Raw genomic sequence first — 47,734 nt, 5'->3', positions numbered from 1 at the left:
GTCGGCATCCTCAACCGCATCGATGGCGCGCGCACCGTGGTCGTCCAGGCCAATGTCGCCGCCGGCGAGCAGGTCGCGGCCGTCCAGCAGCAGGTCAGCCGGGCTGTCGCCGAAGTGGATCTCGGCAGCGGCATACGCTGGAAGCTCGCCGGCTCGAACGAGGACAGCGCCGAGGCCAGCGCCTTCCTCAGCAAGGCCTTCGGTGCCGCGATCTTCCTGATCTTCCTGGTGCTTCTGATGCAGTTCAACAAGTTCACCAGCGTCTGGCTGGTGCTGTCCTGCGTGGTCATGGCGACGGTCGGTGTGTTCCTGGGATTGCTGTTGACCGGAGGGGCGTTCGGCATCGTCATGTCGGGCATCGGCGTCATCGCGCTGGCCGGCGTGGTGGTGAACAACAACATTGTGCTGATCGACACCTATGACCGGCTGCGCGAAGAGGGCTGGGACAAGATGGACGCGGTGCTGCAGACCTGCCGTGAACGTGCCCGGCCGGTCGTGCTGACAGCGGTGTCGGCGATCCTCGGCGTGTTGCCAATCGCCTTCGGCCTCGGTCTCGAAATCTTCCATCACGAGACGACGATCAACGCGCCGTCGACGCAATGGTGGATATCGCTGTCCTCGGCGATCGTCCTCGGCCTGTCCTTCGCCACCTTGCTGACGCTGGTGGTGACACCGTCGATGCTGATGGTGTTCACGCGCAGCAAGAACAGCCGCTTCTATGCATTCTTCCGTCGGGTATTCCGGCGCGGCAAGACAGTCGGTGCGACTGTAGAGACCCCCGCAAGACCGGGCTCGCTTGACGAGCCGGCGATCGCCTTCCCGAAGGCCGCCGAATAGGCCAACTTTGCTTGAAGCGCCATGCTGAACAAATCGTTGACCGAGATGACACGCATCGAGTGCCGGGGCGCGTCGATCAATGAAGACTGCCTGCTGGCCCGCTTCCGAAAGCCGATTTCCGCTTCCTGATGAAACGAATTGTCGAAGTTGACTTGGTGACACGTGCGCTCGTGGTGTCAAGCTGACCCTATATGTGGACGTATAAGAGCGCCCGATTGCAACAAGTTAGCTGGATCTAGTTGATGGTCACAACTGCTGACGTATATCCGGCTTCTTCATGCGGCTCGATGTTCAGCGCGGCGAGCCTCGACGGGTTTTCGCCCGCTTCCACCTCAACGGCCCCAGACGTCGGCCGAAGCATTTGCGGTCCACACATCAGGTTCGGAAGCGACGGGGTGACCGTTTCCCCATCTCTGCCATTTTGCTGCAAGGCCGAGGTGCGCCCTCCTTCTCGCTCTCCAGGTCCGTCAGGCTGCTTTACCGACAGTACCGGTTGCCAGGCAGCGAGCATCGACCAGACGATTCTTGTTGCCGAGCGCGACCGCAGCGCCATTGGGATGCCGCCTTTGCCGCAACTTGTCGAGCCTGAGGCTTCGCGGAACCTGTTTGCCGCCGGCGCGATCCAGAGCTGCGCGATCGCGTATGGATCATCAGCGTGCGTCAACGGTCGCCGCGTTTGCTGACGCCTAACAGTCGGGCCCATCCTCCAATTGATCGCTGCTTCGGCACGAGGCGCAGCCACGCCGCTGGCGGCCGCTCTTGAAGCAGGTTGTGTCACCGACAGCTGCCTCGGTGCCGTCGCTTTATGGGCCAATCGAGCACGGCCGGAAGGTTCAGATCATGGGCCTTCGAAACGCATGGTTTTAACATCCATAGCGTGGATGCTCGCGATCTAAACAATCAATTTTACCAATCTGGGCGGGTCGTTCATAGACCCCCCACATGACATGCACCGCGTTGCTCTGCCGCGTGAGGTGCACAAAAGAACCCGAAAAAGAGGAAGTCTTCGCATGCGCTCTGACGTGCAGTGGAGGTTGTGCTGGGAAAACGAGTTGCGGCTTTCCGATCACCTCGAACTCTCTGAGTTCTTCCGGAAGACCTATGAGCCTACCGGAGCCTTTAATGGAAAGCAATTCGAAGGCGGTCGAAGTTGGGCGGGTGCGAGGCCGGAGGTCCGCGCAATCGGCAATGATGTGCACGGGATAGCGGCTCACTTGGGCCTGCTGCGCCGATACATCAAGGTTGACGACGCTGATCTGCTTGTCGCTGAACTCGGTCTATACGGGGTCCGTCCGGATCTTGAGGGGCTAGGAATCGCCCATTCGATCAGCGCGATGTATCCAGTGCTGCAGCAGCTTGGCGTTCCATTCGCTTTCGGCACGGTTCGGCACGCGCTCCGGAACCATGTTGGTAGGTTCTGCCGCAAAGGCTTGGCGAGCATTTTGTCGGGCGTTCGCGTGCGTTCAACCCTCCCGGACGTGTATCCCGATCTGCCTCCCACGCGAGTCGACGACGACGTACTCGTCATGGTGCTCCCAATTGGACGCTCAATGAGCGAGTGGCCGGCCGGCACATTGATCGATCGGAACGGTCCAGAGCTATGAAGAACACCCGCAATGATATCAGTCAGCGCGACCCGCCCCTCATCGCATCGATCGATCTGAATACAGCATTGACCGCGGATTTATTGTCCGCTCGCGTCCTCAAATTCACTGAGAAATCTGACATCGCATGAACCTCTTTGCCCCAGCCAGTATTGTTGCAGTCTGCTCTTATGCGCTGCTGTCGACCGTCTATAAGACCGCGCAGGTGTTTTATACCCTGCCTACAAACGTACCGCCGACCTCGGGCGAACCGGCCGGCTGTGAGCCTTGGCCGAGCGTCGATGTCATTATCCCGTGCTACAACGAGGCTCCTCGCACCCTCTCGGACTGCCTGGCTTCCATTGCAAGTCAGGACTACGCCGGAAAACTGCAGGTCTATGTTGTTGATGACGGTTCTGGAAACCGCGATGCCCTCGTAGGTGTACACGAGGAATACGCTGGTGATCCGAGGTTCGAATTCATTGCGCTCCCAAAGAATGTCGGAAAGCGCAAGGCACAGATTGCGGCGGTTCGCCGCTCGTGCGGAGATTTGGTGCTCAATGTAGATTCGGACACGATACTCGCGCCGGACGTCGTCACAAGGCTTGCGCTAAAGATGCAAGATCAAGCGATCGGCGCCGCCATGGGCCAGTTGGCGGCTAGTAATCGCAATGAAACTTGGCTGACGCGGTTGATTGACATGGAATACTGGCTCGCCTGCAACGAAGAGCGGGCAGCGCAGGCTCGGTTCGGTGCTGTCATGTGTTGCTGCGGTCCGTGTGCCATGTACCGGCGAACCGCGCTTGTTTCGCTGCTGGATCAATACGAGACGCAGCGCTTTCGAGGGAAGCCGAGCGACTTCGGTGAGGACCGCCACCTTACGATCCTGATGCTGAAAGCAGGCTTTCGAACAGAGTATGTCCCGGAGGCCGTCGCGGCAACAGTCGTTCCCAGCAGCATGGGTCCCTATCTGCGCCAACAGCTTCGCTGGGCCCGGAGCACGTTCCGTGACACGTTGCTGGCGCTCCAACTGCTGCGCGGCCTTAATATTTATCTCACATTGGACGTGATTGGGCAGAATCTTGGCCCATTATTGCTCTCTTTGTCGCTCCTGGCTGGGCTCGCGCAATTCATAACGACAGGTACTGTCCCTTGGACGGCATGCCTGACTATTGCGGTCATGACTATAGTTCGCTGCAGCGTGGCAGCGTTTCGTGCGCGCCAACTTCGATTTCTCGGATTCTCGCTCCACACACTCATCAACATCTTTCTCTTGCTCCCGTTGAAAGCATACGCGCTGTGTACATTGAGCAATAGCGATTGGTTGTCGCGAAGCTCGGCCGCCACTGTGACAGACATCGACGGCGCCATTCCAAAGCCCGCCTTGGTGGGATCTGACGCAGCTTACAGCGAACAGCAATAGTCACGTGATCGCAGGTGGAAGAGTGTTGAGCCAGGACCAGAAACATCAAGTGTTGAAGCGAAAGTTGGGTCCAGAGGATTTGCGGCGGCCCGAGACTCCTCCGATCGAACGGGAGTGTCACCGGCAAACAAGCGCGAAAAGCTCCGTGCATGACTCTCTGTCGACCGTGGCAATCGATTTTGCCGGCGTAACCAGGTCGTATGGGAACAAGGTCGTTGTCGACGACCTGTCGTTCACCGTTGCGTCGGGAGAGTGTTTCGGTCTCCTCGGACCAAACGGGGCCGGCAAAAGCACGATTGCGCGTATGCTCCTCGGCATGACATGCCCTGACGCGGGCACGATCACGGTGCTCGGCGTCCCGGTGCCGGCGCGCGCTCGGCTGGCACGTAGGGGCATTGGCGTGGTCCCGCAATTCGACAATCTTGACCAGGAATTCACCGTACGCGAGAACCTGCTGGTGTTCGGACGCTACTTCGGCATGAGCACACGCGAGAGCGAAGCGGTCATCCCGTCGCTTCTCGAGTTCGCTCGCCTCGAGCGCAAGGCGGATGCGCGCGTCTCGGAACTGTCCGGCGGCATGAAGCGATGTCTGACGATGGCGCGGGCGTTGATCAACGACCCCCAGCTCATTGTGATGGACGAGCCGACCACCGGCCTCGATCCGCACGCGCGCCACCTGATCTGGGAGCGGCTGCGCGCGCTGTTGGCACGCGGCAAGACGATTATCCTGACGACGCATTTCATGGAAGAGGCTGAGCGATTATGCGATCGGCTGTGCGTGCTCGAAAAGGGTCGCAACCTTGCCGAAGGCCGCCCGCAGGCGCTGATCGACGAGCATATCGGATGCCAGGTCATGGAGATTTACGGCGGCGATCCGCACGAGTTGCATTCGCTGGTCAAGCCACATTCTCAGCGCATCGAGATCAGCGGCGAAACCCTTTATTGCTATGCGCCTGACCCTGACCAGGTGCGAACGCAACTGCAGGGGCGAGCAGGTCTGCGTCTTCTTCTGCGTCCAGCCAATCTCGAGGATGTTTTCTTGCGGCTGACCGGGCGCGAGATGGAGGAGTGAACGATGATTGAAGGTCTTGCGGCGGTGCTGCCCGCCAATGCGTGGAACTGGGTTGCGGTGTGGCGCCGCAACTATCTGGCATGGAAGAAAGTCGCATTCGTGGCGATTCTCGGTAACCTCGCCGATCCAATGATCTACCTTTTCGGCCTCGGTACCGGCCTCGGCATAATGGTCGGCCGCGTCGACGGTGCGCCGTACATCGCCTTTTTGGCGGCCGGCATGGTCGGGGTCGGTGCGATGACCGCCTCTACCCTCGAAACACTGTACGCGGCTTTCGCTCGCATGCATTCTCAACGCACATGGGAAGCCATGCTGTATACGCACGTTACCCTCGGCGACATCGTTCTGGGGGAACTGGCGTGGGCAGCCACCAAGGCCTTCCTGGCCGGTATGGCAATTACCATTGTCACCGCAGCCTTGGGCTATACAGCCTGGCCGTCCGTCCTCTATGCGCTGCCATTCATTGCTCTGACAGGGTTCGTATTTGCCAGCCTCGCGATGGTCGTCACCGCACTTTCGCCCAGCTACGATTACTTCGTATTTTACCAGACGCTTATCCTTACACCCATGCTGTTCCTGTCGGGCGCCGTTTTCCCATTGAATCAGCTGCCTGACACCTTTCAGCAGATAGCGCGATGCATGCCGCTGGCACATGCGATCGACCTCATTCGTCCGGTCATGCTTGATCGCCCGATCGGCGGCATCGCCCTGCACATCGGGGTGCTCGGCCTGTACGCGCTGTTGCCATTCTTCCTCTCGATGGCGCTGTTGCGCCGCCGACTGATGCGCTGACGCGAAAGAGAAGGAGATAAACCATGCGCTATGGACGCAAATAAAAACGACATCGCCAGCGTGTGCCGCGAAGGATTTTGGCTGGCGTCGATTCAATCTCACAACGCTATGGAACGCCCGGCGTCTCGAGCACAGGATCTTATGTTGATCCCGGCGGATCTCATAGAATTTCCTTGAGGCCGGTGATGTTTGGCTGGCGTTCGGGCGCGAGCGACAACGCGGCCTGTCTTTCTGATCGAACGGTCTCGAGACAGGCCAATTTAGTATTCCTGTACGACTAATGGAGAGCGAGATGCTGTGTCTAGGATTGAACGGCGGATTGGACAAAGTCTATGAAAACAGATTTCAGATTCCAAACACATTCATGCACGATGGCGCTGCGGTGCTCGTCCGGGACGGACAGGTCATTGCGGCGGTAGAAGAGGAGCGCCTCAATCGGATCAAACATTCCAACAAGCTCCCAATTAGTGCGGCTCAATACTGTCTTTCAGCAGCTGGGGTTCAGCTCAGCGAAATCGATCGAGTGGCGTTCTACGCTACCGAAGACTATAGCAACGCAATGCTTGAAAACATGCTTGTTTCCCAGCCGGACGCCTCCATTCCGTTGGATGCTAAACTGTTGATGCAGCAGCTGCTGGCGCAGGAGTTCGGTACCGAGCTCGACGCTTCGCGTATCTCATTCGTAAGTCATCATCAGGCGCACGCCGTGAGTGCATTTGCAATGTCGGGCTTCGAGCGAAGTCTGATTCTCGCGATTGATGGCTCTGGTGATTTCCTGTCGGGCCTTGTGGCGGTTGGATCTGGTACTGAAATTACGCAACTTGCGACTTTCCCAGAGAACAATTCTCTCGGGCAATTTTATCTCGAGACGATCCGGTATCTCGGCTACGGCTTGTTCGATGAATATAAGGTAATGGGGCTTGCCCCCTACGGCGATCCCGTTCCCTATCGCGAGCTTTTCGAGCAATTCTATGAACTCTCTGCAAACGGCGAGTATCGCGTCCACCTGGACCGCATCGGTCCGACTTTGCTCCGCAGCATTCAGGTTCGGCAAAAGGGAATGCCATTCACTCAGCAGCATATGGATGTGAGTGCGTCGTTACAGGAAGCGCTCGAACGCATCGTGTTTCACATTCTTCGTCATTATCGTGAGGCCACCGGGATGACGCGGTTGTGCCTGGCCGGCGGAGTTGCGCACAATTGCTCCATGAACGGCAAGCTGCTCTATTCAGGACTTTTCGAAGACATCTTCGTGCAGCCCGCATCGCATGACGCTGGATGCGCATTAGGCGCCGCGCTAATCGTGTCTAATGAGCTGGGCCGCCCAGCGCCGCGTACGCGATTGCAGGAGGTCTATTGGGGGCCGGAACTCGCGAGCGATCACGCTGTCGAAGAGGAACTAAAGGCGTGGGCGGGGCACCTGGAGTTTGAACGCACTGAGGAGGTGGCGGATAGGGCAGCCGAGTGGATGGTCGGTGGCGCCGTGATCGGCTGGGTGCAAGGTCGCTCGGAGTTCGGGCCGCGAGCGCTCGGAAATCGCAGCATTCTTGCCGACCCCAGGCCCGCTTCAAATAAGGACCGGATCAACGCTATGGTCAAGAAGCGGGAAGGATATCGCCCGTTCGCCCCATCAGTGTTGGAGGAGGATGCGCGCGAATTTTTCGACCTCCCGGGCAGTGCGTGCGAATTTCCCTTCATGAATTTCGTAGTTCGTGTGCGCGATTCCAAGCGTGATTTGCTCGGCGCCATCACGCATGTCGACGGTACGGCTCGGCTGCAAACAGTATCGCGCAAGGCCAGTCCGGCCTACTGGGACGTTATCAATGCCTTCAAGCAGCGGACAGGCATCCCAATTCTGCTCAATACGTCCTTTAACAACAATGCAGAGCCGATCGTAGATTCAGTTGCAGACTCGATTGCCACGTTCCTGACAACAGAGCTGGATGGACTTGTGGTCGGGCCGTACCTCGTCAAAAAACGGGCCGCAACGCTGCAGGATTGGACTGCGCTCGCGGTTTCATTGCCGCCTTATGTATCCCTGCATAAAGTCCGCGCATACACGGCGCAGGATCGCCACGAGACCGTCTGCGAAATCCGAACGGATCACCGTGACTGTGCGCGTATTTCACATGGCTTGTTCGATCTGCTGACGCGGATCGAAGGCGAAGCCGTGCTCGCGGATCTCCTCGACACAATTACGCCGGATCAGGGCCTGCGCGAGGCTCTCACAGGAGAGCTGCGACAATTGTGGGAGCAGCGCCACGTTCGGATGCATCCCTCGCAAGCTGCTCGCGTCCACCAAAACTCATGCCAAAGTCGGGACGACCGATAATAGCTGCCCAAACACCGGTCTGCACCTTCATATGACGGTCTCCAATCCAATTGACCGAGGCAAGGGTCCTGATGATTGCGTCTGCCGCGAGCATGCATGTTCGCTCCAGCTAACGCTTATTGCAGTCGCGGATCAGCAATGGATTTGCTTGCCGGTGGCTCAAGACAGCACCAGTTCGTCGTTTCTCGACGGCGTACCGGGTCGGTGACCGCCCCTGCGACATCAGCTTGGTGTTGCGCATAGCGGATGGGACGAGCGTTGGTGGATAGATTGGCGTGGGTTGACCCCGGTGGCGAGCGGGCTGGGCCGCTTGCGGGAAAGGCGGCGGCCCTTCGGCGCGCCAAGCCGGCATGTTCGTCGTTGAGCTCCTTTTGGCAAAATGCGTCGGTGGGGCGACGATCTTGTCTGAATGCGGCTTGATGCTTCGGCCTCCAATCATCCGGCCCTGTTGTTTGCATCCTTGATTTACGGCAATACGACGCCGGTGCAGATTTCGACGACGCCATCTTCAGGAAACCGAGGATCTGTTGGTCAAGGTCACGCAGGGGTTAGCGTTGGCGATGCCCGACATCTGCTCTCGGGCAATCGCCTGATCGGGATGGGAGTCGAGGAAGGGGAGCGCCCCTCGAGCACCTGCGCGATCGCAAGCGTCATGGTCTGTGCCCTTCGCGAAGCGCAAGAGTCTTCAGCCCGCGCAGAACCAGGTAAGGCCGAACATAGCGAGAGCGCGGCGCCGGTGATGTAGCTAAGCCCGTGTGGAGGGTTTCCGCGCCGCCGAGGATTGCGCCGCCAAGGCGGCGGCCCCTTCGCCGCAACGCTTTCGAAGCCGTAGGTCGAGTTCAGGATGACGGATGGCTGAACGGCACTGGAAACACCAGCCGGATCGTAGCAGGATCGCGCGGGTAGCGAAGCCGATTGGCTGTTCGCAGACCGGGCCAGTCTTGGATCGGTGGGCGGGCTCGGGCATCCACTTCGGACGTGCTCTTGGCTTTCAGGAAGAGTAGCTGCAAACTGGTTCAGTTGGCAGGAAAAGAAATGGTCCAGTCTCCAGCCCCCGGTGCTCAATCCGCCCGCATGGCATGGGGGCGCGCCAGATCTACGGTAAGCGATGCGCCCAGGCACCTTGCAATAAGCCGATGAACATGGAGTTTTCGGGCCATGACATTGGAACATGCAAGGGGCGATCTGGTCGCCGAGCTAAGCGGCGCCGCGGCGGCCGAAGATCTTGCAACGGTGCCCGGGCGCGTGCGGCAACGAAGGCTGTGGAGTTGCACCGAGAAGCGCGCGTTGGTCGACCTGGCGAGCGCGGCGGGGTCGTCGGTGACGGAGGTCGCGGAAGCGTTCGGCGTAGCTCCGTCACAGCTCTATGCGTGGCGCAAGCAGATGGCCGGCGGGGAGGTCGATGCCGATCGGGCGATGGCGACCTTCGCGCGGATCGACGTGAGCGATCTGCCCGGTGTCGAACGCCCCGTCGCCGATTGCCCGGACCCGGCCGGCAGGATCGTCGTGGCCTTTCCGAGCGGCACGCGACTGCGGATCGACGGGATCGTTGATCCGACAGCGCTGCGCATCGTCCTGACGGAGTTGACCAGGTGATCACGGTGGTGCCGACTGACCGGATTTACTTGTGCTGCGGCGCGACCGATATGCGTCGCGGGATCAACAGTCTGGCGCGGATGGTGCAGCAGGTGCTCGCGCTCGACCCGCACACCGGCGCGATCTTCTGCTTCCGCGGACACAAGGGTCATATCATCAAGATTCTGGCGCATGACGACCAGGGGTTCTGCCTGTTCACCAAGCGGCTTACCGATGGTTGCTTTGCCTGGCCAACCACCAAGGAGCAAGTCTCCGTGTCGCTCACCAAGGCGCAGCTTTCGCTGCTTTTGGACGGGATCGATTGGCGCCGGCCGAGCAAGATTTATCGACCGCGTTTGGCTGGCTAATTTCGACGTTTCTTATTGATTTTGCGTTGATTCTGCTTCCGTAACGAGGGTCTTTCGGGTACAGGTTTTGGGTGTCGGAACAAGCTCCCTCAACCGCTGATTTCTTCGCCCGGATCGCGCTTCTGGAAGCTGCCGTTTCTGCCCGTGACATCACCATCGCCGAACGCGATGAGCAGCTGCGAAGAGAGCGCGCCGAGGCCGCACTTCGCATCCAGCGCCTGCAACTGCGGATCGATCGCTTCAACCGCAAGGCCTTCGGCCGCTCGTCCGAGAAGCTGGGCCAGATGCGGCTCGAACTCGAAGATCTCGAGACCGATTTCACCGCCAGCGTGCCCGATATCGAGCCGCCTATCGCCGCTGACACCGACAAGGTGCGGGTGTTGCCGGTGCGCAAGCTCAACCCCAACCTGCCGCGCAAGCGGGTCGTTCGCGAGCCGTCTTGCGCATGTTGCCCGGGCTGCGGCGGCGATCTGCGCGCCATGGGCGAAGATAGCGACGAGATGCTCGATCTGGTCGCCCAGGCCTGGCAGGTTATCGAGACCGTTCGACCCAAGTACAGCTGCCGGACCTGCGATAAAATCATCCAGGCGCCCGCACCAGCTAAGGCCATTGCACGCGGCAAACTCAGCTATGCCGCGCTCGCCCATATCATGATGGCGAAGTGGGGCTATCATCTGCCCTTCTACCGTCAGGCACAGATGATGGCCGCCAAGGGCGCCGCGTTGCGACGACAGCTCATGCGCCAGGGCAAGGGTTTGTCGCGCCATGCCGATATCGCGAAGGCCTTCGCCTACGGCGCCAAGCGATGGCGCGCCTTCAACCGCTTCCTCTACGATGGCCAGCTCGAGCCCGACAACCTGATCGCGGAGCGGGCCATTCGTGGATTTACGGTCGGCAGGCGCAATTGGCTTTTCTCGGGTAACTTCGCCGCGGCAGAGCGGTCAGCGGTCGTGCTCAGCATCATCGAGACCTGTAAGCTCTGCGGCGTCGATGCCGAAGCCTACATGGCTGATGTCACCGAGCGCATCCAGAATGACTGGCCAGCCTCGCGCTGGGATGAGCTGATGCCGTGGAACTGGGTGCGCCGCCACGAGATGCCGCTCCCCCTGGCAGCATGAGCGCGATCGATGACATGGCGCTGTCGGACCAGGCGCTGGAGGCCTGGATGGCCGCCAAGACCAACCCCCGCCCGCTGGTGCGGACCATGTCGGCGCTGGATGGCTTCGTAACGGCGGCAGTCACCGGGCCGCGGTTCGCGGACCCGCAAGACTGGATGTGCCCGCTCATGGGGTTGCCGCCCGACGTTTTGGCCAAAGGGTCTTCAATCGATCACGCCGTGTTTGCCAGCGTCGCCAGGATCCACAACCGGATCAACGAGACGCTCTTCGACAGACCGCAGGATTATGCGCCCCGGTTCGCAACCATGCCCAGCGGCGGCATCGACCCCCGGCCGTGGTGCCAGGGGTTCTACGCGGCCATGAATCTCAACATCAAACGCTGGAAGCGGCTGCTCGACCTCAAGAACCCGAACCACGGCCTGCTGCTGCCGATCCTGATCTACTGCGTCGACAAAAAGGGGAGGCCTGTCCTCGGCAAACCCAGGCCGGGGCCCGAGACCGCGCACTTCATCGAGCACGAGGCATACAAAGACATCGCCCTCGTCATCCCCGCCCTGCGCGAACTCCATTACGTCACCCATTATGACGATCCGGAGTGATCGGCGGCGACGCGCGGACCAACGGCGGACCTATCATAGAAGCACCACCGGACGATTTCGGGAAAGGTGCCTCCGCGCACCGCTTACGATCTACGAAGCGCTTCGTGAGCAGATACTCAGAGGCGTCTACGACACCGGCAGCGTCGAGATGCTGCGCGACGTCGTCGCTCAACTCTGAGACGTCGACGGTTCCGCACGCGGGGTTAAAACATTCGCGACCGCTCATCGTAAACAGGTCATCGTTGAAAGCAGTTGGGCGACGGCCGCGCTCATGGCCGGCTGAATTAGCTGATGCGGCTTGCCGCCACCGTGCCGTTGCGCTCGGTCAGCAGTGCGTGGAGCCGACGAGGAGCTTCACATCAAGGGCCATTGTCTCATCTATCCGCAACGTGGATGCTTGTCATCGAAACATTCGATTTTGACTATCGGACAGGACATTGCATAGGAAGAATTCAAGGATGCAGGCTAGGGAGATTGTCGATGTATGCGGTTGGCTCCGAGGAGCATTTTTCTGGTGTGTGCATTCTGGTCTGCGCCGAACATTAAGCGAGCCGATCCCCTTTTCGACCAGGTACGTCGGTGATCGCGCAAGCTGCATCGCGTCGGCTCTTTCGCCACAAGCCCCCAACTGGCGTAGGCGCCTACCCCAAGGATCAACAAGTCGAGGTTTCCCATGCGCTCCCAAGGACGGTGGAGGTTGTGCCGGGAGAACCAGTTGCAAGTAGCCGATCATATCGGACTCTCCGAGTTCTTCCGAAAACCCTGTCGGGGGGACTGACCCTGCAATGAAAAGCTATGCGCCGGTAATTTGAGACGTTCTGCAGAGACGGCCCGGCCACGATGTATCGATGTTCGCGTGCGGTCCCACTCAGAAGTGCTGGATCTCGACATGCAGCCTCGCGTGGAGGACGTGCTCCTCGTGATTATGCCGATTGCGCGGCCGATGAGCGAATGGCCGACCGATGCAACAATTGACCGGAAGGATCCGGAGCTATGAAACATCTTGATGACGGATGGGAGGTGCAGAGTGAATGCGCTGATGGAACCGGCCGTCGGAGCGTTTATCTGACGTTTGACGACGGTCCCGATCCATTCTTCACACCACAGATACTCGATGTGCTGGCGAAAAATCGGGTGCCAGCGACTTTCTTCGTGATTGGTGCCTACGCCGCAGAGCACCCGGACCTCATCCAGCGAATGATCGCAGAAGGGCATGAGGTGGGCAACCACACGATGTCTCATCCGGATCTGTCCAAATGCGGCTTGGGCGACGTCCAACGTGAGGTATTTGAGGCGAACCGTGCCATCATGGTAGCATGCCCCCAGGCCTCGATCCGCTACATTCGCGCGCCATACGGCGCCTGGAGCGAAGAAGTGTTCACTGCGTCAGAGATCGCCGGGCTGGCGGCCCTTCATTGGTCGATAGACCCAAAAGACTGGTCGCGCCCCGGCACCGATGCGATCGTCGATGCTGTGCTCGCCTCGGTCCGGCCCGGCGCAATCGTGCTCTTGCACGACGGTTGTCCTCCCGACGAGTCGAGACGGAGCACTCAAGCCGGTCTGCGCAACCAGACCGTTATGGCGCTATCCAATCTGATTCCGGCATTAGATGCCTGCGGATATGAAATTCGCCCGCTTCCAGAACATCACTGAAATGCGAGATCCTAGGACCTGCTTTCCCAGCCAGTGCCTTGGGTCTCGCCTATGAAGGCTTACAGGCTTCGTCGACATCGGACGAACTGTCGGCTCCGACCCGTTGACTAAGCGTAGACGTTTGTTGTCACCTGCTACAATGAGGACCCGCGCAGCCTCTCGGCATTGCCTGGCATCGCCGGAACCTCTTCGACGATGGTCTCCGGGATCGCGGGCTGCGTCCACAAGGTTTGGCAAACTAGTCGCCATTGCCGGGACATGCCCGACCCCTCGGCTGCGAAGGACCAGGGGTTCTTCGACTCGCACACCCCGCTGTGGATCTGCTCCTCGATCGTCACGATGATCGGGCACGATGCCATCTTTCACAAACTGGACCACGTCGATAGCTTCTGACTGGCTGTTTCCAGCAGGCCAGCTTGCCGGTATGTGATCGGTAACGCAAGGAGTTTCGCGATGTACATCCCTCCCGCTTTCCGCGACGACGACAAGGAGTCCCTGCGCGCCACCATCCGCGCGGCGGTGCTGGCGAACTTCGTTACAGTCACGGCGGAAGGGCCGCTCGCAACGCCACTGCCCCTCTTCCTTGATGAGAGCGAGGGCGAGCACGGGGTGATCTACGGGCACCTAGCGAAGGCCAATCCCCAGTGCCATGTTCCGCCGCTGGGCGACGGCTTAGCCATCTTCATGGGGCCGGACGCTTATGTGACGCCGGCATGGTATGCGACCAAGCGGGAAACCGGGAAGGTCGTCCCGACCTGGAATTACATCGCCGTCCACGCCTATGGTCCGGTCGAGTTCTTCGAGCATGCGGGAAGACTGCTGGACGTCGTGAATCGTCTGACCGACCACCACGAGGGCGAGCGCGCCTTGCCTTGGGCGGTGTCGGACGCGCCGCCGGATTTTGTACAGGCGCAACTCCGCGGAATCGTTGGCTTGCGCATGCCGATCACGAGGCTGGAGGGCAAGCGCAAACTGAGTCAGAACCGTAACGCGGCCGACCGCGATGGCGTGGCCGCGGGCCTTGCGGCGAGCGAGCGGGCATCTGACCGCGAGCTCGCCGCTCTCATCCCAAAATAATCATGAACTTTGTCGGAATCGACCCATGATGCCAGAACTGACCCCATTCGCCCTGTACCTCGCCGCGGCCTCCGTGCTCGCCATCACGCCCGGTCCGGGCATCTTCTACGTTGCCGCGCGCACGCTCGCCGGCGGTCGTCCGGAGGGTATCGCTTCCAGCTTCGGCACGGGGTTGGGAGGCATGATCCACGTCCTCGCAGCAAGCCTAGGTGTTTCCGCGATCGTGCTCGAGAGCTCGGAACTGTTCTCCGCATTGAAGCTGTTCGGCGCGGTCTACCTCGTCTGGCTAGGCTTTCGCACCTTACAAGCCGCGCGCCGCAAGGGAGCGACTGGCGATGATGGCGCCCCGGTGCGTTCAGTCGGACCCCAGCGGGCTTTTCGTGAAGGGGTGCTGGTCGAGGCTCTCAACCCCAAGACGGCAGCCTTTTTTCTAGCCTTCCTTCCGCAGTTCGTGAACCCGAGCGCAGGGCACGTAGCTCTGCAACTCGTGGTGCTTGGCTCCGTGTCGATTGCGCTCAACACGCTCGCCGACATCGTGGTTGCCTTCGGGGCCAGCGGCATTCAAGACGGCGCGGCAGCGCGTCCCGGGTTGATCCGCCGCCTGAGGAAGGCGTCGGGCGGCGCGATGATTGCGCTGGGCGTCGGCCTCGCTCTGGCGAAGCACCCTGCTGCCTGAATTTTGCATCGGATCTGGTTGGGCATCTCTCCGGGTCGGCGGGTTAGTTTGAAGCAGATGGATGGCTGCGAGCCAGCTTCGGTCATTACACCGATTCAGGCGATGTCTCAGCAGGCGCGGCACCACAGTGAGGGAAACGTGAGTTCGACTGCCTCGCCTTCCTCATGACCATCATTTTGGCCCTCGCGAATCAACGCACGGTAGAAGCCAGTCAGCCGAGAATGACTGCCGTTTCATATAAGGAAAGCCAAGCCATGCGCCAAGCATCGCCCCGCTTTGCACTCGATCACATGGCGACGCCCGGACTTGACGTCAGGGCACTTTTCGCCTTTGCCCGTGACCAGGGCCTAACCGACGCAGCCAACAGTACAGCAATGCTATTGCACGCGGCAGCCGGCGGCGGACGTCCGGTCTGCCGCCGCTGAAGCAGGCGTTGGGATTCTCCATCAATGCCTTGCAGCGCTTCAACGCGTGGACTCCTGCCCGCAGGGCCGAGGCGAGCAAGCTCGCCGATTATGCGGCGGCCTGCGGAGCCAAGACGCTCATGCTGGTGCCGGTCAACGATGGCTCCTGGCCTGCCAATGGCGAGCGCCGGGGCGATCTCCGCGTCGCCTTGAAGGCGCTCAAGCCGATCCTCCAGTCGCGCGGCCTGATCGGTCTAATCGAGCCGCTCGGCTTCCAGACCTGCTCGCTTCGATCGAAGAACGAAGCGGCTAAGGCCATTGCCGCCATTGATGGCCAGTCCGTCTTCCGCCTCGTGCACGACACGTTTCATCACGCCGCTCGCCGGGGAGCCGTTCTTCTCCTGCGACCTGACCGGTCTCGTGCACATCTCAAGCGTGAGCGATCCGATCGACTGGATTTACCCGGATCGCGTCCTAGTCCGTTCCGACAATGGCAACCAGATCCGGGCGCTGCTTGATGGCGGCTATGGGGCCCCTTCTCATTCGCACCTTTTGTCGACGAAACCCACCCGCTGGACGACCTCGCAGGCGCCCTTTCCGCGACTATCGATCTCGTTCGACACGCCTGTTGACACGAGTGCCGGTGTGAGACGCGGTAGTCAATCAGGGCTTGCGACCCTTTTTGGCGTCCCGCGGAGAACTCATTCGAGACGCCTCCTGTAACAATATCTCGCGCATCCAGACGCTTGCCGCATCACTGTTGTGAAGGGCGGGCCATTGGAGGGCCTCGGTAAATGCGGGAAGCGGCAGCGGAAGTTCGATGATCTGCAGTGGGAAGGTTTTCTTGAAATGCTCAACCAGCCGGAAGGGCATGGTCGCTATACGAGCCGTGCCTGAGACCATCGGCGGGATCATGCTGAAGGCCTGCACGATAACCTCGACACGTCTCTTCAGGCCATGCTCAAGAAAAAAACGCTCCTCGACGGAGGGCTTCCGCCCGAACTTGGCCGCAACGTGCCTCATCGACATGTATCTCTCGAATGTAAGCTGCTGCGGCAGCTGCTTGTTCGTGGGGCAGCCTACGCACACGAGCGTGTCGTCGAACAGCGCCGCTCTTGGATGCGCGCTCGACATGAACAATTCTGGACAAATCAGAAAATCGACGTCACCGCGCCGGAGAAGCTCATCGGGGTCGTCGTCGAGCGGCAGCAATTCGAAGCTGACGGCGGGTGCTTCGCGTGCAACACGCTCCACGACCTTTTCAAAAAACACGAGTGTGGCGAAATCGGAAAGGGTGATCCTGAAACGGCGATCGGACTGAGCCGGATTAAACGGATCCCAAGAAATAATCGAGCTCTGGATTTTCAAGAGTGCGCCGCGAACAGCGGGGGCGAGTGTTTCCGCACGTGGGGTTAGAACACGTTCGCGGCCGCTCATCGTAAACAGTTCATCGTTGAAATAATCGCGTAGCCGGCCGACGGCCGCGCTCATGGCCGGCTGACTTAGGTTGATGCTGCTTGCCGCCGCCGACAGGTTGCGCTGGGTCAGCAGTGCGTCGAGCACGACGAGAAGGTTCAGATCAAGGCCTTTGAAGCGCATCGCTTTCACTTATCCATAGCGTGAATGCTCGCGATCTAAACAATCGATTTTACCAAACTTCCAGGGCGCTGCATAGATGAACATGCACCCGATCACGCCACGGCTTCTGTAGCGTGTGCTGGGACATGACTTGCAAGTAGCCGATCATGTCGAGCTCTCCGCTTTCATCCGAAAGGCCTATGGGCCGACAGGGGCTTTCAGGCGGTCGTAGCTGGGCCGGTGCAAGGCCGGAGGTTCGCGAATGTGCACGGCGTAGCGGCTTACTTGGACCTGCTGCGCCGTTCATCACGTTGGCGAGGTTGATTTCTTGGTAGGCGAACTCGGATTGTACAGGGTGCATCCGGATCTTGAGAGACTCGGAATGAGCCATTCTATCCACGTCATGCGTCCGGTGCAGCAGCAGCTTGGCATTCCGTTCGCTTTTGGCACGGTTCGGCATGCGCTGCGGAATCATCTTGAGAGGTTCTGCAGAGACGTCCTGGCGACCATAGTGCCGGGCCATCGCGTCGCCACACATGATCGCGACCGCCACTGCGCTCCAGGTTTGCGATCAGGCACTGGGATTTCGTCCGCTCGGTTGCAGCCAGTCGGCCCTCGATACCACGCCGCGATCCGCGTAAATTTCGATCTTTTCACCGAAACTGGCGTGCTCGCCGTGCCCAGAAACGGCCGTAGCAACCGCAACAGATGGGCTGGAGTCTGATGCTTGATCAAATAACAGTCGGAGCGAAGGGGCGCGGCTCGCGCCCAGCAGAGACAAACGACCGAGACCTAAGCCTTGATTTCGTCAAAGGTATACTAATTACTTTAGTGATAATTGGGCATTTATTACAATATTTAATTTATCGAGGCACTGACGATTTCTGGACGTCTCCGTATTATAAGTCGATCTACATGTTTCACATGCCTCTCTTTATGGCAATAAGCGGATATCTTTCTTATGGGGCAATTTTGCGAAAACCGTTCATTCAAGGGGTCGGCAATCGAGCAACGCAGTTACTACTACCAATGCTTTTTTGGTGTGCGTTAATTTGGACACTAAAGTCCGCCATGATCCCTCCTGCGACAAGCTTAACTGATGGATTGCTGGACTTTTCGAAGGAACTCATTGGAACATACTGGTTCATATGGGCGGCGTTTATCTCGTTCATTCTAATTAGACTGTTTACAATTTCCAATCGCGTATCGATGTGGATTATAAGCGCATCTGCAATTGCGGTCGCATTCGCGCCCATCACATTATCAATAACCCCGTCATTAAGATACACTTACCCATTTTATTGTCTCGGGTTCTTGCTTGCGCAGCCGATCGGATGGCAAAAAATTATCATTTGGGCACACAAATCGATTTTTGTAGTTTTACTGTCGATAACAGCTTTCATATGCTTTATTTTGTGGGGCAAGGAGACTTACGCCTACAACAATCTCGTTTTAATTCATGATAAACAGTCGGCTGAACAAGTATTTCTGATGTTCACTGGCTCGGCAGCAGCTTCTGCAGTAGCGATGCAGCTTATGTTCCAATGCTGGAGAATTGTCTATTCGACCAGAATAGCTCACTTTGTCGCGGTGGAGCTTGGTCAGAGCACGCTGCTGCTTTATCTGGTTCAGGGTGCCGTGTTTCGCCTCACGGATTTTATACAGTTTGGAGAAGTCTGGAATCTCACGACCAGAATCGCGTTCGCAAGTGTTCTTGGAGTGGCGATTGTCGTCACAGCACTGGCAATTCGCAAGATTGCGCGCGACCTTGGATATGTGTCGCAGATCCTTGTCGGAGCGCCGCCACGCCCAAGTCTGCTCAAATCTCAATCTGCAATAAATTAGCCACCCACAATGGTCGCGATGACAAGCAACCACGTTACGGACAGATAAGGCATGCGTTTCAAAGGCCTTGATCTGAACCTTCTCGTTGTGCTCGACGCACTGCTGACCGAGCGCAACCTCACGGCGGCGGCAAGCAGCATCAACCTAAGTCAGCCGGCCATGAGCGCGGCCGTCGGCCGGCTACGCGATTATTTCAACGATGAACTGTTTACGATGAGCGGCCGCGAACGTGTTCTAACCCCACGTGCGGAAACACTCGCCCCCGCTGTTCGCGGCGCACTCTTGCACATCCAGTGCTCGATTATTTCTTGGGATCCGTTTAAACCGGCTCAATCCGATCGCCGCTTCCGGATCATGGTTTCCGATTTCGCCACACTCGTGTTTTTAGAAAAGGTCGTGGAGCGTGTTGCACGGGAAGCACCCGCCGTCAGCTTCGAATTGCTGCCGCTCGACGACGATCTCGATGAGCTTCTCCGGCGCGGTGACGTCGATTTTCTGATTCTTCCGGAATTGTTCATGTCGAGCGCGCATCCAAGAGCGGCGCTGTTCGACGAGACATTCGTGTGCGTAGGCTGCCCCACGAACAAGCAGCTGCCACAGCAGCTTACATTCGAGAGGTACGTGTCGATGAAGCACATTGCGTTCAGGGTCGGCCGTCCGCAGATGCCATCCATCGAGGAACGGTTTTTGCTTGAACATGGTCTCAAGAGACGTGTCGAGATTATCGTGCAGGCCTTTAGCATTATCCCGCCGATGGTCTCAGGCACAGATCGTATAGCGACCATGCCCTTCCGGCTGGTTCAGCATTTCAAAAAGACTTTCCCTCTGCGGATCGTCGAACTTCCCCTGCCACTACCCACGTTCACTGAGGCCGTCCAATGGCCCACCCTTCACAACAGTGATCCGGCAAGCACCTGGATGCGGCAGATAATGTTGCAGGAGGCATCCCGCATGTGAAGCCGCGGGCGCTCCTGGCGAACGGCACGCAAAAATTGAGTCTGACTCCAATTCGATGATTTTTGCATGACAGTGTGGTGCTGATTTCCGATGCTAATAGCCGGCAACACCAAAACCATGAAGTGGAAGAAGTACTTTTGCCGCAGGCTGTGCGAGTCTGAAGGTCTACCCTATGCACCGCGCCCAATTGCCGGGAATGCAATGATTTCAAAAGCTGATTCGGCCCGGAGGCATGGAAAAGCCGCCTCACACGGATCAAGCACGGGTTCGCCCTTGTATTTAATAGCCGTACGAGGCGAGCGGTCGACGGCGAGGCGGTCCGCTTCGGTCCGGCACTCTTAGCTTCTCTCGTCGGCACCATCATTCAAAACGCCGCCGCTGGTCGAAATCGACCGGACAACAACGTGCGATCGCGCGGAGACGATGGCTGCAACCGCCAAAAAATCGTGAGCAGGATCGGACCGCGCGGCTGATGCGATTGCATCTTTCGCCGTGCTGCACTGGCCTGTGTCAGGTGCTCTAGGGTTCGCAAATCGGTCCGAGCAAGAACACTGTCAGGGCAGCGAGGAACGAGGCAACGGCGCTGTGGGCAAAGGCACTAGCAACGCCGGTATTGTCCACCAGCAGTCCGCCGAAAATCGCGCCGGTGGCGATGGCACTTGGAACGTTGCGGCCATCAGCCCACCGGCGCTTTCGGCCTGCTCGGGAGCGGCGCGCAGCACCATGCATTTTCTGCAGTCCCACCGGCACCGCGCCGAAGGCAAGCCCCATACGGTACCGCAACCGCCGAGGCCCAGGCCGATGCTTCCAACGTCAGCAGCGAGACAGCGGCCATCGCTATGAGCAGGGGCGGCAGGGCCGCGACTGCCTTGAGGCTGTGCTCGGCCAAGATCCGCCGGCCAAATTGCCGAAGAAGCCGCCGATGACAATGGCGAGCAACACGAGCGAGATCGTCTCGATGTTGAGCGCGGGAACATTCTCAAGGAAGTCGCGGATATAGATGGAGCCGGCGAAGTGCCCGGAAGCGACCAGCAGGACGACCAAAATCGCGACTTTGATCATCGGATTCTTGGCCACATCCAGCAAACTGCGGAAGCTGGCCGCTCCAATCGGAGGCAGCCTCGGAAAAGCCGTGAGTTGCACTACCAGTGTAACGCGCCGAAGACTGCAGCGATCATGAAGGCGCTTCGCCACCCCCAGACGTCGCCGACATAGGCGCCGATTGGACCGACGGTACGCCGGTGAGGATAATCGACATGGCGCGCCGCAGGAGGTGACCTGGAACGAGCCGCATCGCCAACGCTGCCGACATCGACCAGAAGCCTCCGAGCGCTATTCCGAGCACGACGCGGGCGGTCAGAAGAACCGGCAGTGACCCCGCGACGGCACCAGGACCGTGCGCTGGCAATTGTGCCCTTCGGCATCGGGTTGCTGCAACCGATCTCGCACTTATGGGTCCTGCAAGGAGCGTGCTCGAGAATGTGGACCTCTACTCCGACTTGCTGACACTGACGGAGGGTGTCGGGGTCAACGTGGTCGGCCACATGCCCGGCGCCATGGCGGAGTGGTTCGGTGCTGAGCAAAGTCGCGGACGGCAAGGCGGACGCTCCCAGGGATTAACGCGGCTGGCGCAGGCAATGCGGGATTCCGTTGGCAGAAGGAGCTCAAACAGCTAATTCGCTCAAGCTTGCCACCACCGCAGCAGACGAATGGCATGCCGGTCGGCAGGGCCGTGCAGGCCCTGGTGTTCGAACCCTCCATTCACATCGCTAAGCAAAAGCATTCGCGTGCTTGCCAGCTCAACAGCACAGTCTCGGCGCTTTATCGGCCATGACGATCAGATTCGTTCGTCAGATCAGGGCAGCTTCAAGGGCCGTAACCGCACACACCCGCATTATCCGGCTCCGCTCAGCTATGCTGCCGGCGATTGCAGCGCTAGAGCGCGGTAACTCAAGTTCGTTACAGCCCGCCGCTCAGCCCTCGAATTGACTTGCACCTGTCTTGGTCAACAGCAACCCATCGCACCAAACGTGGTCTACGCATCCCCACTCACAGGCGGCAGCCGCATCCGGAAAAAAACCACGTCCATTGAGATTTGCACTCGTGTTGCAGAGCAGCGAAATGCCCGTGAGTTTCTCATATTCTATCAGAAGTTCTGCAATTGGGTGTTCAGAAGTTCTCGAAACTGTCTGAAGTCGCGCAGTCCCGTCGAGATGGACGACCGCCGGGATTTTTTCTTTCCACTCCGAACGGGTTCGGTGATCGAACAGCATGTAAGGATCCGGCGTGCCGGGGTCAAACATGTCAGGTGCACGATCCTCCAAGCATATTGGCGCTACCGGTCGGAAGTGCTCTCGAACTTTGATTTTGTTGAGATGGTCCTTCATTTCCGGCGAAGTTGCGGCCGCCAGGATGCTTCTGGCTCCCAAAGCACGTGGACCAAGCTCTGCGCGACCTGCAAGGAACACCACAGGCTTGTTGTCGGCGAGCACGCTGGCAAGTTCTTTCAGGCTGCAAGCAGCAGATTGCCAACCAGGCGGAACCTTGCCATGGCTCACATTTGGCCCGCTGTAAACTGACCAGTCGAGATGCACGAAACCTTTGTCGGCGGCCAGCGCGCAGCAAGCGGCACCGATCGCCGATCCGCTGTCGTTTGGAAACGGAGGCACCCAGACTGCGTCGAACAAACCGCTCGCCCGAAGAGCGCTGTTCCATTTGATGTTCAGCCCGCATCCGCCGGCTATGCACAGGTTTCGGGTTTTGGGGACTGAGTACCCACGCAGCGCCCTTGTCATCCCCTGGACGAGAAGACGCTCCACGAAGGCATGGAAGGAAGCAAGTATGTCCTCGGGCGTTTCGGGGATTAACCGCGACGCGCTTGCATCGAAGAAGTCGTGCACAGCCGTGAGTAACGCGTCTTCGCTGTGGCTGTTGTTCCCGTAGCCAAAAGCAAGGTCCGTATCCCAGGCAAAATGGTCGTCGTAAAGCTCCTGAAACACATTCACGATGTGTTCATGGACCACTCCGAGCGCAATATAGGCCATCAACTTGCCGGCGATACCGAGATTCCAGCCAGTCCGCAGTTCTTGCCTGTAAGGACCGAAATGTTGGCCCGCGGCCGCATAGGCATGGCCTATCATCGGAAACAGGCACCCAACAAATCGGACTCCACTTGGCTCGACGTAGTAAAGCCGCGGAAAGATGCAGCCGTCCCATACCAGACAAAATGCCGGTTCCTCTGCTTTGGCGAATGAGCTGGTGCAGTATGCGGAAGCTACGTGCCCAACAACATGCGGGTAGCTTTCATAAGAACATACCCCATTGTCGAGCATGAGACCGGAACCTTGATAGGCTGTCAGAGGATTTTCGGCGTACCGCTCCACATATGGCGCGCCGTTGAGAGTGATAGGGGAGCCGTTACTCAGAACTTGGAATTCTGACTGGATTTCACCGTCCCATCCGTCAATAACGAACCGGTCGATATCGCGCGGAGCAAGCCCGTTTTCCGCCAAAACGGCGGCGACCGTCTCAAGCCGCTCGATATGTTGGTATCGTGGGTTATTGTCGAGCTTCTCCTGCTCGATGCAAAAGACTAATCTGCCGTCTTCCACGACAGCGATTCCCCCGTCGTGCGTCAGCTTGATACCGCAAATGCGCATAGCAGATCCTTGTCGAGGTGACCTAGAGCAACCGCAGGAAACGGCTGGAAAACGTGGTCGTTGGTTTTGATGTCGCGCTATGCAGGATCATGAGGAACCGGTAAATTAGATTGTTTGGATGTGAGGCATTCGCGCGATGAATGATAAGGTCTGCCGCGTGATCTAAAACAAATGGCTGACACGCAAAAATCACCAGAATTGCGAGGCAGCGCTGTGCGGCACTGTAGAAGGCCTGGCCACCGCAAGCGCTGGGCAAGGATGTGCACGGTCACACATCACCCGCGCCACGGGAGGTGCCGCGCTCCCTCGGCACCGAGCGCGCGTGCTGAGCACGAAGGTTGTCGCGCTAGAAGAGAGCCTTCCTTGATCAAGCTACTCTTTAGGTCATCGACAAGATTTTCGATGGCGAGGGCAGCGCCCAAAAGGCCTATTCGGCTTTTTGAATCGCGCCGCCATGTTGGAGGAACAACCTCCGACAACCGATGGATCCCGCCTGCAGATCGGCAGCGGGACAGAGCGGCTAAGCGCGTGTGAGGTTAGCGCTGTCTCGGCTCACAGATGCAGTGTCGGCTCGGCAAAGAAGACGAGCTGGGCCCTATTGACGGATGATCGCCTTGGGGGGCGGAGAGATGACCGGCTTGCACAGATTTGAGAGGGCGGTCGTTGTTCAGGTTGGCCGCCACAGTTCTGAGCGTATCGTATTCGATGTCAACCAGGCGGCCGCTATCCTGATCCGTGCCCTTCATCATCGGACCGAGAAACGGAGGGTAGCGATGGACGCTTGTCTGCAAGTATTGCGTGGTGAGGCCCATCCACCAGCTGCCCGAAGGGCTTTTGTGGCAGCCGCGCTTGAAGCAAAGATCCTGCGCAGCGATTGAATGCTGTTAGCGCATCAAGGCTTTGATGCTTCGAGTGGAAGTCGTCTGGCCTGCACACTCTTCCGGAGAAATGTAGGCGTTGGCGGCCCCGGACGCCTACCTCCCTCGCCGGTAAGACGTTCTGCCAATCGAACACGTTGACGAGGACGTGATTGGCGTCGAGGCCTGTCGATCCATCGGTGATCAGCACGCCGCGCGCATTGTTCCCGATCAGATTATGGAGAACATCTCGGCTAGTCATCGAAAGGGTCGGTGCGTACATTTTTCCCTCGGCAATATGAAGTCGCGCGGCTTACGATCCGACACCTGATCCTAGACGGTCCAGGACGCCGGCGAGCTGGCCCTTCGCCGCAGCGGAAAGCGGCTTGATTGGCCGTGGGGGCTCGGCGGAACAGATTTCGAGGAGCTCGGCGATTGCGTAGACGACGCGAAGGCTCGAGAACGTCTTGAAAAGCTCCCACACCGGGGCCAGGGTGGCGTCGATCCGGTGTGCTTCTGCGTGGTCGCCGTGCTGAGCGGCTCTGACCATCCTCAGGCAGGGGTCGGGCAAGATGCCACCGAGGACGCTGTACCATGTATCGGCGCCGGCAATCAGGGCCTCGGTGGCGTTCCAGTCGCCGCTGTAGCCGATCGAGAATCCTTTCGGCACAATTTTTTTCTGGTGCGCAAGTTGGCCTTTGATAGCATCGCCCCGGTCGGCTGAGTTTTTAATAGCGAGGATCTCAGGCAGCTGTCCCAGACGCTCGATGAGCGCTGGCGTGAAGCGAAAATGCGTGTTTGCAGGATTGTCGTAGATCACGATCGGCAGGCCGCTTTCGCGCGCCACTGTCGAAAAATGCTCGAAAACCTCGTCGTCAGTGAGCGGGGTGTAGGAAACAGCCGCGAGCAACCCCGCGGCTGCGCCAAGGGCCTTGGCATCGCTTGCATAGTGTACCGCTTCATCGGTGCGCAAAGCGCCCACGCCCACCACGAGCGGGACTCGTCCACGCGTCTCGTCCAGCGCCTGGCAAATCGCCCGGCGGCGTTCCGGGCGCGACAGATACATGTAGGTGCCGGTGCTACCGAGCAGGCCGATGGAACCACCTTTGCTGCGCAAAGCCGCGCTATCAGCTTTCGAAGCGCTAGGACATCGACGCCGCCGTCACTGTCGCTTGGCGTTATTGGGAAGGCCGAAAGGCCGCTCAGGAAAGCCATGCTGAAGCTCCCGTTGTTACATTGGGTGAAGCGTTGGGCATCAGACCCCGTCCAGCGCCTGCTCTAGATCCGCGATCAAATCGGCGGCGTCTTCGAGCCCTACCGACAGACGCATGAGGTCGTCGCCGACTCCGTCAGGCAAATGCGCGTCCTTGCGGATTGACTTGCGCGAGCGGGTCAGGCTTGCCGGATGATAGATGAGACTGTCAGCGTCGCCGAGGCTGACCGCCCTGATGATCAGCTTGAGCCGGTCCATCATACGGCGCGCGCCCTCGAACCCCGTTTGGAGGCCGAGAGCCAACATGCCCGAGCCTTGCGACATCTGTCTGCGCGCGATCTCATGGTCGGGATGAGAGCCGAGAAATGGATAGCTAACCCAAGCCACAGCCGGGTGCGCCTCGAGCGCCTGAGCGACCGCAAGCCCAGAGACACTGTGACGCTCCATACGCAACGTGAGTGTCTTCAACCCGCGCAAAATCAGGAACGCCGACATGGGCGAGAGCGCTGCCCCGGTGAGATAGCGCAGGCCAGTTTCGCGCAGCAGGTGCAGTGTTTTCGCATCGCCCAGTATCACACCGCCCAGAGCATCGCCATGGCCATTGATGTACTTGGTCAGCGAATGGATCACGATGTCGGCTCCGAGTTCCAGCGGACGCTGGAGGGCGGGCGAGGCGAAGGTGCTGTCGACGGCGACCTTCACGCCGCGAGAATGGGCGTGTTCGGCAATGGCAGCGATGTCGAGGATACGGCTCAGCGGGTTGATTGGCGTCTCGAAGAACACGAGCCGGGTCCTGTCAGTGATGGCGCCATTGAGATTGCTCGGATTCGACAGGTCGACGGCAACGACCTTGATGCCAAACTGCGGCAGCCCCTGCTCGACCATGGCGAGCGTATTCGAATAGAGTGTCTTGTGGACAATGAGTTCGTCACCTTGCGAAAGCAGCGAAAGGATCAGCGTGCCGAAGGCGGCGATCCCCGAGGCGAGTACCAGCCCAGCTTCGGCTCCTTCGAGATTGGCGAGCCGCTTTTCGAGGATCTCGGTGGTCGGGTTGTATTCGCGTGCGTAGAGCCTTCCGCCAAGCGCTGCGACGGCTTCGTTTGCTGCAACGCTTTCAAATCCATAGGTCGATGTAAGAAACACCGGCGTCTGAACGGAATTGGCAAAGCCGGCCGGATCGTAGCCATGATGGATTGCCCGGGTGGCGAATGCGAGACCGACGTCGTTCCGGGACGGCGTTGATGTTGCCTCGGCTTCAAGCTGATCTTCGGCGCTGGTCATCGGCTTTAACCCTCTTGATTTCGGGGACAATGCCGGCACACTAACTCAGATGGAACGTCCAGTTGGCGATGAAAGAAATGGTCCAGCCTTCTCCTGAAGCGTCGACAGCTCGCTCGCAAGGTCTCGGCGCGCGCCAGATCTGCGAAGCTCTTCGCGAGCAGATCTTGGGTGGGATCTATGAAACGGGCAGCCAGCTGCCGTCGTCACGCGGCCTCGCAAATGAACTCGGTGTGTCGCGAACCACGGTCACCGTGGCGTATGATCAGTTGGTCGCCGAAGGTTTCATCGAGGTCATTCAAGGCGCAAGACCTCGCGTTGCCTCTTCGCTAGTCCGAAGTAAAGAGACCAGCGCGGTGCCGAAACGGACTGGCCCGATCCACCTTTCCTGTTACGGCGAGCGACTGCGCGCCAGTCCGCCACGGCGCGATTACCTCCCCAACCGCCTCAAGGTCGATTTCCGTTATGGCGACCTCGCCCCATCTGATTTCCCGGCGCTGACGTGGAAGCGTGCGATGAACGCGGCGATGTCACAAAGCCCCGGAAGGCTGGCCTATCACGATCCACGCGGCTCGCATCGCTTGCGCCAGGCGCTGCAGGGATATTTGTGGCGTGCCCGAGCGCTTAGCTGCCAGGTCGAGCAGATCCTCGTCGTCAGCGGATCACAGCAGTGCCTCGATATGTGCGCGCGCCTGCTGCTCGATCCTTCTGACAGCTTCGTGATCGAGGATCCCTGCTATAAAATGGCGCGCCAAGTCTTTGCCAGCACAGGAGCCACGCCCGTCGCTGTCGCCGTCGATAGCGAGGGCATGAAGACCGAGCTGCTGCAGGAGATCCCAGCGCGGCTGGCCTATGTCACCCCGTCGCACCAGTTCCCGCTCGGCGCCGTCTTGTCGATTTCGCGGCGGTATCAGCTCCTCGAATGGGCTCGGCGCAATGACGCCTATATTATCGAGGACGATTACGATGGCGAGTACCGGTACGACATTCGACCGGTGCCCCCGCTGCATAAGCTGGAAGACCGCAGTTCCGTAATCTATGTTGGCACGATCTCCAAGACACTGTCGCCGATGCTGCGCATCGGCTACCTGGTGGTTCCGGCCGAGTTGCAAGACGTCTTTGCGATGGCCAAGCAGCTTCTCGACAGGCATTCTCCGGTCGCGGAACAGGAGGCCCTGGCCTCACTCATCGAGAGCGGTGGTTATGAAAGCCATGTGCGCCGCGTCCGCCGTCTTAACGGCGAGCGGCGAGAGGCACTGCTTGCCGTCCTTCGACGCGCGTTCGCAGACAGCATTGCCATCGAGGGGGCCGATGCAGGGCTGCATGTCGTCGTCTGGTTCAAGGATCTTTCTCGGTCGCTGGAGGACGTTCTGGTTGAAGAGGCGCGGCGGGTCGGGGTTGGCATCCATCCGATTTCATCGCTGTACATCCGAGATGAAGGCCGCGCTGACCGGATTGGACTGGTGATGGGCTATTCCGCCCTGACCATTCGGCAGATCGAGAACGGCGTTCGGCTCCTTACTGGAGCTATCCAAAGGGTAAGAAACTTTGCCCAAGAGTCGGCAAGATGCTCAATACCCGCCCTGACAGCGAGCGGGCCTGGCTCGTGACCCCAGAGTCGCGCTGGCATTGATCGCAGACTGAATCAGCAAGACTTGCCAGGACTGGCTCTGTCGGCCAGTCCTGGTCGACCTCGGGAAAGGAATTCTTGAGGATACTGTCAAATCCGGTGGAAGCAAGGCACCGTCGCGGCCGGCTTAAAGAAGGAAGCGTTGTTGGATTTTCCGCTGATCGACGAAGAAATAGCAGAGATCGCACCTGACTTTCGCGCAATCAGCATTCTTGTTGATGCAGAGGACAGTGCGCGAGGCGTCATGGCTCGGGACGTGTTGGGAGAGGCTTGCGATTTCGCCCGAGCGGGGGGACCGGCCTGGGGAGAAGCGCACTTGGCCAATTGGGCGGAGGCATACGTCCGGTTCGGCGCGAAACCAAACCGGACGCCGTGCTCGGCGCAGGCATTGAAAAAACGGGTGGAGAAGGATGGCCGCATCCCACCAATAAATCCTGTCGTTGACCTCTACAATGCAGTGAGCCTGCGTTTCTCAATACCCATTGGCGGCGAAAATTTCGATGCATATGTCGGCAAACCGCGGCTGACGATTGCCGTAGGAACGGAGTCCTTCCACACTGTTTTGAATGGGGAAGCGGTCGTCGAAAGTGCTTCCAAGGGGGAGGTCATCTGGCGCGACGATCTGGGAGCTACATGTCGCCGCTGGAACTGGCGGCAGGGCACGCGCACCCGGTTGGAGACCGTGGGCGGCCGCATGTGGTTTATTTTGGAAAGCTTGGCAGCGATGCCGGAAGAGGCGCTCGAGCAGGCGGCTAAGATGCTCGTGAGCGGTCTGAGAGAGCTGGCACCAGGGTGTAAGGTCTACAAGCAGGAAATCACCACCGCTAAAGCCTCAGTCGCTAGTCTCGACAGGCGGGTCGGTTGAGGAACGTGCCCGCCCCGATGATGATCGGTGCACTCGCAAGCAGTCTGCGTTCCTTTGCCAGCGGGTCTCCTGGGGCTGCGAAGGTCGATAGGAGGTAACCCCTCTGGCCATTTCGTACTCAGCAGGCCAGCGGAAGGTGCACCGCATTCATAATTCGAATCGACCCAGTGTAGCCACGGTCCAAAGATTGCGCACCTCTTCGGGTTGCTGCTTTGATCAATCTCGACGTCAGACGCTCCGGGGCGAGCTTCAGTCTTGGCACTCCGAGCCAGCATAACATCTCGTGGCGAAAAGCCGGATGGAATTCGGATCGAAGCGGTCGCGAGACATCTGCCATGCTTGGGCAGACTCGTGGCTCTCCGCCGAGGGGGGATGCGGATGACGATTTATTTCCGCCTACCTCATCGACGTGTGTGATGACCACGGCAGTTGTGCCCGATCCGCCGTTGGCCGCGTACGCCTGCCGTGCGGCAGTGCTCGATCGCCGACATGACCTTGAGCTGCCGAGGCTGAGCTGGCCTGCATGCGCGACCTGATAGGCAGGCCGGGCAGCACGGAGCATATCGGCGATCTCGCTCGAGTCGCCGCACGCTCACCCGTCGGGCGAGCTCTCCGCCTCCTCGAAAGGCTAAGTTCTCGCGGACTGGCCTGCAGCATATCTGCGGGTTGAGCTTGCGTAGAGGGCCGTGTGTCGAGCTTGCGTCTCCCAGCAGGACCCGGGTAACTCCGACGTCGACGCCGGCCTCCAGGCGTGGCGAAGCTGTGACGCAGCGTGTGCCGGCCAGGCCCCTTGACGGTGTTGGCGCTTTTGCAGTCTCGGCGACAATCCGATGGATCTGCAGCGTCGGGTAATCGCGTGCTGCCCCGGGAACAGCCAGCCACCGCGGCGACGCCCTGCTACCGCCGGACCTTCCATCAGTAGCGCAGTTGGCTGAGCCGGCCGGCCGACAGCATGGCATCACGGCACCGTGCGCCGTACCACGCTCGATCGGCAGCAGCATGCGCTCGTTGTGACCGTGGGCCATAATGCACTGGCCGCTCCTCCTTCCCTTGAACGAGCCGCACGAGATGCGCCATCTACGGGTAGGTGTCTTCAACAGCACCCCATCAGGGCCGCCAGCAAGGCTGCCCCTGATTCTATCTTTATCGCCGGCAACTCGATCGGGTAGCGCTACGCTGGCGACGGCGGGGCCACGGACGGTTGGGCTAAGCCAAGAGATGTCGGGGGCGCAGAAGTCGTGGAGGGCCTCATTGTTGGACCGCCAAATTGTTAGCCCGATGATCCCCCGCCATGCCACTTCACCAACTGGACGGCTTCAATTGCAACGAACTGGCTGTTTCCAGAGGGCCAGATTGCAAGTATCTGACCTGCAACGCACACAAGGAGTTCCCCCGATGTACACCCCTCCGGCCTTCTGAGTTGATGATATTGATTTCCTGCGAGCGAGCATCCGCGCAGCGCCGCTGGCGAACTTCGTCACTGCCACGACCCAATGACTTTTCGCCTCGTCACTGCCCTTCTTGCTTGATGAAAGCGAGGGCGAGCACGGCGTGATCTGCGGCCAGCTCGCGAAGGCCAATCGGAAATGCCGTGTTCCGCTACTGAGCGATGGCTTGGCCATCTTCATGGGGCCGGATGCTTACGTGACCCGGAGTGGTATGCGGCCAAACGGGGAACCGGGAAGGTTGTGCCGACCTGTAAGGGAGGCGCTATGATCGCGCTGGGCATCGGCCTCGCTACGAAGAAGCAGCCTGCCACATCAGTTTGGCTCCGGATCGGTTCAGCATCTTTCCGGGTTGGCGCCTACTCTGCGGAAGCAGCTGGATAGCCTCGATCGATCCTCGGTCATTTCACCTAGCAGATCAATGTTCTCAAGAGGCGCGGTAGTATCCGTTGCGTGAAAGTCGGCTCACAATGAAGCACAATCGTGTGAATAAAGAGCGGGTCAGTTCGATTGACTCGCCTTCCTATGCCGATCATTTCGGCCTCATAAATCAACAAACGGCAGAAGCCAGTCAGCCGAGAATGGCGGCCGCTTTCATGAAGGAAAGCCACTCCGTGCGCCAGGCGCCACTTCGGTTTGCACTCGACCACATGGCGACGCCCGGGCTTGACGTCAGAACGTTCTTCGCGCTCGCCCGCGATCTGGGTCTGACCGACGTGCAAATCCGGAATAATCCCTGCAGTAAGGCTGTTGTGCGCGGCAAGCCGCCGGCGGATGTTCGGTCTGCCGCTGCCGAAGCGGGCGTCACGATCATCTCAGTCAACGCCCTACAGCGGTTCAACGAATGGACTCCCGCCCGCAAGGCCGAGGCCAGCAAGCTCGCCGATTATGCGGCCGCCTGTGGCGCCCAGGTGCTCATGCTAGTGCCGGTGAACGACGGTTCGTGGTCCGCCAATGGCGAGCGCAATGGCAATCTCCGCGTCGTCTTGAAGGCGCTCAAGCCGATACTTCAGTCTCGGGGTCTGATTGGGCTCATCGAACCGCTTGGCTTCCAGACCTCCTCGCTTCGGTCGAAGAACGAAGCGGCTAACGCCATTGCCTGGGTTGATGGCCAGTCCGTCTTCCGGCTTGTGCACGATACATTCCACCACACACTCGCCGGCGAGACGTCCTTCTTCTGCGATCTGACCGGTCTCGTGCACATTTCAGGCATAAACGATCCAACCTTGTGGGTTCACCCGGATCGCCTCCTGGGAGGTTCCGACAATTGCAGCCAGATCCGGGCGCTACTTGATGGCGGCTATACGGGTCCCTTTTCTCTTGAGCTCGTCGAGGAAGTCCACGCATTGAATGACTCTGCAGGCGCATTTGCCGCCAGCATCGATCTCATCCGACACGGGCTACTGGCGCGAGTGCCGGTCTAAGGCGCGTAGGCAAATTGAGCGTCATTCGAGATCGCTCCTGTGTCCCGCTCATGCAGATGCTTGCCGGATCACCATTGTCAACACTGGCATTGGACTGCCTTGGGCGGCCGCGGCAGTTCGATGGGCCCGCAAGGCGAAGGTTGGATCTGATGCTGAGGGCGGCGGACTATCGGAATTTTCGGACGAAGAGCAACTGACGGCGGACAAAGGGCGAGTGCGCGAAGCCAACCGCAGGTGGTCCTGAGGTGATCTTTTTCTAGGACCGCGGTCGCGCCGCTGCTGCTTCACCTCGGCGGCCTCTCCGGGATCACCGACGACCGCTTCCTCCGACCAGAAGTGCCGATGCCAGACCCGTAGCTATGCGCTCTCGGATAGCGCGTGGGACAAGAATTCTGGCGCTCCGATCTGCGATTCAGCGTTATTAAAACCCCAGCTTCCTCTTCAGTTCCGCGTTCTCCTTGCGCAGGCGTTCCGCGAGCAGGCTCTTCAGTCGTTTGTTTTCTTCCTCAAGCGCGACGAGGTCCTTCAGATCGTCACCAACCGATGCAGGCAGCGCAGCTTTCTTCCATTGGTAGTAGGTCTGTTCTGAAATGCCGGCCTGCTTTACGGCGCTCTTGTGGGAGGCGCCGCCACTGATAGACTTCTGTATCAGGGCGAGCATCTGGGCGCGCTCCTTTTCAGAGTAGACCTTGCGTCCGGTCCGCACGGTCGCTGCTGGTGCTTCCTCCGCCTGAGACGCCGCATTGGGCGCATTCTTCCGAGCAGGCGGCCTGGGCTCAGCCTTCGCTCTCGGCGACCGTTGGGCTTTCTTCTTTTGAGGCCTCTCTACTTTGGCTGCCGGTTGCGTTGCAGTTGTTACTGATTCTGCGTCCAGGGGATTTGCCATGAGATACTCCGCTCGCGGTTTGTGCATGTGTTCAGCATCAAGCGCTACAACACTTGAGTCAACAGGGCGACCATTTGGCAACTCCATCTCCTCGAGTTCCCTTGTTGTCTCGGCCATTGCTGCGGTAAGATCGACATCGCTCCAGATCGAACGACTCCGTTTTTGAGAACTGCGCTTCTGTCTGATCTCCACCGTGAATGCTCGGGGCTGACGCCTCATAGGTGGTTCCTTATTGAACACGAATTATGCAGGAAGTCGCGGCAGACGGCGAATGAAGGTCTGGCCGCTTCTTCTGTAGCCGAGCTATATGCATCGGACCGCCCGAGCAAGCCCTGCTGGCGACGCACACCCCGGAACAGACCAGTTCCTATGAGCCCCTAAGAGCAAGTATGCAATGCCATCTCGGGACCGAGGAGGTGGTGGATTCCCGCAGCATGCAAAAGCTATCTCCCGTGTTTTCGATGGTAGAGCGACGGCTGGCATCCGAACTGAAAGGAGCTGCTCAAGAGCTGCGATCCAGTCTGCGCTGGCAGTGCAGGACGGCATACCTCCGAAGGCCGGTGCTACCGACGCTAGCCCGCTGATTACCGACATCGGTTGGCGCCGAAGAACGGACAGCTGCGCAGAATTGGCGAGCGGGGAGAGGCGAGGGCTCGAGCCGAGTCGAACTCGCATCGAGCGTCGTCCGGCAGCGGCAGAGCATGACAGGCTTCTTCGACAAGAACGGAGCCTGACCGAAGCTACTCGTCGCCGCAGTCGTTGCTGGGGCGACCCTTCTTTCACGAGTACCGCGGCGGCCGCCTGGTCGGAACGTCGTCCCGGTACTGACCGAGTGAATTTTGCGGAGCCACGCGGCGGCGTCGTGCGCAATCGGGAAAGCCAATATAGGCTTGCCCTGGGCAGGACGTTTTCGTGGCCCGCGGAGTGCATAAATTCCCCGAGCCTATACCGGGCCGCTATACCTCTTGGGAGCGAGTTTGCCACGCTCACGATATGTCCGGAAAAGTTGCTTCCCCTTTCACGCCGAGCTTCAAGCCGCTTGTGTTCGCCTCCTCCTGAAGGCCTGCCAACCCGCTTTTCGCGTTCGATCGATGGCGCGTTCTCAAAGTCGATCATGGCCTTGATGTCGACGGTCAGGTTTGGGAATGCTGAAGGACGCACGCCTGGTTGCCTCTCCGGCAGCGAGGCGATCACGGGGGACTTCGCTGAGCCATCAGCAAGCATTGCTGCAAAACGGCGCCAAAACTGCCCCCGACCGGCGTCGGCGTCGCCCGACCATTAGTGAGCGGTCCGACTCTGGGCAACGCACCGCTCCTGTTCGGAACACCGCATGAAGCGAAAGAGCCATTTTGGTGGGCCCGTTATGCTTCGTCCAGCAAACGATCGGCGGACGCGAGCAGCTTGTGAGGGATGCAGCCGAATGCAGCGCTGCTCCCACAGCGAAGCTCCTTTGTAAGAGCTTCACGCTTAGCTTCATCTAACGTGATTGAATTGAGGAGATCCCCCAGGACGTCTCCGGCCTCGATCTGAATGAGCAGAGCGTACACTTCATTTGAATGCGCATACCGTCCCGAGTGGAGTGGACTGCGCGGCCATTTATGAAAGGAATGTCTGCCATGGCGATAGATCACATCATTTCAGATGTTTTCCGGCAGATAGATGTCAAACGGGAGAAATGTCTGCCCCGGCGTCTCCGCGGTGCCGGTCTTGATGGCGCGATCCATCAGCAACATCAGCTCCTGGCAAAGTCGGCGCAGTGGCGTCGCCACCGCCATCGTGATGATGTCGTCCGCGAGGGCCTCCCGCGACTCCGGCGTGATTTCATTCACGATCGCGACGAGATCCTGGCCTTTGCCCTCTTCCCGGAGCGCGGAGATAGCCCCCTCCATGCCACCGCCGGCCATGTAGAAGCCGACGAGCTCAGGTTCCCGCTGCATAAGATCCAGCAGCGCCTCGTAGGTGATCTGTCGCTTCTCAAGATTGACGAGCGTATCCAGCACCTCGAATGCTGGCTCGTTCTCACGGAAATAGGAACGGAACCCGCTTTCCCGCAGCTCATGACCCTGGAAACGGTGGCTGCCGACAAACACGGCCACCTTGCCAGACCGTTTAGCGACCTTGGAGAACATCCAAGCTGCCGTCCGACCGACGCTGCGGTTGTTGAGACCTATGTAGCCCTCGCGCACGCCGGCGGCGAAGTCAGAAAGTAGCGAAAAGACGGGGATGCCTTTCGCCTTGAGCTCCTCGACTGTTGCCGTGATCTTCGGGTGGTCTGGCGCCACCATGGCGATTGCGTGGCATCGGCTACCAAGATCCTTAAGCAGTGCCGTCAGATCCCCAGGCAAATGTGACGGCGCGAATTCGATGAGCGGAATGCCGTGGAAGCAGTGGGCCGAACTGACCGACGCCTCGACCTCGCGCGCGAACTCCTGGTAAAAATGCTGGGCCGGTTTCCTCAAGATGAAGCCCAGCCGGTAGCGGGGCAGGTCCTTTCCCATGCGCTGTTTGATAAGTCCCGCAGCATGATAGCCGATCGCGTGGGCCGCGTGGTGGACGCGACGCGCGGTCTCCTCCCGCACCGGAAGGCGAGCGTTCAGCACCCGATCGACCGTTGCCACGCTCACCCCCGCTTCGCGGGCGAGATCGGCAATTGTAGGGCGCTTTGCCGTCGCTCCGATTTTGATCGGCTGGCGCTCCGTCATCCGGTGCATGCCGGCGACGGATTGGGGCGGCAAAGTGATTTCGGCATCCTCCCCGATCGACGGCCTATACATTGATCAGCGCTCCAGGCGCACCCGGGCGCGTCTCGGTCTGCGGTCCGTTTCCATAGGGCGTCCATGTTTCTTGTCCTCACCGCATTTGATGCTTCTGATCTGTGGCCCGCGAACCGCTGTTTAGACCCGGCGAGCCGATTGTTTGGTGGCTGATGAGCCGGCGACTTGGCTGGTCGCGCTGCAGCAATCTTGCTGGGGCGCGTGGTCGGTTTAATCTCTCGGCAAGCTCCCGTAGAAGGCAGCTTTCATGCGCGTTTCATCCAGTTCGCCTTCCCAGCGGGCGACAACCAGCGAGGCCACCGCATTGCCGATTACGTTCGTCAGCGCTCGGCATTCGGACATGAAGCGGTCCACGCCAAGGATGAGGGCCATCCCAGCAACGGGAACGCTTGGTATTACGGAGAGCGTAGCAGCCAAGGTGATAAAGCCGGCCCCTGTTATACCTGCGGCACCTTTCGAGGAAAGCATCGCGACAAGCAATAGGAAAATCTGATCGGGAATCGACAAGTGCGTGTTCGTTGCCTGGGCGATGAAGAGGGCGGCGAGCGTCATGTAGATATTGGTGCCGTCCAGATTGAAGGAATATCCAGTCGGGATGACGAGACCCACGACGGAACGCTTCGCGCCGGCGTTCTCCATCTTCGCGATGAGCGAAGGCAGCGCGGCCTCCGAGGAGGACGTTGCTAGGACCAGCAGCAGCTCTTCCTTGATGTAGCACACGAGAGAAAAGATCGAGAAGCCGTTGTATCGGCAGACCGCGCCTAGAATCCCGAATACGAAGAGGAAGGCGGTGAAATAGAACGTGGCGACCAGCATGGCGAGGTTGGCCACCGAACCGATGCCATATTTGCCGATGGTAAAGGCCATGGCGCCGAAAGCGCCGACGGGCGCGGCCCTCATCAGAATGCCGACCAGCTTGAACACCGGCGCGAGGAGCGCCTGAAGCAAAGAAAGCACAGGCTTGCCCGTGTCGCCAACCATCGCCAGGGCAATGCCGAACAGCACCGAGAAGAACAGGACCTGCATGATGTCGCCTTCGGCGAAGGCACTAACGATCGTCGAGGGAATAATGTTCATCAGGAAGCCGGTCACCGACTGCTCGTGGACCTTGGCGGCATAGCCCTTCACGGCCTGGGCATCGAGCGACGCCGGATCGATGTTCAGGCCGGCACCCGGCTGAACGACATTTGCGACAATGAGACCGACAATCAATGCGAGGCTCGAGAAGGTGAGGAAATAGATCATTGCCTTGCCGGCGACCCGGCCGACCTTCTTGAGGTCATTCATGCCGGCAATGCCGGTCGTCACGGTTAGGAAGATCACCGGCGCGATAATCATCTTGACAAGCTTGATGAAAGCATCGCCGAGCGGCTTCAGGCTCTCGCCGACCTCCGGGTAGAAATAGCCAACTGCGACACCGAGGGCGATGGCGGTAAGCACCTGAATGTAGAGCTGGGCGTAGAAGGCCTTGCGGGGCACGGGACCCGCGCTTCGGATTGGTGGAGCCAACAGCTTTTCTCTCCCTGACCGGATCGGGGTGGGGCCTCCTCCCTTCCCGCGCTTCTCCCATCGCGGCGCTCCGGTCACGCGCTGCTGGCATGTCGACAGCAAGTGTTGTGCCAAGTGGAGGCCCGCGCCCAATAAGGTATTCCTCCGCTCGGTGAGGCAGCCTCAGTAAGGGCGGGTTGTGCGAGCTTCCGCACTGTTGCCGTCATCTCGGGCGAAATCCCGCACTAACGCCAGCTTTGCACCCATTGCTTTAGCCTGACAGCCACCAGTCGGTAACTCTGCGATCCGCTGTGCCCGCTCGCTTCTTTGTCGCATTTGCGACCCGGCCGGGCACGGAAGTGGAGGATTCCCTACACGAGCGGGCTCTTACCGCGCTCCCGCTGCAGCCGTGGCTTCTCGACGGGTCGTCGATAAGACGGAATGATTCACGGGACTTGGTGCGCATCGGTGCGACTCAGAAGATGCTTCATAGCGCGAACACTTTAGCCGCTCGACGACACTTCGGGCCGTAGTGTCGACGCAGCCGCCCTAATGCCGACAGCATCCCGGGGGCGTCGACCTTGTACGCTCACCGCGCCGGTCCTCCGTGAACACGCCGCGGTTACTCTGCCGTTCGATGTCCATCCGTCGGCAAATCTAAGTTGATGGAATTCTATCATGTCCTCGTGCTTTCCTTTCAGAAATGCGAGGAAAGCTCGGTTGACTAGCCATCCTCATTCCCGCTCTGTAGGGCAACGTGTGGCTGCGCTCCGGAAGCCTGAACCGCGCCCCAGTTCAGTAAGGAATAGCCGAGCCATGCATCAAGCCTTGCCTCCGGCGTCTTTCGGGCTTGCCCCTCGTCAGGGCCTGACCGACGCCCAAAACCGTGACCCACACTTGATCTTATGCAAGGCAGTATGTCGCCTGCGGAACTCTGGCGTCCTGCCGCCGACACCTCACGACTACCTGCATCAACGTCTCAAGCGTTCCGGTAAGCGGCTCCCACCCGCAAGCAAGTGCGCCAATCATGCTGCGGCTCGCGGGGCGAAGAAATTCTTGTTGGTGCCGGCCATCGTTGGCTCGGGCCCTGATGCCATCTGACGATGCGTCTACGCCGGGGGACATCGCAGATCCAGATGGCGCGGCGTTGCTGTCGCGCCCCAAGATCGAGGATGACATGTTAGATCAGGACAATGGTCGCCAATCTGAAGAAAGTGCTGAGCAGACTTCGTCAAGCTGCACATCACTCCACGACACCAAAAGGGATGACTTGGAACCCGCCATTCTGCCGTCGCGCGCGAGCGCGCTTGCCGGCATCTACGAAATTTCGAAAGCGCTCACCGCCCCCTCCGGGCTCGAGGTCAGGCTGGCCAAGGTTGTAGACCTGCTGCGATCGTTTCTGCAGATGAGGCACGGCATCATCTCTCTTTTCGACGGTGATGGCGAACTGGAAATCATCGCAGGCGCCGGCCGGACCGAGAGCTGCAGTGAGCGCTGCCGGACGTACCTTCCGCGGAATGCAATCGACCAGGTTTTGGCGACGGACAAGCCCCTGGCCACCGAGAACATCGCGGTTCATCCGGCTTTCACCGCCGCCGACATGGACGTGCTCGGGGCTTCCGACGACATACCAGTGTCCTTCATCGGCGTTCCCATTAGCGTCGATGCAAATGTCGTGGGCACGCTGACTATCGACCACGTACTGCGCCATGGCTCAAGAGTTTGGCTCGATTACAGCCTCTGTCTGCTCCCGCTAGTCGCCAACCTGGTAGGGCAGGCAGTGAAGTCGCATCGCTCTTTCGAGGGCGACCGCGAGCAACCGATGGCAAAGCAGGACTCCCTGCCAAAGCAGAAGCGCCTGGCCCCGCAGCGTAACACTCACGTGGAGGGGATGATTGGCGACAGTTTGGCGTTGCGAGGTCTGCTTGAGAAGGTCGCGCTCGTAGCCAAGGCCAAGATTGCGGTTCTGTTGCGAGGCGAATCCGGTACCGGTAAGGAGCTGGTCGCCAAGGCTATCCACGAGTTGTCCCCGCGCGCCAAGCGGCCCTTCATCAAGCTCAATTGCGCGGCGCTACCCGAGACTGTGCTGGAATCCGAATTGTTCGGCCATGAGAAGGGTGCATTCACAAGTGCGTTCAACTCGCGCAAGGGGCGCTTTGAGCTCGCCGACAAGGGGACATTGTTCCTAGACGAGATTGGCGAGATTTCGGCCTCGTTCCAGGCAAAGCTCTTGCGCGTGCTGCAGGAGCAGGAGTTTGAGCGGGTCGGGGGCAACCAGACCATTAAAGTCGACGTCCGCATCATTGCCGCCACGAACAAGAACCTGGAAGAGGCAGTTGCCAGAAACGAGTTCCGTGCCGACCTCTACTACCGCATCAGTGTTGTTCCCTTGCTGGTGCCGCCGCTTCGCGAAAGGCGCAGCGATATTCCGCTACTTGCAGCTGAGTTTCTCAAGAATTTCAACGATGAGAATGGCCTTATGTTGACCTTCGATCCGAGCGCGATCGAAGTACTGATAAACTGTGACTTTCCCGGCAACATTCGCGAACTGGAAAACTGCGTGTATCGTGCCGCGGTTCTGGCGGCGGGGCCATCAATCGGGAAAGACGACTTTGCATGCTGCCAGGGCAAATGCTTCGCCGAGGCGCTGCATAATTGCAGAGTTGGCAAAGTCGCGCTGCAACCTTCGCCGATCGGGCCGCTACCAGTGGTTCGGGCCATACCGCCGGCTGCTGGGGTTAGTTCTGCCGCCGTCCCACCGCCGTCAGCGACCGAAGGGCAGCCGCCGCTGGACCCAGTCGGGGTAGTTCACTCTGCGAGAATGGCCGATGCCGAACGTGTCATCCAGGCGATGGAGAGATGTGGCTGGGTCCAGGCAAAGGCGGCACGCCTGCTCGGACTGACGCCGCGCCAGATCGGCTACGTGTTGAGGAAATACGGCATCGTGATCAAACGTCTTTGAACAAATCACCGAGCCGAGTAGCTGGGACAATCAAGTATTCGTGCCTTGGCGCCCTTGAGGAGTGATGCGGGGCTCCTGCAATTCCGATCCGATCGCACAGACCGCGCTGCCCCCGCGGTCGTCGCCCCACCGTGCACCCGGGTCTCACGGCAGCGCTATCGTCGGTGGTCCAGGCCCTGTCTTGATCACCAGCTCGTGCCGGACGCACTGAGACTGAAACGGAGAAAAATTGATGTCTGATGCAAAACTGCAAACTGTGCTTTCTTCCCTTTCGCAGGTAGCGGGACAGTTAGATGTTCTGCTGTCCGACAAACCGGCGCCGGATTCTTGTTGCGTCAAGCTAAACACGAACGAGAACCCGTTTCCGTTGCCGAAAGCCATAATGCAAAGTGCGATGGCGGCTCTTGAACGGCAATATCTATATCCAGAAATCTATATCCAGAAGACGACAACGTCAGCTTAAGGCAAGCAGCGTCGGAAGCCTACGGCGTCTCGAAGGATCAGGTGATCGCCGGAAACGGATCGTCTGAACTGCTCGGGCTTATCTACAGAGCTTTCCTGGTTCCAGGAGACAGAATGGCGATGATGTCGCCGGGGTTTTCGTTCAACCGCAAACTTGCCCGTTTGCAGGGTGCTCAATTTCTCGAAATCGGATGGTGCGCAGATCATTCCTTGCCCGTCGAAGACTTGCTTTTGGGACCGGCAAAAGATGCCAAGTTCATTCTGCTGGCCAACCCAAACAATCCGACCGGAACGTTTGTTCCTGTGGCCGATGTTGAACGCCTGGTATCACAATCAGACCGTCTGATTGTCTTGGATGAGGCCTATGTCGATTTTGCACCGGACAATGGTCTGCATCTCCTCGATCGCTATCCAAACCTCCTGATCTTGAGAACATTCTCGAAAAGCTATGCCACCGCCGGCATTCGCGTCGGTTTCGGACTTGGCCACCCCGAAGTCATTGGCAGGCTGCGGGATCTCCAGAACGTCTTCAACATGAACGTGATCGGCCAGGCTGTTGGCATCAGTGTGCTTGGGCACCGCGGCGCCTATGCCGAGAACCACAAGCACATCAGGGATGAAAGACAGCGAGTGACGGTGGCACTGTCGAAACTCGGATTTTCCGTAATACCTTCTCACGCAAATTTCCTGCTAGCGCGTGTTCCACCGGGGCAGGAAGGCTCATGGTGGCAAGCAGCCTTGGAAAGGCAAAAGATACTCGTCGCCTTCTTTCCGGATGCAGGGCTGGAAAATTACATCCGCATCAGCATCGGTACAAAAACCGAGATGGATGAATTCCTTGACGCCGCCAGAGAGATAGCAGGAAGGGCGGAGGAAACGATCCCGCTGTGCCGGCGGTCAGCGGCTGCTGCCTTAACCAGTCGATAGCTCCCCGGCCATTAAGCGACCGATAATTTGAATTTGCTTGCATCATTGCGAGCCACGAACTGTTGCAAAGAGTTGGAGAAAATCGCGTGAAGAATGCCTTCCCACAGGGCCTGACCTTCGGCATATTCGACCATCTGGACGAGGACGGCTGCGAGATTGCCCGGCAATACGCCGATCGCCTGAGTTTGGCAGAGGCCTGCGATCACCTTGGTTTCTACGCATATCATCTGGCAGAGCACCACTGCACTCCGCACGGGAGGGGCCCATCGCCGAATCTGTTCTTATCTAGCGTCGTCCAGCGCACCCGGCACCTTCGCGTCGGCCCGATGGTAATGCTCCTTGCCCTTTATCATCCGCTGCGTGCGTTCGAGGAGATCTGCATGCTGGACCAATTGAGTGGTGGCAGGGTCGAACTGGGTATAGGGCGCGGCTCTCTCCCAGTCGAACTGGGTTACTTCGGGATTGCTGCGGAGGCGGCGCCAGGTCACTACGCGGAAGCCAGCGAAATCCTCATCAAGGCGATGAAGGGCGACACGCTGTCCTATAGAGGCCGCCATTTTGAGCTGAATGACGTCCCTTTGACGCTGAGATCTTATCAGCGCCCCCATCCACCGACATGGATCGCCACCAATAGACCCGAGTCGGCCAGCTGGGCCGCTTCAAGTGGCGCCAATATCGCGTGCCTGGGACCTGCCTCTTCTGTTCGCAGAATCACAGATGCATTCCGAGCCTGCCGGGAGCGCAGTGCCGACGCGGACGAGCGAGGGCCATTTCTTGGAATGCTCCGCACGGTCGTGATCGCGCGATCGGAAACAGATGCATATGCGCTCGCGGCACCCGCTTACGAACGATGGCTCAAGAGCTTCAGGTTCCTCTACGACCTCAATGCGCTCCAGACGCCCCCAAATCTGCCGCTGAGCTTGGATGCAGCAATCGAAAGCGAATTGTGCGTGGTGGGAACGGCATCTTCCGCGCGACAAGCTCTTCTTGATCAGCTCGAAGAGGCCGGTGCTAATTATCTACTTTGCCAACTTGCATTTGGGAATCTGTCCTTAGACGCTTCGCTATACACCGCAAGGACGATCCAATCTGAAATCATGGCTCGAGTTACCTGACGTGGAATGCGCGCTCCGCCTTCGGAGTTGAATTTTCTCCGGCGCACCATTACCTTCCCGGTCCCGCGCATGATGCCGCTTGTGGAGGCCCTAGATACTTGGAGCGACCGGCCTGCCGATTAAGAAATCGCCCCGATTTCGTTTCGCGAGAGAGGGCCGGACTTGTGCGTACCAGGGCAAAGCCCCAGCTTCTGAGGCATAGAGAGGCATAGGGAAGATTGCTATAGCTCATTATTTAGGGCACTATGAGTTATAGAAAGGTGCGCTATAACTCATGGTATGGAATTGGGAGCAGGCTGACTGGCCGCATTTTACCTACGATAAGGAAGAATTGGAACCGCTGGAAAGCGAATTCCTGCTGCGATCGGGTGAGTTCCTGGGTGTCTTTCGGCACGTCGGTTCTGACGATCGCGACCAGATACGCATCGATCTTATCAGTGAAGAGGCCTTGAAAACGTCCGCGATTGAAGGGGAATACCTCAACCGCGAGAGCCTGCAATCATCCCTGCGCCAGCAACTTGGGCTGGGCAGCGAGAACAGGCGCATTCCGCCTGCCGAGCGCGGCATCGCGGAAATGATGGCCGACGTGTATTTACATTTTGGCCATGTCCTCTCGCATCGCACTCTCTACGCTTGGCACAAGATGGTGATGTCGGGGGAACGGCGTATTGAGACCATTTGCAATTACCGCCAGCATGCCGACGTCATGCAGATCGTTTCCAATCGGCTGGATAAGCCCAAAGTGCATTTCGAGGCACCTCCCTCAGCGCGGGTCAAAGCCGAAATGGATGCTTTCACCGCTTGGTTCAACGATACCGCGCCTAAAGGTAAGACGCCGCTCCCGGCGTTGACGCGAGCCGGTATCGCGCACCTTTATTTCGAGAGCATCCACCCATTTGAGGATGGCAACGGCCGCATAGGACGTGCCCTCTGCGAAAAGGCGCTTGCTCAAAGCCTGGGTGAGCCAAGTCTCATCGCTTTGGCATACACGATCGAACGCCACCGCAAGGCCTACTACGACAACCTGCAGGCCAGCAATAAGAGCAACGCCGTAACAAATTGGCTGCTCTACTTTGCCAACACGATCCTTGAAGCGCAACGCGTAACGCTGGTCCGCGTCGAATTCTCCGTAGCTAAAGCCAAGTTTTACGAACGCTACCGAAACCTGTTCAACGAGCGGCAGGAAAAGGTCATCGCCCGAATGTTCCGCGAAGGCATCGACGGGTTCAAAGGAGGGCTCAGCGCCGAGAATTATATCGCCATCACTCAAGCATCGCGCGCGACGGCGACAAGAGATCTGCAAGACCTCGTTTCCAAGGGCGCGATGATTAGAACTGGCGAACGGCGACACACGCGTTACGCCCTGAACATTCTGGATGACCGCAGGTAAACCGCAGCACGGATTTATTGCCACCTTACTCGCGCAGCGACACGTGCGAAGTTTTGAGCAAAAAGGTCTATGAATTCAGGATCGCGCTGGGCAAAGCCTGGGCACCAAGTCCGACTTAAACGGGTCCGTCTGCATTTCGCTGAGAATTTCAGGGCAACGGTTGCGGTCCCAGCGTGTTTTTATCTTCAAGTGTCGGCAATGTTCATGGCATTTCGGGCGACCGAAGCGATAACGGCCAACGCATCGGCGGTGCCGCTCCGCCTTTCTCAAAATCACCTTCGGTCTGGCCCATCTGGTTTGCTACATGGGCAAAGCAAATCACGTCCTTGTGACGCGCCGATGCAAAGGAATATGGAGGGCCGCTGCTACCGATTCCGGACAATTGCCGAAGTGCAAGCCGCACTTCAGCTCGGTGGCTTAGCCGTGGTCAAAATCATCACCTCGCCGTGCAGTCGCGCCTCATGACCTGGATGGTGGCGGAAAGGCCGGCTCACGAATGGTTAGATCGTTCGAGATCGGGTCCAGTCAGTGCCGGGCGTGTTCGCATTGGCTGTGATCGGCCAGCACCTCAATCACCCGGCATTCGCCGACCTTCCCGTGCCGGCAGCCTTCGACCATGAGTTCCAGTTCGGCCTTCAATGCCGTGAGGCTGCGTATCCGCTGAACGACGTCGGCCAGCCGCGCCTGGGCTATGGTGTCGGCCGTGGCGCAGGGCTGGCTGGGATTATCCTGCAACGTCAGCAGGGTGCGGATCGCTTCGATGTCGAACCCCAATTCGCGTGAATGGCGAATAAACGCCAGCCGGCGCAAATCGCTGGTTTCATAGTGCCGTCGATTGCCCTCGCTGCGGTTCGGCGCGGGCAGCAGGCCGATCTGCTCATAGTAGCGGATGGTCGGCACTTTCACGCCGCTCTGTCGTGCCGCTTCACCAATCGGGACACTGCGCATGATTTTTCGCTTGCTCCTCTAGTCGCTAGAGAATGTAGCGTGCCGCTGGAATGGTTCAAGGAGTGAGACGATGGCTGCAACCGCCGCACAAACTCGTTATCGCGTTGAAGGCATGGATTGTGCCGGCTGCGCGACGAAAATCGATAGCGCGGTGCGCCGCATGCATGGAGTCCGGGATGTGAACGTCTCGGTCACTGCCGGCACCATGACCGTCAGGCACACTGCCGAAAGCGACCTCGCCGCGATCGAAAAGAAGGTTACGGGCCTCGGCTATTCTGTGGCTCAGCTCACGAGCGAAGCCGGACAGATTGCCAAGTCGGTCGGGCACGGCACCAAAGGCGGCCATGACCACGCTGGCCACGACCATGCTGGCCGCGACCATGCCGGCACAGCCAAAGATGACCACGACGACGTGGAGGGCTTGCATGGCCACGACCACACGCCGGCCACGGGTCCGTGGTGGAACAGCGCCAAAGGCCGGCTGAGCATCGCCAACGGCGCCGCGTTGGCCGCAGCTTTTGCGATTCACTATGTCTGGCCGGCCACCGGCGTCTGGCTTTTCATTGCTGCCATGCTGATCGGACTGCTGCCGATTGCACGGCGAGCTGTGATGGCCGCGCTCGCCGGCATTCCTTTCACCATCGAAATGCTGATGACCATCGCCGCGATCGGCGCCGTAATCATCGGTGCCGGCGAGGAAGCCGCCACTGTGGTCTTCCTGTTCCTCGTCGGCGAGTTGCTGGAAGGCGTGGCCGCCGGCAAGGCGCGCTCCAGCATCCAGGCGCTGACCACGCTGGTGCCCAAGACGGCATTCCTGGAGGAGAATGGCGCCACGCGCGAAGTTCCGGCCGAAGCCCTTGGGGTTGGCGCCGTCATTCTGGTGCGGCCGGGCGATCGCATTCCAGCCGACGGCAAGATCATCGAGGGCGAAAGCGCCATTGATGAATCGCCGGTGTCGGGGGAAAGCGTGCCGGTGCGCAAGGGCGTCGACGCGGACGTACTCGCCGGCACCATCAATGGCGACGGCGTGTTGCGCATAACCGTCACGGCTGCGGCGTCCGACAACACCATCGCCCGCATCGTCAAGCTGGTCGAGGAGGCCCAGGAAAGCAAGGCGCCCACGGAACGCTTCATCGACCGTTTCTCACGCTGGTATACGCCCGCCGTCGTCGCCGTGGGGGCTCTGGTGGCCGTCGTCCCGCCGCTGGCCTTCGGCGGCGACTGGAACGAATGGATCTACAAAGGCCTGGCGCTGCTGCTCATCGGCTGCCCCTGCGCGCTCGTCATATCGGTGCCGGCGGCAATCGCCGCCTCGCTCTCGGCCGGCGCCAGGCGTGGTCTTTTAATGAAAGGCGGCGCGGTGCTGGAAGGCTTGGGCAAGATCACCGCCGTGGCTTTGGACAAGACCGGGACGCTGACTGAAGGCAAGCCCGTGGTGACGGATGTCGTGGCCATCGGGATCAGCGAAAAAGAGGTGCTATCGCTGGCCGCTGCACTCGAAACCGGAGCTAGCCATCCGCTGGCTCTGGCGATCCTGCGAAAGGCCAAGGCCCAACGCGTGCCGGTGCCGCCGGCGGCAGAGGCCAAGGCGCTCGGCGGCAAGGGCGTCGTCGGTCGGATTGGCGGTAAGAACGTCTTCCTGGGCTCGCCGATCGCTGGAGGCGAGAAGGTCGCGCTCCCGGCCGAGCAGGTGGCCCGCATCGCCGACCTCAACGACCAGGGCAAGTCGGTGTCGGTGCTGCTGATCAACGATGTGCTGGCCGGTTTCATCGCCATGCGCGACGAGCCTCGGCCGGACGCGCAGGCCGGCCTTAAGGCGCTGACCAATGTTGGCATCAGGACTGTCATGCTGACTGGCGACAACCAGCGCACGGCGGCAGCAATCGGCAAGCACCTCGATATCGAGGTGCGCTCGGAACTGCTGCCCGAAGACAAGCAGCGCATTGTCGGCGAGTTGAAAGGGCAGGGGCTGACGGTCGCTAAGGTCGGCGACGGCATCAACGATGCGCCGGCGCTCGCCGCGGCCGACATCGGCATTGCCATGGGCGGCGGCACCGATGTCGCCCTGGAGACGGCAGATGCGGCGGTGCTGCATGGCCGCGTCGGCGATGTCGCGGCGATGATAAAACTGTCTCAGGCGACCATGGCCAACATCAAGCAGAACATCACGATGGCGTTGGGGCTGAAGGCGGTGTTCCTGGTGACGACCGTAGTCGGCATCACCGGCCTGTGGCCCGCCATTCTCGCCGACACAGGCGCGACGGTGCTGGTGACAGCCAACGCCATGCGGCTGTTGCGCTGGAAAGGTGGGGTCTAGATTGCCGCCTTCTATGTCGTTTGGGATGGCCGATGAGCAACAACCATTCGCATCGAAGCGGCGCTTATTATTCGCCCGCGCCGTTTATCGGGGCTGGCGATTGCCCTTTTGGGTGAGCAGCTGCGCCCGGCTGATGCTAGCCGGCGTGCTGATGGGTAGGTCTCTTGCTGCATCTCGCAGCAAGCGGTGCCGGCGCTTCATGGCC

Annotated in this window: 35 protein-coding genes and 8 pseudogenes; 32 read left to right on the top strand and 11 right to left on the bottom strand. The window is 59.5% G+C overall.

The window, feature by feature from the left end; translation table 11 throughout:
* Together AC0L28_RS24380 and AC0L28_RS24375 are read left to right on the top strand one after the other, a co-directional pair.
* A partial coding sequence (locus AC0L28_RS24380) for an efflux RND transporter permease subunit (protein ID WP_473480710.1) occupies nt 1-837 on the top strand: 837 nt, incomplete at its 5' end.
* 21 nt (nt 838-858) lie between these two features.
* A pseudogene (locus AC0L28_RS24375) lies at nt 859-966 on the top strand (SAM-dependent methyltransferase); the annotation flags it as partial.
* Between the two features lie 106 nt (nt 967-1,072).
* Here the strand turns inward: AC0L28_RS24375 and AC0L28_RS24370 are convergent.
* Complete coding sequence (locus tag AC0L28_RS24370) at nt 1,073-1,390, bottom strand: hypothetical protein (RefSeq protein ID WP_473480707.1); 318 nt, start codon at nt 1,388-1,390, stop codon at nt 1,073-1,075.
* A gap of 110 nt (nt 1,391-1,500) precedes the next feature.
* A pseudogene (locus tag AC0L28_RS24365) lies at nt 1,501-1,625 on the bottom strand (IS110 family transposase); the annotation flags it as partial.
* Nucleotides 1,626-1,847: 222 nt separating this feature from the next.
* Between AC0L28_RS24365 and AC0L28_RS24360 the strand changes: the two are divergent.
* The 16 genes from AC0L28_RS24360 to AC0L28_RS24285 all read left to right on the top strand — a co-directional run bounded on the left by AC0L28_RS24360 (nt 1,848) and on the right by AC0L28_RS24285 (nt 16,027).
* Nucleotides 1,848-2,441 (top strand): NodA family N-acyltransferase, encoded by a 594-nt coding sequence (locus AC0L28_RS24360; RefSeq protein WP_473480706.1) that lies wholly within the window; start codon nt 1,848-1,850, stop codon nt 2,439-2,441.
* 127 nt (nt 2,442-2,568) lie between these two features.
* Nucleotides 2,569-3,843, top strand: coding sequence for a chitooligosaccharide synthase NodC (gene nodC / locus AC0L28_RS24355; RefSeq protein WP_473480702.1), 1,275 nt, complete (start codon nt 2,569-2,571; stop codon nt 3,841-3,843).
* Nucleotides 3,844-3,892: 49 nt separating this feature from the next.
* Nucleotides 3,893-4,915, top strand: coding sequence for a nodulation factor ABC transporter ATP-binding protein NodI (nodI, locus tag AC0L28_RS24350; protein WP_473480699.1), 1,023 nt, complete (start codon nt 3,893-3,895; stop codon nt 4,913-4,915).
* A gap of 3 nt (nt 4,916-4,918) precedes the next feature.
* Nucleotides 4,919-5,707, top strand: coding sequence for an ABC transporter permease (locus AC0L28_RS24345; RefSeq protein WP_473480696.1), 789 nt, complete (start codon nt 4,919-4,921; stop codon nt 5,705-5,707).
* Between the two features lie 292 nt (nt 5,708-5,999).
* A complete protein-coding gene (locus AC0L28_RS24340; protein WP_473480692.1) occupies nt 6,000-8,039 on the top strand; it encodes a carbamoyltransferase family protein in 2,040 nt (679 codons plus the stop codon).
* Between the two features lie 409 nt (nt 8,040-8,448).
* The gene (locus AC0L28_RS24335; RefSeq protein ID WP_473480689.1) at nt 8,449-8,784 is read left to right on the top strand and encodes a hypothetical protein; all 336 of its coding nucleotides are present in this window, start codon (nt 8,449-8,451) and stop codon (nt 8,782-8,784) included.
* A gap of 413 nt (nt 8,785-9,197) precedes the next feature.
* Nucleotides 9,198-9,635 carry a transposase gene (locus AC0L28_RS24330; RefSeq protein WP_473480686.1) on the top strand — a complete coding sequence of 146 codons (438 nt, stop codon included), beginning with the start codon at nt 9,198-9,200 and terminating at the stop codon, nt 9,633-9,635.
* Nucleotides 9,632-9,982 (top strand): IS66 family insertion sequence element accessory protein TnpB, encoded by a 351-nt coding sequence (gene tnpB, locus AC0L28_RS24325; RefSeq protein WP_473480683.1) that lies wholly within the window; start codon nt 9,632-9,634, stop codon nt 9,980-9,982. The genes AC0L28_RS24330 and tnpB overlap by 4 nt, the downstream gene beginning before the upstream one ends.
* Before the next feature lie 71 nt (nt 9,983-10,053).
* Nucleotides 10,054-11,100 (top strand): IS66 family transposase, encoded by a 1,047-nt coding sequence (locus AC0L28_RS24320; protein WP_473480680.1) that lies wholly within the window; start codon nt 10,054-10,056, stop codon nt 11,098-11,100.
* Nucleotides 11,097-11,699 carry a UPF0149 family protein gene (locus AC0L28_RS24315; RefSeq protein ID WP_473480677.1) on the top strand — a complete coding sequence of 201 codons (603 nt, stop codon included), beginning with the start codon at nt 11,097-11,099 and terminating at the stop codon, nt 11,697-11,699. Before AC0L28_RS24320 ends, AC0L28_RS24315 begins: the two co-directional genes overlap by 4 nt.
* Before the next feature lie 673 nt (nt 11,700-12,372).
* Nucleotides 12,373-12,477 (top strand): hypothetical protein, encoded by a 105-nt coding sequence (locus tag AC0L28_RS24310; protein WP_473480674.1) that lies wholly within the window; start codon nt 12,373-12,375, stop codon nt 12,475-12,477.
* 111 nt (nt 12,478-12,588) lie between these two features.
* Nucleotides 12,589-12,696, top strand: a complete 108-nt coding sequence (locus tag AC0L28_RS24305) for a hypothetical protein (RefSeq protein ID WP_473480672.1) — start codon at nt 12,589-12,591, stop codon at nt 12,694-12,696.
* On the top strand, nt 12,693-13,352 hold the full coding sequence (gene nodB / locus AC0L28_RS24300; protein WP_473480669.1) for a chitooligosaccharide deacetylase NodB: 660 nt from the start codon (nt 12,693-12,695) through the stop codon (nt 13,350-13,352). The genes AC0L28_RS24305 and nodB overlap by 4 nt, the downstream gene beginning before the upstream one ends.
* A gap of 453 nt (nt 13,353-13,805) precedes the next feature.
* A complete protein-coding gene (locus AC0L28_RS24295; protein ID WP_473480666.1) occupies nt 13,806-14,429 on the top strand; it encodes an FMN-binding negative transcriptional regulator in 624 nt (207 codons plus the stop codon).
* A gap of 28 nt (nt 14,430-14,457) precedes the next feature.
* Complete coding sequence (locus tag AC0L28_RS24290) at nt 14,458-15,105, top strand: LysE family translocator (RefSeq protein ID WP_473480747.1); 648 nt, start codon at nt 14,458-14,460, stop codon at nt 15,103-15,105.
* Between the two features lie 454 nt (nt 15,106-15,559).
* Nucleotides 15,560-16,027 carry a TIM barrel protein gene (locus tag AC0L28_RS24285; protein WP_473480663.1) on the top strand — a complete coding sequence of 156 codons (468 nt, stop codon included), beginning with the start codon at nt 15,560-15,562 and terminating at the stop codon, nt 16,025-16,027.
* Nucleotides 16,028-16,172: 145 nt separating this feature from the next.
* Here the strand turns inward: AC0L28_RS24285 and AC0L28_RS24280 are convergent, their stop codons facing one another.
* Entirely contained in the window at nt 16,173-17,108 is a 936-nt protein-coding gene (locus AC0L28_RS24280) for a LysR family transcriptional regulator (protein WP_473480660.1), read from the bottom strand.
* Nucleotides 17,109-17,223: 115 nt separating this feature from the next.
* On the opposite strand from AC0L28_RS24280, the pseudogene AC0L28_RS24275 reads away from it, so the two are divergent.
* The 4 genes and pseudogenes from AC0L28_RS24275 to AC0L28_RS24260 form a co-directional block, all read left to right on the top strand.
* Nucleotides 17,224-17,811 (top strand): annotated as a pseudogene (locus tag AC0L28_RS24275) (GNAT family protein).
* Nucleotides 17,811-18,932: a nodulation factor fucose acetyltransferase NolL gene (gene nolL, locus AC0L28_RS24270; RefSeq protein WP_473480657.1), complete on the top strand. Its 1,122-nt coding sequence runs from the start codon at nt 17,811-17,813 to the stop codon at nt 18,930-18,932. The pseudogene AC0L28_RS24275 and the gene nolL overlap by 1 nt, the downstream one beginning before the upstream one ends.
* A gap of 51 nt (nt 18,933-18,983) precedes the next feature.
* On the top strand, nt 18,984-19,889 hold the full coding sequence (locus AC0L28_RS24265) for a LysR family transcriptional regulator (RefSeq protein ID WP_473480656.1): 906 nt from the start codon (nt 18,984-18,986) through the stop codon (nt 19,887-19,889).
* Nucleotides 19,890-19,973: 84 nt separating this feature from the next.
* A pseudogene (locus tag AC0L28_RS24260) lies at nt 19,974-20,107 on the top strand (nitrogen fixation protein NifQ); the annotation flags it as partial.
* 301 nt (nt 20,108-20,408) lie between these two features.
* Here AC0L28_RS24260 and AC0L28_RS24255 read toward each other — a convergent pair.
* Both AC0L28_RS24255 and nodU read right to left on the bottom strand, forming a co-directional pair.
* Nucleotides 20,409-21,270: pseudogene (locus AC0L28_RS24255) on the bottom strand (MFS transporter); the annotation flags it as partial.
* A 592-nt stretch (nt 21,271-21,862) separates the two neighbouring features.
* The gene (gene nodU / locus AC0L28_RS24250) at nt 21,863-23,548 is read right to left on the bottom strand and encodes a nodulation protein NodU (protein ID WP_473480653.1); all 1,686 of its coding nucleotides are present in this window, start codon (nt 23,546-23,548) and stop codon (nt 21,863-21,865) included.
* 605 nt (nt 23,549-24,153) lie between these two features.
* On the opposite strand from nodU, the gene AC0L28_RS24245 reads away from it, so the two are divergent.
* Nucleotides 24,154-24,426 (top strand): DUF982 domain-containing protein, encoded by a 273-nt coding sequence (locus tag AC0L28_RS24245; RefSeq protein WP_348626648.1) that lies wholly within the window; start codon nt 24,154-24,156, stop codon nt 24,424-24,426.
* A gap of 292 nt (nt 24,427-24,718) precedes the next feature.
* Here AC0L28_RS24245 and AC0L28_RS24240 read toward each other — a convergent pair.
* Together AC0L28_RS24240 and AC0L28_RS24235 are read right to left on the bottom strand one after the other, a co-directional pair.
* Nucleotides 24,719-25,620: pseudogene (locus tag AC0L28_RS24240) on the bottom strand (dihydrodipicolinate synthase family protein).
* A 40-nt stretch (nt 25,621-25,660) separates the two neighbouring features.
* Entirely contained in the window at nt 25,661-26,899 is a 1,239-nt protein-coding gene (locus AC0L28_RS24235) for a trans-sulfuration enzyme family protein (protein ID WP_473480650.1), read from the bottom strand.
* Between the two features lie 68 nt (nt 26,900-26,967).
* On the opposite strand from AC0L28_RS24235, the gene pdxR reads away from it, so the two are divergent.
* The 4 genes and pseudogenes from pdxR (at nt 26,968) to AC0L28_RS24215 (ending at nt 32,260) form a co-directional block, all read left to right on the top strand.
* The gene (pdxR, locus tag AC0L28_RS24230; RefSeq protein WP_473480745.1) at nt 26,968-28,506 is read left to right on the top strand and encodes a MocR-like pyridoxine biosynthesis transcription factor PdxR; all 1,539 of its coding nucleotides are present in this window, start codon (nt 26,968-26,970) and stop codon (nt 28,504-28,506) included.
* Nucleotides 28,507-28,668: 162 nt separating this feature from the next.
* Nucleotides 28,669-29,391 (top strand): B3/B4 domain-containing protein, encoded by a 723-nt coding sequence (locus AC0L28_RS24225; RefSeq protein ID WP_473480648.1) that lies wholly within the window; start codon nt 28,669-28,671, stop codon nt 29,389-29,391.
* 1,428 nt (nt 29,392-30,819) lie between these two features.
* Nucleotides 30,820-31,088: pseudogene (locus AC0L28_RS24220) on the top strand (FMN-binding negative transcriptional regulator); the annotation flags it as partial.
* Nucleotides 31,089-31,417: 329 nt separating this feature from the next.
* The gene (locus AC0L28_RS24215) at nt 31,418-32,260 is read left to right on the top strand and encodes a TIM barrel protein (protein ID WP_473480742.1); all 843 of its coding nucleotides are present in this window, start codon (nt 31,418-31,420) and stop codon (nt 32,258-32,260) included.
* Between the two features lie 421 nt (nt 32,261-32,681).
* On the opposite strand, the gene AC0L28_RS24210 is transcribed toward AC0L28_RS24215, so the two are convergent.
* The 3 genes from AC0L28_RS24210 to AC0L28_RS24200 form a co-directional block, all read right to left on the bottom strand.
* Nucleotides 32,682-33,365, bottom strand: a complete 684-nt coding sequence (locus tag AC0L28_RS24210; RefSeq protein ID WP_473480646.1) for a transposase — start codon at nt 33,363-33,365, stop codon at nt 32,682-32,684.
* Nucleotides 33,366-34,783: 1,418 nt separating this feature from the next.
* Nucleotides 34,784-35,848: a LacI family DNA-binding transcriptional regulator gene (locus AC0L28_RS24205; RefSeq protein ID WP_473480739.1), complete on the bottom strand. Its 1,065-nt coding sequence runs from the start codon at nt 35,846-35,848 to the stop codon at nt 34,784-34,786.
* Between the two features lie 282 nt (nt 35,849-36,130).
* A complete protein-coding gene (locus AC0L28_RS24200) occupies nt 36,131-37,432 on the bottom strand; it encodes a dicarboxylate/amino acid:cation symporter (RefSeq protein ID WP_473480736.1) in 1,302 nt (433 codons plus the stop codon).
* 1,153 nt (nt 37,433-38,585) lie between these two features.
* Here AC0L28_RS24200 and nifA point away from each other — a divergent pair.
* The 4 genes and pseudogenes from nifA to AC0L28_RS24180 all read left to right on the top strand — a co-directional run bounded on the left by nifA (nt 38,586) and on the right by AC0L28_RS24180 (nt 44,264).
* On the top strand, nt 38,586-40,370 hold the full coding sequence (nifA, locus tag AC0L28_RS24195) for a nif-specific transcriptional activator NifA (RefSeq protein ID WP_473480733.1): 1,785 nt from the start codon (nt 38,586-38,588) through the stop codon (nt 40,368-40,370).
* Between the two features lie 232 nt (nt 40,371-40,602).
* Nucleotides 40,603-41,759, top strand: a pseudogene (gene hisC, locus AC0L28_RS24190) (histidinol-phosphate transaminase).
* 86 nt (nt 41,760-41,845) lie between these two features.
* Nucleotides 41,846-42,874 (top strand): LLM class flavin-dependent oxidoreductase, encoded by a 1,029-nt coding sequence (locus tag AC0L28_RS24185; protein WP_473480644.1) that lies wholly within the window; start codon nt 41,846-41,848, stop codon nt 42,872-42,874.
* A gap of 274 nt (nt 42,875-43,148) precedes the next feature.
* Nucleotides 43,149-44,264, top strand: a complete 1,116-nt coding sequence (locus tag AC0L28_RS24180; RefSeq protein WP_473480641.1) for a Fic family protein — start codon at nt 43,149-43,151, stop codon at nt 44,262-44,264.
* A gap of 525 nt (nt 44,265-44,789) precedes the next feature.
* Here the strand turns inward: AC0L28_RS24180 and AC0L28_RS24175 are convergent.
* A complete protein-coding gene (locus AC0L28_RS24175; protein WP_473480639.1) occupies nt 44,790-45,212 on the bottom strand; it encodes a MerR family transcriptional regulator in 423 nt (140 codons plus the stop codon).
* 70 nt (nt 45,213-45,282) lie between these two features.
* Between AC0L28_RS24175 and AC0L28_RS24170 the strand changes: the two genes are divergently transcribed.
* Nucleotides 45,283-47,529 carry a heavy metal translocating P-type ATPase gene (locus tag AC0L28_RS24170; RefSeq protein WP_473480638.1) on the top strand — a complete coding sequence of 749 codons (2,247 nt, stop codon included), beginning with the start codon at nt 45,283-45,285 and terminating at the stop codon, nt 47,527-47,529.
* The last annotated feature ends 205 nt before the right edge of the window (nt 47,530-47,734 follow it).

This window comes from Mesorhizobium sp. WSM4847 (assembly GCF_055811335.1).
This window is presented reverse-complemented; position numbering and strand designations above follow the sequence as displayed.

Excerpts from the sequence above, each read along its gene's own strand:
- AC0L28_RS24370 (WP_473480707.1), bottom strand. The coding sequence starts at position 1,390 with ATGGCGCTGCGGTCGCGCTCGGCAACAAGAATCGTCTGGTCGATGCTC.
- AC0L28_RS24360 (WP_473480706.1), top strand. The coding sequence starts at position 1,848 with ATGCGCTCTGACGTGCAGTGGAGGTTGTGCTGGGAAAACGAGTTGCGG.
- nodC (WP_473480702.1), top strand. The coding sequence starts at position 2,569 with ATGAACCTCTTTGCCCCAGCCAGTATTGTTGCAGTCTGCTCTTATGCG.
- AC0L28_RS24345 (WP_473480696.1), top strand. The coding sequence starts at position 4,919 with ATGATTGAAGGTCTTGCGGCGGTGCTGCCCGCCAATGCGTGGAACTGG.
- AC0L28_RS24340 (WP_473480692.1), top strand. The coding sequence starts at position 6,000 with ATGCTGTGTCTAGGATTGAACGGCGGATTGGACAAAGTCTATGAAAAC.
- AC0L28_RS24335 (WP_473480689.1), top strand. The coding sequence starts at position 8,449 with ATGCGGCTTGATGCTTCGGCCTCCAATCATCCGGCCCTGTTGTTTGCA.
- AC0L28_RS24330 (WP_473480686.1), top strand. The coding sequence starts at position 9,198 with ATGACATTGGAACATGCAAGGGGCGATCTGGTCGCCGAGCTAAGCGGC.
- AC0L28_RS24315 (WP_473480677.1), top strand. The coding sequence starts at position 11,097 with ATGAGCGCGATCGATGACATGGCGCTGTCGGACCAGGCGCTGGAGGCC.
- AC0L28_RS24310 (WP_473480674.1), top strand. The coding sequence starts at position 12,373 with ATGCGCTCCCAAGGACGGTGGAGGTTGTGCCGGGAGAACCAGTTGCAA.
- AC0L28_RS24305 (WP_473480672.1), top strand. The coding sequence starts at position 12,589 with ATGCAGCCTCGCGTGGAGGACGTGCTCCTCGTGATTATGCCGATTGCG.
- nodB (WP_473480669.1), top strand. The coding sequence starts at position 12,693 with ATGAAACATCTTGATGACGGATGGGAGGTGCAGAGTGAATGCGCTGAT.
- AC0L28_RS24295 (WP_473480666.1), top strand. The coding sequence starts at position 13,806 with ATGTACATCCCTCCCGCTTTCCGCGACGACGACAAGGAGTCCCTGCGC.
- AC0L28_RS24290 (WP_473480747.1), top strand. The coding sequence starts at position 14,458 with ATGCCAGAACTGACCCCATTCGCCCTGTACCTCGCCGCGGCCTCCGTG.
- AC0L28_RS24280 (WP_473480660.1), bottom strand. The coding sequence starts at position 17,108 with ATGCGCTTCAAAGGCCTTGATCTGAACCTTCTCGTCGTGCTCGACGCA.
- nolL (WP_473480657.1), top strand. The coding sequence starts at position 17,811 with ATGCTTGATCAAATAACAGTCGGAGCGAAGGGGCGCGGCTCGCGCCCA.
- AC0L28_RS24265 (WP_473480656.1), top strand. The coding sequence starts at position 18,984 with ATGCGTTTCAAAGGCCTTGATCTGAACCTTCTCGTTGTGCTCGACGCA.
- nodU (WP_473480653.1), bottom strand. The coding sequence starts at position 23,548 with ATGCGCATTTGCGGTATCAAGCTGACGCACGACGGGGGAATCGCTGTC.
- AC0L28_RS24245 (WP_348626648.1), top strand. The coding sequence starts at position 24,154 with ATGATCGCCTTGGGGGGCGGAGAGATGACCGGCTTGCACAGATTTGAG.
- AC0L28_RS24235 (WP_473480650.1), bottom strand. The coding sequence starts at position 26,899 with ATGACCAGCGCCGAAGATCAGCTTGAAGCCGAGGCAACATCAACGCCG.
- pdxR (WP_473480745.1), top strand. The coding sequence starts at position 26,968 with ATGAAAGAAATGGTCCAGCCTTCTCCTGAAGCGTCGACAGCTCGCTCG.
- AC0L28_RS24215 (WP_473480742.1), top strand. The coding sequence starts at position 31,418 with ATGGCGGCCGCTTTCATGAAGGAAAGCCACTCCGTGCGCCAGGCGCCA.
- AC0L28_RS24210 (WP_473480646.1), bottom strand. The coding sequence starts at position 33,365 with ATGAGGCGTCAGCCCCGAGCATTCACGGTGGAGATCAGACAGAAGCGC.
- AC0L28_RS24205 (WP_473480739.1), bottom strand. The coding sequence starts at position 35,848 with ATGACGGAGCGCCAGCCGATCAAAATCGGAGCGACGGCAAAGCGCCCT.
- nifA (WP_473480733.1), top strand. The coding sequence starts at position 38,586 with ATGTTAGATCAGGACAATGGTCGCCAATCTGAAGAAAGTGCTGAGCAG.
- AC0L28_RS24180 (WP_473480641.1), top strand. The coding sequence starts at position 43,149 with ATGGTATGGAATTGGGAGCAGGCTGACTGGCCGCATTTTACCTACGAT.
- AC0L28_RS24175 (WP_473480639.1), bottom strand. The coding sequence starts at position 45,212 with ATGCGCAGTGTCCCGATTGGTGAAGCGGCACGACAGAGCGGCGTGAAA.
- AC0L28_RS24170 (WP_473480638.1), top strand. The coding sequence starts at position 45,283 with ATGGCTGCAACCGCCGCACAAACTCGTTATCGCGTTGAAGGCATGGAT.